Source organism: Rhizobium sp. LARHSG275, assembly GCF_052871115.1.
In genome coordinates, this window is sequence record NZ_JBIXJN010000004.1 from 1 (window position 1) to 56149 (window position 56149).

General features: G+C 61.4%; 55 protein-coding genes and 2 pseudogenes (1 of these 57 cut by a window edge). 19 read left to right on the forward strand and 38 right to left on the reverse strand.

Features of this window, described 5'->3' with window-relative positions; translation table 11 throughout:
- The 3 genes and pseudogenes from ACIPSK_RS05580 to ACIPSK_RS05590 form a co-directional block, all read right to left on the reverse strand.
- Positions 1 to 218: pseudogene (locus ACIPSK_RS05580) on the reverse strand (IS481 family transposase); the annotation flags it as partial.
- Positions 219 to 728: 510 nt separating this feature from the next.
- Positions 729 to 2195, reverse strand: coding sequence for a glucose-6-phosphate dehydrogenase (gene zwf, locus ACIPSK_RS05585; RefSeq protein ID WP_170256617.1), 1467 nt, complete (start codon positions 2193 to 2195; stop codon positions 729 to 731).
- A 603-nt stretch (positions 2196 to 2798) separates the two neighbouring features.
- Positions 2799 to 4124: an NAD(P)/FAD-dependent oxidoreductase gene (locus ACIPSK_RS05590; RefSeq protein WP_446532635.1), complete on the reverse strand. Its 1326-nt coding sequence runs from the start codon at positions 4122 to 4124 to the stop codon at positions 2799 to 2801.
- Positions 4125 to 4357: 233 nt separating this feature from the next.
- Here ACIPSK_RS05590 and ACIPSK_RS05595 point away from each other — a divergent pair, with 233 nt between their 5' ends.
- Positions 4358 to 4834 carry an Lrp/AsnC family transcriptional regulator gene (locus tag ACIPSK_RS05595; RefSeq protein WP_003562931.1) on the forward strand — a complete coding sequence of 159 codons (477 nt, stop codon included), beginning with the start codon at positions 4358 to 4360 and terminating at the stop codon, positions 4832 to 4834.
- 268 nt (positions 4835 to 5102) lie between these two features.
- Here ACIPSK_RS05595 and ACIPSK_RS05600 read toward each other — a convergent pair whose 3' ends face one another.
- The 11 genes from ACIPSK_RS05600 to ACIPSK_RS05650 form a co-directional block, all read right to left on the reverse strand.
- A complete protein-coding gene (locus ACIPSK_RS05600) occupies positions 5103 to 6758 on the reverse strand; it encodes an ABC transporter ATP-binding protein (RefSeq protein ID WP_446532636.1) in 1656 nt (551 codons plus the stop codon).
- Positions 6755 to 7621 (reverse strand): ABC transporter permease, encoded by an 867-nt coding sequence (locus tag ACIPSK_RS05605; protein WP_162116271.1) that lies wholly within the window; start codon positions 7619 to 7621, stop codon positions 6755 to 6757. Before ACIPSK_RS05605 ends, ACIPSK_RS05600 begins: the two co-directional genes overlap by 4 nt.
- On the reverse strand, positions 7618 to 8568 hold the full coding sequence (locus tag ACIPSK_RS05610; protein WP_446532637.1) for an ABC transporter permease: 951 nt from the start codon (positions 8566 to 8568) through the stop codon (positions 7618 to 7620). The genes ACIPSK_RS05605 and ACIPSK_RS05610 overlap by 4 nt, the downstream gene beginning before the upstream one ends.
- Positions 8569 to 8657: 89 nt before the next feature.
- Positions 8658 to 10268, reverse strand: coding sequence for an ABC transporter substrate-binding protein (locus tag ACIPSK_RS05615; RefSeq protein ID WP_446532638.1), 1611 nt, complete (start codon positions 10266 to 10268; stop codon positions 8658 to 8660).
- Positions 10269 to 10331: 63 nt separating this feature from the next.
- Complete coding sequence (locus tag ACIPSK_RS05620; protein WP_446532639.1) at positions 10332 to 11045, reverse strand: HAD-IA family hydrolase; 714 nt, start codon at positions 11043 to 11045, stop codon at positions 10332 to 10334.
- A 216-nt stretch (positions 11046 to 11261) separates the two neighbouring features.
- Positions 11262 to 12638 (reverse strand): aspartate aminotransferase family protein, encoded by a 1377-nt coding sequence (locus ACIPSK_RS05625; RefSeq protein WP_170256610.1) that lies wholly within the window; start codon positions 12636 to 12638, stop codon positions 11262 to 11264.
- A 13-nt stretch (positions 12639 to 12651) separates the two neighbouring features.
- Positions 12652 to 13488 carry a GNAT family N-acetyltransferase gene (locus tag ACIPSK_RS05630; protein ID WP_446532640.1) on the reverse strand — a complete coding sequence of 279 codons (837 nt, stop codon included), beginning with the start codon at positions 13486 to 13488 and terminating at the stop codon, positions 12652 to 12654.
- Between the two features lie 155 nt (positions 13489 to 13643).
- Positions 13644 to 14924: a 3-oxo-tetronate kinase gene (gene otnK / locus ACIPSK_RS05635; protein WP_446532641.1), complete on the reverse strand. Its 1281-nt coding sequence runs from the start codon at positions 14922 to 14924 to the stop codon at positions 13644 to 13646.
- Positions 14925 to 14927: 3 nt separating this feature from the next.
- Positions 14928 to 15704 (reverse strand): 2-oxo-tetronate isomerase, encoded by a 777-nt coding sequence (otnI, locus tag ACIPSK_RS05640; protein WP_170256607.1) that lies wholly within the window; start codon positions 15702 to 15704, stop codon positions 14928 to 14930.
- 14 nt (positions 15705 to 15718) lie between these two features.
- Positions 15719 to 16663, reverse strand: a complete 945-nt coding sequence (ltnD, locus tag ACIPSK_RS05645) for an L-threonate dehydrogenase (RefSeq protein WP_446532642.1) — start codon at positions 16661 to 16663, stop codon at positions 15719 to 15721.
- A gap of 170 nt (positions 16664 to 16833) precedes the next feature.
- Positions 16834 to 18150 (reverse strand): MFS transporter, encoded by a 1317-nt coding sequence (locus ACIPSK_RS05650; protein ID WP_170279608.1) that lies wholly within the window; start codon positions 18148 to 18150, stop codon positions 16834 to 16836.
- Positions 18151 to 18387: 237 nt separating this feature from the next.
- Between ACIPSK_RS05650 and ACIPSK_RS05655 the strand changes: the two genes are divergently transcribed.
- The 4 genes from ACIPSK_RS05655 (at position 18388) to ACIPSK_RS05670 (ending at position 22200) form a co-directional block, all read left to right on the forward strand.
- The gene (locus ACIPSK_RS05655; protein ID WP_170279609.1) at positions 18388 to 19386 is read left to right on the forward strand and encodes a LacI family DNA-binding transcriptional regulator; all 999 of its coding nucleotides are present in this window, start codon (positions 18388 to 18390) and stop codon (positions 19384 to 19386) included.
- Between the two features lie 16 nt (positions 19387 to 19402).
- Positions 19403 to 20071, forward strand: coding sequence for a 3-oxo-tetronate 4-phosphate decarboxylase (gene otnC, locus ACIPSK_RS05660; RefSeq protein ID WP_170279610.1), 669 nt, complete (start codon positions 19403 to 19405; stop codon positions 20069 to 20071).
- A gap of 172 nt (positions 20072 to 20243) precedes the next feature.
- Positions 20244 to 20912, forward strand: coding sequence for a haloacid dehalogenase type II (locus tag ACIPSK_RS05665; RefSeq protein WP_170279611.1), 669 nt, complete (start codon positions 20244 to 20246; stop codon positions 20910 to 20912).
- A 13-nt stretch (positions 20913 to 20925) separates the two neighbouring features.
- Positions 20926 to 22200 carry an NAD(P)/FAD-dependent oxidoreductase gene (locus ACIPSK_RS05670; protein ID WP_446532643.1) on the forward strand — a complete coding sequence of 425 codons (1275 nt, stop codon included), beginning with the start codon at positions 20926 to 20928 and terminating at the stop codon, positions 22198 to 22200.
- A 64-nt stretch (positions 22201 to 22264) separates the two neighbouring features.
- Here ACIPSK_RS05670 and ACIPSK_RS05675 read toward each other — a convergent pair whose 3' ends face one another.
- The 6 genes from ACIPSK_RS05675 to argE all read right to left on the reverse strand — a co-directional run bounded on the left by ACIPSK_RS05675 (position 22265) and on the right by argE (position 28825).
- Complete coding sequence (locus ACIPSK_RS05675) at positions 22265 to 23722, reverse strand: NAD-dependent succinate-semialdehyde dehydrogenase (RefSeq protein WP_446532644.1); 1458 nt, start codon at positions 23720 to 23722, stop codon at positions 22265 to 22267.
- Between the two features lie 15 nt (positions 23723 to 23737).
- Positions 23738 to 24781, reverse strand: coding sequence for a tartrate dehydrogenase (locus tag ACIPSK_RS05680; RefSeq protein ID WP_446532645.1), 1044 nt, complete (start codon positions 24779 to 24781; stop codon positions 23738 to 23740).
- Positions 24778 to 26253 (reverse strand): aldehyde dehydrogenase family protein, encoded by a 1476-nt coding sequence (locus ACIPSK_RS05685; RefSeq protein ID WP_446532646.1) that lies wholly within the window; start codon positions 26251 to 26253, stop codon positions 24778 to 24780. The genes ACIPSK_RS05680 and ACIPSK_RS05685 overlap by 4 nt, the downstream gene beginning before the upstream one ends.
- Positions 26254 to 26376: 123 nt before the next feature.
- Positions 26377 to 26730 (reverse strand): cupin domain-containing protein, encoded by a 354-nt coding sequence (locus tag ACIPSK_RS05690; protein ID WP_170275990.1) that lies wholly within the window; start codon positions 26728 to 26730, stop codon positions 26377 to 26379.
- 25 nt (positions 26731 to 26755) lie between these two features.
- Complete coding sequence (locus ACIPSK_RS05695; RefSeq protein ID WP_446532647.1) at positions 26756 to 27679, reverse strand: 2-hydroxyacid dehydrogenase; 924 nt, start codon at positions 27677 to 27679, stop codon at positions 26756 to 26758.
- Between the two features lie 21 nt (positions 27680 to 27700).
- Complete coding sequence (argE, locus tag ACIPSK_RS05700) at positions 27701 to 28825, reverse strand: acetylornithine deacetylase (RefSeq protein ID WP_170279620.1); 1125 nt, start codon at positions 28823 to 28825, stop codon at positions 27701 to 27703.
- 260 nt (positions 28826 to 29085) lie between these two features.
- On the opposite strand from argE, the gene ACIPSK_RS05705 reads away from it, so the two are divergent.
- Positions 29086 to 30006 (forward strand): GNAT family N-acetyltransferase, encoded by a 921-nt coding sequence (locus ACIPSK_RS05705; RefSeq protein ID WP_170279733.1) that lies wholly within the window; start codon positions 29086 to 29088, stop codon positions 30004 to 30006.
- A 43-nt stretch (positions 30007 to 30049) separates the two neighbouring features.
- On the opposite strand, the pseudogene ACIPSK_RS05710 reads toward ACIPSK_RS05705, so the two are convergent.
- Positions 30050 to 30255, reverse strand: a pseudogene (locus tag ACIPSK_RS05710) (hypothetical protein).
- A 24-nt stretch (positions 30256 to 30279) separates the two neighbouring features.
- A complete protein-coding gene (locus ACIPSK_RS05715; RefSeq protein ID WP_170279621.1) occupies positions 30280 to 30984 on the reverse strand; it encodes a 5-formyltetrahydrofolate cyclo-ligase in 705 nt (234 codons plus the stop codon).
- A 255-nt stretch (positions 30985 to 31239) separates the two neighbouring features.
- Here ACIPSK_RS05715 and ACIPSK_RS05720 point away from each other — a divergent pair, with 255 nt between their 5' ends.
- On the forward strand, positions 31240 to 31518 hold the full coding sequence (locus ACIPSK_RS05720; protein WP_162116293.1) for a hypothetical protein: 279 nt from the start codon (positions 31240 to 31242) through the stop codon (positions 31516 to 31518).
- Here ACIPSK_RS05720 and ACIPSK_RS05725 read toward each other — a convergent pair.
- The gene (locus tag ACIPSK_RS05725) at positions 31491 to 31802 is read right to left on the reverse strand and encodes a hypothetical protein (protein WP_170259605.1); all 312 of its coding nucleotides are present in this window, start codon (positions 31800 to 31802) and stop codon (positions 31491 to 31493) included. The genes ACIPSK_RS05720 and ACIPSK_RS05725 overlap by 28 nt on opposite strands.
- A gap of 266 nt (positions 31803 to 32068) precedes the next feature.
- Between ACIPSK_RS05725 and ACIPSK_RS05730 the strand changes: the two genes are divergently transcribed.
- From ACIPSK_RS05730 to ACIPSK_RS05740, 3 genes are read left to right on the forward strand one after another with little or no spacing between them, the layout of a single operon-like run.
- On the forward strand, positions 32069 to 32974 hold the full coding sequence (locus tag ACIPSK_RS05730) for a LysR family transcriptional regulator (protein WP_446532648.1): 906 nt from the start codon (positions 32069 to 32071) through the stop codon (positions 32972 to 32974).
- A 56-nt stretch (positions 32975 to 33030) separates the two neighbouring features.
- Positions 33031 to 34161 carry an HPP family protein gene (locus ACIPSK_RS05735; protein ID WP_446532649.1) on the forward strand — a complete coding sequence of 377 codons (1131 nt, stop codon included), beginning with the start codon at positions 33031 to 33033 and terminating at the stop codon, positions 34159 to 34161.
- Positions 34162 to 34196: 35 nt separating this feature from the next.
- The gene (locus ACIPSK_RS05740) at positions 34197 to 34475 is read left to right on the forward strand and encodes a DUF6522 family protein (protein ID WP_170279623.1); all 279 of its coding nucleotides are present in this window, start codon (positions 34197 to 34199) and stop codon (positions 34473 to 34475) included.
- A 56-nt stretch (positions 34476 to 34531) separates the two neighbouring features.
- Here the strand turns inward: ACIPSK_RS05740 and ACIPSK_RS05745 are convergent, their stop codons facing one another.
- The 3 genes from ACIPSK_RS05745 to ACIPSK_RS05755 form a co-directional block, all read right to left on the reverse strand.
- Positions 34532 to 34768 carry a hypothetical protein gene (locus tag ACIPSK_RS05745; RefSeq protein WP_170259609.1) on the reverse strand — a complete coding sequence of 79 codons (237 nt, stop codon included), beginning with the start codon at positions 34766 to 34768 and terminating at the stop codon, positions 34532 to 34534.
- A gap of 54 nt (positions 34769 to 34822) precedes the next feature.
- Positions 34823 to 36451 (reverse strand): chaperonin GroEL, encoded by a 1629-nt coding sequence (groL, locus tag ACIPSK_RS05750; RefSeq protein WP_170259610.1) that lies wholly within the window; start codon positions 36449 to 36451, stop codon positions 34823 to 34825.
- 144 nt (positions 36452 to 36595) lie between these two features.
- Positions 36596 to 36910, reverse strand: coding sequence for a co-chaperone GroES (locus ACIPSK_RS05755; protein WP_170259611.1), 315 nt, complete (start codon positions 36908 to 36910; stop codon positions 36596 to 36598).
- Between the two features lie 324 nt (positions 36911 to 37234).
- On the opposite strand from ACIPSK_RS05755, the gene ACIPSK_RS05760 reads away from it, so the two are divergent.
- The 4 genes from ACIPSK_RS05760 to ACIPSK_RS05775 all read left to right on the forward strand — a co-directional run bounded on the left by ACIPSK_RS05760 (position 37235) and on the right by ACIPSK_RS05775 (position 38789).
- Positions 37235 to 37525 carry a hypothetical protein gene (locus ACIPSK_RS05760; protein ID WP_017967501.1) on the forward strand — a complete coding sequence of 97 codons (291 nt, stop codon included), beginning with the start codon at positions 37235 to 37237 and terminating at the stop codon, positions 37523 to 37525.
- Positions 37526 to 37634: 109 nt separating this feature from the next.
- Entirely contained in the window at positions 37635 to 37991 is a 357-nt protein-coding gene (locus ACIPSK_RS05765) for a hypothetical protein (RefSeq protein WP_446532650.1), read from the forward strand.
- 46 nt (positions 37992 to 38037) lie between these two features.
- A complete protein-coding gene (locus ACIPSK_RS05770; RefSeq protein ID WP_446532651.1) occupies positions 38038 to 38364 on the forward strand; it encodes a DUF2934 domain-containing protein in 327 nt (108 codons plus the stop codon).
- 5 nt (positions 38365 to 38369) lie between these two features.
- The gene (locus ACIPSK_RS05775; protein WP_032985669.1) at positions 38370 to 38789 is read left to right on the forward strand and encodes an HD domain-containing protein; all 420 of its coding nucleotides are present in this window, start codon (positions 38370 to 38372) and stop codon (positions 38787 to 38789) included.
- Positions 38790 to 38917: 128 nt separating this feature from the next.
- On the opposite strand, the gene ACIPSK_RS05780 is transcribed toward ACIPSK_RS05775, so the two are convergent.
- Both ACIPSK_RS05780 and ACIPSK_RS05785 read right to left on the reverse strand, forming a co-directional pair.
- On the reverse strand, positions 38918 to 39187 hold the full coding sequence (locus tag ACIPSK_RS05780) for a cyclase (protein ID WP_446532652.1): 270 nt from the start codon (positions 39185 to 39187) through the stop codon (positions 38918 to 38920).
- Positions 39188 to 39231: 44 nt separating this feature from the next.
- Entirely contained in the window at positions 39232 to 39495 is a 264-nt protein-coding gene (locus ACIPSK_RS05785) for a hypothetical protein (RefSeq protein WP_162116300.1), read from the reverse strand.
- A 248-nt stretch (positions 39496 to 39743) separates the two neighbouring features.
- Between ACIPSK_RS05785 and ACIPSK_RS05790 the strand changes: the two genes are divergently transcribed.
- Positions 39744 to 40250 (forward strand): HIT family protein, encoded by a 507-nt coding sequence (locus ACIPSK_RS05790; RefSeq protein WP_170256596.1) that lies wholly within the window; start codon positions 39744 to 39746, stop codon positions 40248 to 40250.
- 48 nt (positions 40251 to 40298) lie between these two features.
- Here the strand turns inward: ACIPSK_RS05790 and ACIPSK_RS05795 are convergent, their stop codons facing one another.
- The 7 genes from ACIPSK_RS05795 to ACIPSK_RS05825 form a co-directional block, all read right to left on the reverse strand.
- Complete coding sequence (locus tag ACIPSK_RS05795; RefSeq protein WP_446532653.1) at positions 40299 to 42149, reverse strand: DUF2264 domain-containing protein; 1851 nt, start codon at positions 42147 to 42149, stop codon at positions 40299 to 40301.
- A 76-nt stretch (positions 42150 to 42225) separates the two neighbouring features.
- Positions 42226 to 43500, reverse strand: a complete 1275-nt coding sequence (locus tag ACIPSK_RS05800; RefSeq protein ID WP_222350890.1) for an ABC transporter substrate-binding protein — start codon at positions 43498 to 43500, stop codon at positions 42226 to 42228.
- A 40-nt stretch (positions 43501 to 43540) separates the two neighbouring features.
- Positions 43541 to 44266, reverse strand: coding sequence for a YesL family protein (locus ACIPSK_RS05805; RefSeq protein WP_222295773.1), 726 nt, complete (start codon positions 44264 to 44266; stop codon positions 43541 to 43543).
- Positions 44267 to 44286: 20 nt separating this feature from the next.
- Positions 44287 to 45396 carry an ABC transporter ATP-binding protein gene (locus ACIPSK_RS05810; RefSeq protein WP_017967491.1) on the reverse strand — a complete coding sequence of 370 codons (1110 nt, stop codon included), beginning with the start codon at positions 45394 to 45396 and terminating at the stop codon, positions 44287 to 44289.
- Between the two features lie 15 nt (positions 45397 to 45411).
- Positions 45412 to 46584, reverse strand: a complete 1173-nt coding sequence (locus tag ACIPSK_RS05815) for a glycoside hydrolase family 88 protein (RefSeq protein WP_170256592.1) — start codon at positions 46582 to 46584, stop codon at positions 45412 to 45414.
- Between the two features lie 3 nt (positions 46585 to 46587).
- Positions 46588 to 47424, reverse strand: coding sequence for a carbohydrate ABC transporter permease (locus ACIPSK_RS05820; protein WP_017967489.1), 837 nt, complete (start codon positions 47422 to 47424; stop codon positions 46588 to 46590).
- A complete protein-coding gene (locus tag ACIPSK_RS05825; RefSeq protein WP_017967488.1) occupies positions 47421 to 48407 on the reverse strand; it encodes a carbohydrate ABC transporter permease in 987 nt (328 codons plus the stop codon). The genes ACIPSK_RS05820 and ACIPSK_RS05825 overlap by 4 nt, the downstream gene beginning before the upstream one ends.
- Positions 48408 to 48538: 131 nt before the next feature.
- Here ACIPSK_RS05825 and ACIPSK_RS05830 point away from each other — a divergent pair, with 131 nt between their 5' ends.
- A complete protein-coding gene (locus ACIPSK_RS05830; RefSeq protein ID WP_446532654.1) occupies positions 48539 to 50335 on the forward strand; it encodes a heparinase II/III domain-containing protein in 1797 nt (598 codons plus the stop codon).
- A gap of 124 nt (positions 50336 to 50459) precedes the next feature.
- Positions 50460 to 51287, forward strand: a complete 828-nt coding sequence (locus tag ACIPSK_RS05835; RefSeq protein WP_446532655.1) for a carbohydrate-binding protein — start codon at positions 50460 to 50462, stop codon at positions 51285 to 51287.
- On the opposite strand, the gene ACIPSK_RS05840 is transcribed toward ACIPSK_RS05835, so the two are convergent.
- Together ACIPSK_RS05840 and ACIPSK_RS05845 are read right to left on the reverse strand one after the other, a co-directional pair.
- Positions 51282 to 52292 (reverse strand): GlxA family transcriptional regulator, encoded by a 1011-nt coding sequence (locus tag ACIPSK_RS05840; protein ID WP_162116309.1) that lies wholly within the window; start codon positions 52290 to 52292, stop codon positions 51282 to 51284. The two genes, ACIPSK_RS05835 and ACIPSK_RS05840, sit on opposite strands and share 6 nt — an antisense overlap.
- Positions 52289 to 52867, reverse strand: coding sequence for an isochorismatase family protein (locus ACIPSK_RS05845; protein ID WP_446532656.1), 579 nt, complete (start codon positions 52865 to 52867; stop codon positions 52289 to 52291). Before ACIPSK_RS05845 ends, ACIPSK_RS05840 begins: the two co-directional genes overlap by 4 nt.
- Positions 52868 to 53024: 157 nt before the next feature.
- Between ACIPSK_RS05845 and ACIPSK_RS05850 the strand changes: the two genes are divergently transcribed.
- Entirely contained in the window at positions 53025 to 53693 is a 669-nt protein-coding gene (locus tag ACIPSK_RS05850; RefSeq protein ID WP_170256587.1) for a response regulator, read from the forward strand.
- Positions 53683 to 55083 (forward strand): sensor histidine kinase, encoded by a 1401-nt coding sequence (locus ACIPSK_RS05855; RefSeq protein WP_017967482.1) that lies wholly within the window; start codon positions 53683 to 53685, stop codon positions 55081 to 55083. Before ACIPSK_RS05850 ends, ACIPSK_RS05855 begins: the two co-directional genes overlap by 11 nt.
- Before the next feature lie 212 nt (positions 55084 to 55295).
- Here the strand turns inward: ACIPSK_RS05855 and ACIPSK_RS05860 are convergent, their stop codons facing one another.
- A protein-coding gene (locus ACIPSK_RS05860; protein WP_446532657.1) for an ABC transporter permease crosses the window boundary here: on the reverse strand, positions 55296 to 56149 show its 3' portion. It continues 28 nt past the right edge of the window; only the last 854 of its 882 coding nucleotides appear in the window; its start codon lies off the right edge, out of view; the stop codon is at positions 55296 to 55298.

The following is a 56149-nucleotide window of genomic DNA, read 5'->3' on the forward strand; positions in this document are numbered from 1 at the left end:
CTGCAGACACCTGTGCAGGGACGAACGCGTCAGATGCGGGATCGTCGGTTGAAGGGCATAGAGGCAGTCATCAAGAGGCAGCAATGTATGCCTGCGAAAGGCGACGATGACGGCTTCTTCTTCAAGGAGAGGATTGTCGAATGCGGGTCCTTCGGGCCTGTCGGAAGATCGGCCAATGATGTCCGTCTCTTCCATTTGGCTATCGTCTTCTGATTGAGCGTGACCGCAATCCCAATCATTGAATCCTGACGCGATTACCACAGCCCAGCCAATTTACCCAGGCGGCCGACGGGCGGTATCAAGTTGCCATGCCAATCAGCAAGGCAATAGCGATCCTACGGGACGGGTGGGCATTCGCACGATCCGGCCTGGATCGAAGCTCTGGAGCGAGCACTTGCCAGGACGACGTTGCAGCGGGTTGCATAGCTCGTTCGCCGCTCAGCAAACAGAGGCTGTGATCGGCTGCAATACTGAACCGAACACCCGCCTGCGGACGCCCGAAATCCGCTCGCTGCAAGGTACCGACGGCGGCGACGAAATAAACGATGTATCAAAAGACCGAAATCTGCACAAATGCAGGTCCGCGCACCAATGCCACTCCGGAACTGAGCATTAGCGGTCGAAATTCGGTTTCCTGCACATCTCTGCCAACGTCATTTTATTGGGATTGTTCGCAATTGGTCGGCGCCATTCCGACCGCCGACATCGATCCAACTTTTGACCGTCAATCATCCTTTTGCCGCATCCCTCCAGGCGCGTTCGAACGGCAGGCGCCAGGCGTGCGGGGCAATGAGTTGGTGGATCGACTTCGGCCCCCAGCCGCCCTGGTCGTAGAGGCGTACGGGCGGCGGGTTATCGAGGAGAGGTTGGGAAACCTCCCAGAGACGCTCAATACCCTCGGCCGTAGTGAAGAGCGTGTGGTCACCGCGCATGGCGTCGAGGATCAGACGCTCGTAGGCCTCCAGAACTTCGCCAATCAGGCCTGTTTCGCTCATGGCGAATTGCAGCGAGAGCTTGTCGAGCCGGAAGCCCGGGCCAGGGCGCTTGCCATAGAAGGAAAGCGAGACCTTGGAGGCATCAGCGAGGTCGAAAGTGAGGTGGTCAGGGCCCTGTGCCCCCACGCCAGATCCCGGCGGGAACATCGATTTCGGGGGCTCGCGGAACGCGATCGAAATAATGCGCTGCCCCTCGGCCATGCGCTTGCCTGTACGCAGGTAGAAGGGCACTCCGGCCCAGCGCCAGTTGTCGATGGCGCATTTTAGGGCGATGAAGGTGTCAGTGTCGCTTTCGGGATCGACGCCAGGCTCATTACGGTAGCCAATGTATTGACCGCGCACCACGTCGCGCGGCTCAATCGGCAACATGGAGCGGAACACCTTGTTCTTCTCTTCCGAGATTGGCGCAGGCTCAAGAGCAGTGGGCGGCTCCATCGCCATGAAGCCGAGGATCTGGAAGAGGTGGGTCACCACCATGTCACGATAGGCGCCGGTGGTCTCGTAAAAGGCGGCGCGGGTGGAAAGGCCGAGCGTCTCCGGGACGTCGATCTGCACATGGTCGATGAAGTTCCGGTTCCAGATTGGTTCGAACAGGCCATTGGCAAATCGGAAGGCCAGGATGTTTTGTGCCGGCTCCTTCCCGAGGAAATGGTCGATGCGGAAGATCTGCTTCTCGTCGAACACTTCGTGCAGCTTCTTGTTTAGTGCAACGGCACTAGCAAGGTCTGTGCCGAAGGGCTTTTCCATAATGATTCGGGAGCGTTCAGTCAGCTCAGCCTGGGCGAGGAGTTGCACAGCCAGAAGGGCGGCACTTGGTGGCACGGATAAATAGTGCACGCGCCGCGTCTCGGCGCCCAGTGCTGCCTCGGCCCTGTCGACCGCTTCCTTGAGAGCATCGGCGCCGGCAGCGAGCGGGACGTAGTCGAGCGATGCGGCAAACGCTTCCCATTCGGACTGCGAGAACTTGCGAGTCAAGAACTTGTCCAGCGAGTCACGGGCGATAGTGCGGAAGGCATCCGCGTCAATGTCGTCGAGCGAGACGCCGATAATGCGGCAGCCTGGAATGAAGCCCGCATTCGTCAGGTGGAACAGCCCGGTCAGTAGCTTGCGTCGTGAGAGATCGCCTGTCGCGCCGACAAGCACAACGACCTGTGGATAGCCGGGGCCAACCCGAGTTGAATTCTTGCGCAAAACACTCATCCTCAAGTCTTCCGTTGTCCCTTGGGGATGGAGGTCGACCCCAGCTCCGAGCTGCCGCGAAGCGGCTATCTTCGTGCGTGATGCCATGACGTTGAAGCTCACCCCTCAAAGGTTAAATAGACGCATGGATTGCGTAGCGGAGCAAGGGGGCGGCGATACCGTCCCGAAGTGCCGCGTCTTAGCGACTTCGGTCGCACAATGTCGCCATGGTGCAGGAAAACACCGCGGAGATTCATCGGCTCCGGCATCAGGTGGAAGTGTTGAACGAAAGAATCTTCCACTTTCAGACCGCCGATATCCGCAAGACATCGCCCGCCGCCCGCCCACCGATGTCCCTGGTCTCCTGAAGGGATGCTTCGAAATCTCCCCGATGTGCCAGGGAACCTGGGGGCTCCATAAGTTGAGTCGCCATCGATAGAGGTCCTTCGATGCTGATCCGCCCCGATGCCTGTGTGGCTTGGTGAGGAGAGCAGCGCGGACGGATTGGAGGAGGCGCTCGGCCGCTGGTTCACGACAACACGGGATGACGGGGCTATGCTGCGATCCGGACAGTGATCATATCTGCGGCAGCCCGAGGTTCGAGTGGGGCTGGCCTAGCCGCACTTAAAAATCCGCCACTTTGCCCCAAGCGGATGTCCCGAAGCGGTCGGGGTGATAGGGCCTGGGATCGACGATCGGCTCATCGCCGGTGACGATATCGGCGATCAGATGACCGGCGCCAGGCCCTATGCCGAAGCCGTGGCCGCTGAAGCCGGCGGCAAGGATGAAACCGGGCAAGGTGGCGATCTCGCCGATCCCCGGCACGCCGTCGGGCGTGCTGTCGATATAGCCCGCCCAGGCCGCGCTGATGGCGGTCTTCTTCAAGGCGGGCAGAAGCTCGAGCGCCCGCGCATGGGTGAGGGCAATGGTGGCCTTGTCGACGGTCGGATCGAGGATACGCATGTGCTCCATCGGCGTCGGCCTGTCGAGCCGCCAACGGGCCAGAGATTCGTGACCCGAACGAAACCCTTCCAACCCACCGGGTGCGAGACTGCGCCAGCGCCGGGCGAACATCGGCAGGAACTGCCGCGCGAAGCGGAACTGCTGTGGCGTCGGATCGACGCGGGCGCGGCCGCTGATCGCCAGCGTGTGGCCGCCATCGCGACGTCGCGTCACCGAAACGGCGGATGTATGCAATGCATCCGGAAGGCTGCCTGCGCCCGGAGATACGGAGAGGATCGAGGAGCGTATCGAGGCTTGCGGAAATCGAATGCCGAGCTGGCGACAGAAGGAGGAGGCCCAGGCGCCACCGGCCAGGATCGCGACTTTCGTGCGGATCGTGCCATGCTCGGTGACGACGCCCGAGAGCCTGCCGCCTTCGACGTCGAGGCCGCGGGCCGCACAGGATTGATGCACCGTGCCGCCGAGTTTCAGGATCGCACGCGCGACGGCCGGCGCAGCGCTCGCCGGATCGGCGGTGCCGTCGGTCGGCGAAAACACCCCGCCTTTCCATGAAGCGCCGGTGGCACGCCCGCGTTCGGTTGCCTCGGCGCTGCTCAGCATATGTGTCGTGACGCCGACCGAGCGGGCGAAATCGCGCCAGCGGGCCCAACCGGACAGTTCCTGGTCGCTATTGCTGAGATAGAAGAGGCCGCAACGACGGAAGCCGGTGTCCTCACCGGTCTCAGCGGCGAAGCGCTCCCACAGATCGAGGCTCTTCGTCGACATCGGCAATTCACGGGCGTCGCGGTTCTGCTGACGGCACCAGCCCCAGTTGCGGCTCGATTGCTCGGCGCCGATCAGGCCCTTCTCGACGAGGGCGACCTTCAATCCACGTCGGGTGAGATAATAGGCCGCGAAAACGCCGACGATACCGCCGCCGATGACCACGGCATCAGCGGTGGAAGGCAGTTCAGGCGTGGTGTCGACGCGATTGAGCGGTGCGGGCATGGGAGAGTCTCCGTTTTAACGGCAGTGTAGCTGATACGACGCCACGGCTTTGCCGGAGATCGGTTCGTGGCAGCAGAAGATTCCGTGTTGGGAGGATGCCAGCAGCCGTTTGTGCTTCGGCCTATCTCGCAACGCGATCGACAGGCCAACGTCATGTGCTAAGGTTGGTGTTGGGAACACGCAGCATAATCTGCTGCGTCATTGGCGATCTCCAGCAAGTGAGGGCGTGTGAGGTGAAACTCGACCGGATCGACGTAAAAATCCTTTACGAACTGCAGAAGAATGGCCGCGTCACGAATGTGGAACTCGCCGAACTGGTCAATCTGTCGCCGAGCCCCTGCCTGATGCGGGTGAAGAAGCTGCAGTCGGAGGGCTATATCGAAGGCTATTCGGCCCAGATCAACGTCAGCAAACTGGGGCAGACGCTGACGGTGTTCACCGAGATCACCCTGAAAAACCACCGGCAGATCGACTTCGCCCGCTTCCTGGCCGCGATCGAGAAGGTCGACCAGGTGATCGAATGCCATCTGGTTTCCGGCGGCTACGATTATATGTTGAAATTCGTCACCGCCGGCATCGACGAATACCAGACGATCATGGAGCGGCTGACCGACCTAGACGTCGGCATCGACAAATATTTCAGTTTCGTCGTCCTGAAGTCGCCGATCATCAAGGCCCACATGCCGCTGACCACCTTGTTTCCGCATTAGCCGGCGAGAGGGCCGCGGCCGGGGCCCGCTTCTGAACCGCATCTCCCCGACCCATCGATACTGCGCAGATGCCGGTTTCTCTCTGTCGCAGGTTGTTCTCCCTATAATGGTTAGGTTCATACTGGTTGGAAGGACTTGCGACAGAATTTCGGGGCTTGCTTTCCAAAGCCATGTTCGCTGCCACTTGCAGATCTCCTGCCGTGGATCCCAGGCGTTTCAACACGACCGGAGCGGGTGCGCGCTGGGTCTGGCAAGCTTGAATCGGCGCTCAGTGGCGGCAATAAGCCCGCACCAGTTCCGGATCCTGCTGGAGGCCGTCGAGCCAAGCCGGATCGAGCGTCGGCACCGATGAGAACAGCAGTTGCGAATAGGGGTGTTGCGGCGCCTTCACCGTCGAGGAGGTGATTTCCTCCACCTTCCGGCCTCCATACATCACGACGATCTCATCGCAGATCGCCTCCACCACCGAGAGGTCGTGGCTGATGAAGATGTAGGAGAGACCGAGTTCGCGCTGCAATTCTTTCAGCAGGTCGATGACGGCGGCGGCAACCACCGTGTCGAGCGCCGAGGTAATCTCGTCGCAGAGGATCAGCTTCGGGTCGGCGGCGAGCGCCCTGGCGAAGTTGACACGCTGCTTCTGGCCGCCCGAGAGTTCGCCCGGCCGGCGATGGCGCAGGTTGCGGGGCAGGCGCACCATGTCGAGCAGTTGATCGATCCTGGCGTTCCGCGCCTTTCGATCCATACGGTGGTAAAAGACCAACGGCCTGTCGAGGATGTCCTCCACCGATTTGGCCGGGTTGAGTGCGGTATCGGCATATTGGAAGACGATCTGCATCTCGCGCAACTCATCGCGCGAACGCTCGCGCGCGTTGCGATGCAGTTCCGTGCCGTCGAAGACGATCTTGCCGACCGCGGCCGGCAGGATGCCGGCGATGGTCCGGGCGAGCGTCGACTTGCCGCAACCGGATTCGCCGATGATGCCGAGATTGCGGCCTTTTTCCACCTTCAGGCTCACGTGCTCGACCGCGCGAATGAGCGGCAGTCCGTCAGCCTGGCGCTGTCCATAACCCGAGACGAGATCTTCGATCCTCAGCAGTGGAGCGGTCGCGGGTTCGGCGGGGCCTACTGCGCCGCGCGGCTTTGGCTCAAAGGCAGCGAGCAGCTCCCTGGTATAGGGGTGCTTGGCATTGTTGAGGATCTCCTCGGTGGTGCCGGTTTCCTGGGTCTCTCCGCCTTTCAACACCACGATGCGGTCGGCGATCTGGGCGACGACGGCAAGGTCGTGCGAGACATAAACGCCAGCGATACCACCCTTCTTCATGACCGACTTGAAAGCGCGCAGCACCTCGATCTGGGTTGTGACGTCGAGCGCCGTAGTCGGCTCGTCGAAGATAACGAGGGTCGGGTCGCCGATCAGCGCCATGGCGGCAGCCAGACGCTGCAATTGGCCGCCGGAAACCTGGTGCGGATAACGGCTGCCGATCGTCTCGGGTTCCGGCAGGGACAGCGCCCGGAAGAGCTCGACTGCCCGGGCACGCGCCTCATCCGGCGACATCAGCTGGTGAATACGCGTGACTTCGATCACCTGGTCCATGATCGATGTGGCCGGGTTGAAGGCGGCAGCTGCCGATTGCGGGACATAGGCGACTTCGGTGCCGCGCACCTTGGCGCGCTGCTTCTCGCTGAGCGTGACCATGTCCTTGCCGCCGACCGAAACGCTGCCGCCGGAGATACGACAGCCCGCGCGGGTGTGGCCCATGAGGGTCAAGGCGATGGTTGTCTTACCCGAGCCGCTCTCGCCGATCAGCGCGACGATCTCGCCCTCGGCAACATCGAGGCTGACACCCTTGATGATCTCGACACGTCGGCCGGAATCGGTGGTGGCTTCGACCTTCAGGTCACGGATTTCGATGAAATTGCTCATGACATGCTCCGGTCGCGGATTTTCTGCGGCAGGTTGTCGATCAGCAGGTTGACGCTGATCGTCAGGCTGGCGATGGCAAGCGAGGGGAACATCACCGCCGGCGCACCGAATGGCAGGCCGCCGATATTCTCGCGCACGAGCGCACCCCAATCGGCATAGGGCGGCTGGACGCCAAGGCCGAGGAAGGAAAGCCCGGAGAGCAGCAGAACGATGAAGACGAAGCGGATGCCGAGATCGGCAAGCACCGGCCCGACGATGTTCGGTAGGATTTCCGAGCGAATGAGATAGAGGGTGCTTTCTCCGCGGATACGCGCGACGGTGATGAAATCCATCGCATTGATGTTGACGGCGAGCGCCCGGGCGAAGCGGTAGGCGCCCGGGATGTAGATCACCGACAGCGTCAGGATCAGCACCGGGACCGAGGAGCCGACGGCAGCGACGACCACCAGTCCGAACAATTTGCTCGGGATGGAGTTGAGCGCGTCGAGGAAGCGGCTGAGGATGGTGTCCAGCCAGCCGCCGGCCACCGCTGCGATCATGCCGAGCACAACGCCGCTGAAGCAGGCGATCGTGACCGCCGCCAGCGAGATACCGACCGTGTAGCGTGCACCCATCAGAATCCGCGAGAGCATGTCGCGGCCGAGATAATCGGAGCCGAGCCAGAGTTCCCGGCTCATCGGGCCGAAATAGTCGAGATCGATAATCTCGCCGACGGGGTAGCGGATGATCCATGGCGCGAAGATCGCGACGAGCGCCCATGAGGAGATGACGGTGAAGCCGATCGCGCCGACGATGTTGAAGCGATAGCCAAACCGGGTTCCGGACAGCCGGCCGGAGGTGGTTTCGGAACTTGTCGTGGTCATCGAAGCCTCGGATTGGAAAGGATGGCGATGATATCCGCGATGGTGATCAGCAGCAGGTAGCCCAGGCAGAAGATCATCGCGCAACTCTGGATTAGCGGCAGATCGCGGGTGGCGACGGCATCCAGCATCAGCTTGGCGATACCGGGATAATTGAAAATCGTCTCGACGATGATGACGCCTCCGAGCAGATAGGACAGCGACAGCGCAACGGCATTGACGATCGGGCCGAGCGCATTGGGCAGCGCGTGTCGAAAGACGATGCGCGGCCGGGAGGCGCCCTTGAGCAATGCTATCTCGACATAGGGTGTGTTGAGCGTCTCGATGACAGCCGCGCGCGTCATGCGGATCATCTGGGCCGAGACGACGAAGGTGAGGGTGATCACCGGCATGGCATAGACACGCAATATGTCGGTCAGGCTGTGCACTTCATTGGCGAAAGACAGCGCCGGCAGCCATTTCAGATAGACGGCGAAGATGAGGGCGGCGGAGGTCGCAACCATGAACTCCGGTACGGAGATGACGCCGATGGTGATCACTGTGACGATCCGGTCGTAAAGGGTGCCGCGCAGCATCGCCGCAGTGATCCCGAGCGTCAGCGCGATCGGTACGGAGAAAAGCGCGGTGACGCCTGCAAGTTTCAGCGTGTTGACGAAGCGGCCGGCAATGAGAGCTGCGATGGGCATTTGGTTGGCATAGGACGTGCCGAGATCACCCTGCAACAGCCCGACTAACCAGCGCAGGAAACGAAACAGCGCCGGTTCGTCGAGATGCATGGCCTTGCGCAGGCCTTCGACCGCTTCCGGCGTGGCGGCTTGGCCGAGCAGGATCGTCGCCGTATCTCCAGGCAACAGCGTTGTCGCGAAGAAGACGGCGAAGGAGACGATCACCAGGGTGATCACGGCGACGAACAATCTGCTCAGTACAAGGGATAAGACCTGGCGGTTCACGGGCGTCTTCCCTTTGCGTTCGAGTTAAGTTCCATCAAGGCAGATGGACGAACTGGGGCGCGGCTGCAGCCCCAGTCTCCTTTGCCGTATCAGGCTTCAAGCCAGACATATTCCGCGAAAGCGTATCCCATCTGGCCGCCGAGCGGGTTAGCTTCCAGGCCCTTGAGCTTGGCGGTCGTGGCATCGACGTTGGAAATATAGGCCGGAATGATTGTACCAGCTTCCTGGGCGACCATGCCCTGCATCTCGTTATAGATCGTCTTGCGCTTGTCTTGATCGAGAGAGCCGCGCGCCTCGATCAGCATCTGGTCGAACTTCTCCGACTTGTAGTGGCTTTCGTTCCACGGAGCGTCCGAGGTGTAGAGCAGGGAGAAGAGGATATCAGGGGTCGGACGCGGGTTGATATTGCCGAAGTGGATCGGCGCCTTGAGCCAGTAATTGTCCCAGTAGCCGTCGGAAGGTACCCGCTGCACGTCGAGCTTCATGCCGATTTCGGCGCCGGCCGCCTGGATGATCATGGCCATGTCGATCGAGGAACTCGCCGCATCGGAAGCGATGATCGGGATGGATTGGCCGAGAACGCCGGCCTTATCGAAGTGGAACTTCGCCTTGTCGGGATCGAAGGCCCGCGCTTTCAGCTCTGCGTCATGATAGAAGTTCGCCGGCGAAACGGGTTGGTCGTTGCCGACCTCGCCGAGACCGCGCAGCGCCGATTTGACGATCTGTTCGCGGTTGACGAGATACTTCATGCCCTCGATGAAATCCCGCTTGTTGCCGGGCTCCATATCCAGTCGCATGTTGAGGTTGGTATAGTTGCCGGACGTCGTCTTAGACAAGGTGAAGCCGTCGCCCTGGGCCTCGACGAGGCGCATAGAGCGCGGATTGATCGTGGCTGCGAGATGGATGTCGCCCGCAAGCAGCGCGTTGACGCGGGCATTGTCGTCGCTGATGGCGAAGTATTCGAAGGAATCGACGTTCGGGCCGGATTTCCAGTAGTTCTTGTTCTTGACCCCGACCGAGCGAACACCCGGCTCGAAGACTTCCTTGACGAAAGCGCCGGTGCCGTTGGCCTTGGTGAAATCGGTCGTGCCGTCGGCGACGATCATGAAGTGATGCATCGACAGGATGGTCGGCAGGTCGGCATTCGGGCTGGCGAGCGTGATCTCGACGGTTTGTTTGTCGACGGCCTTGAAGCCGGTCATCTGCGCGGCGATCTTGGCGACTTTCGAGCCGACGGACGGATCGAGATGGCGCTTCAGCGAGAAGACCACGTCATCGGCGGTCAGCGGCTTGCCGTCATGGAAGGTGATGCCGTTCTTCAGCTTGACCGTCCAGGTCTTCGCATCCTTGGACTCGATCGCGTCGGCAAGCTCCATCTGCGGCGTGCCTGATTTGTCGAGGAAGGTCAGGCGATTATAGAAGGAGCAGCACCGGACATAGTCGGTGGAGAGCGATGCCTTGGCGGGGTCGAGCGTATCGGCCGTCGAGGACGACCAGCCGGCCGCTTTGAGCGCGCCGCCGGAAACGGGCGTGGCGGCGAGCGCCTTGCCGGCGCGGCCGAGCACGAGCCCGCCGGCCGACAGCGCCACGCCGCCGGCAAGCATCATATGCAGCAACTCGCGACGGGTCGCGCCACGACGGATGGCGCTTTCGACCATGGCGTCGTCGGATCTGGTCCAATTGGTGATCTTGTCGTTCATCTCATTCCCCTTTTCTTCTGTGGCGGGCTGCTCGTTGTGGGCAGGCCCGATCTGCTTTCAAAGTCAGGCGCGCGCAGCGGCCACGGCATCGGCAAGGCCGGCCATGGAGGTGAAATGGTAATCCGGTTTGGTGAACTCGGCCGGTTCGATCGTGCCGCCGTAACCCTTCTCGGCATGTCGCCGCTCGATCCAGCAATTGGTCAGCCCGAGTTTCCTGGAAATCCCGATGTCGTGGTACTGGCTCTGGGCGATATGCAGGATGTCGTCCTTCGAATGTCCTTCCGAGGCGACGTAGTCGAATACCGTCTCGAAGAATGCGGGATCGGGTTTCTCGGTCCCCGTATCATCCGCGGTGAAGGCGGCATAAAAGGGATTGCCGAGTTCTTTCTCGAAGAAATCGAATGCCCAGCGTCGGGCGTTGGTCATCGCCACGAGGCGGTAATCTTTCGCAAGACTGGCCAGCGCCGTGGCGCTGTCTGCAAAACCCTTCCAGCTCTTTGCCGAATCCCGCAGCTGTTCGCCATATTTTTGCTCGGCGGGCAGGCGGAGCTTCGGCGCGATCGCGAGGTAGACGCGAACGAGGTCGTCGGGAAAGAGATCGGCGTCTTCGGAGTAGCGGGCTGCGCGGTAAAGGCTAAGAGCCTGCTCGCCGTCGACTTCAGTCCCCGCCTCGGCCGCGATCTCGGCTAGGCAGGTCTTGAGGCCGCCTTCGAAGTCGATGAGCGTGCCGACGACGTCGAAGGTCATATATTTGAATTCCGAAAGGCTTTTGCTCACGTGAATTCCCCAGTGTTCGGCTCCGATGGGAGCGCGGCTTCTCGAAGAATAAAATTCTGTTCCGCTGGCGGGGTCTTTGTCCCGCTCTTGTATGGAAGGTCGGCTTCTGCCGCGGCCTTTCGTTGATTTCAGTGTGTCACCTGCACTGCGCCGGATTCGCCGAATAGGCATCATGAGGCGGCACAAAATACCGAATCTGACCGTTTCGCGATATTCTCAGTCCTGCAGCGCCCGACGCACATCGGGGTCCTCCAGCGTCTCGTCCAGGGTGATGCGGGTACGCTCAACGATCGCATCTATCTCCGTTTCGGTGCAGCAGAGCGGCGGAGCATAGCCAAGCACACCATTGCCGAAGGCGCGGATGACGAGGCCGTTCTCCCAGGCGCGATCGAAGATGCGGCGGGAGGGTTCGGCGGATGCCGGCAACGGCGTCTTGTTCACCTTGTCGACCACGAGTTCGACGGCGGCGAGCATGCCGCGGCCACGGACATCGCCCACGAGCGGATGATCTCTGAGCGACTCCAGGCCCCGCATGAGCCGTGCGCCGGCCCTGACGCCGTTTTCGAGAAGGCCGTTTTCATAAAGCTTCAGGACTTCGAGGCCGACCGCGGCGCTGACTGGATGGGCCGAATAGGTATAGCCATGGCCGACGGCGGCAGCACCCGCGCCCTCGGCGATCGTTTCATAAACATGATCGGCCATGAAGACGGCGCCCATTGGGACGTAGCCGGAGGTCAGGCCCTTGGCCGTCGTCATGAGGTCGGGCACGACCTCATCCTCGCTGCAGGCAAAAAGCGGGCCGGTGCGGCCAAAGCCGGTGATCACTTCGTCCGCCACGAAAAGGATGTCATACTCGCGGCAGAATTCGCGCATGGCTTTCATCCAGCCTTTCGGTGGCACCAGAACGCCGCCCGAGCCCTGGATCGGTTCGACGTAGAAAGCGGCAACGCGTTCCGGCCCGATCGCCTCGACCTTGCTTTTCAGCGCCGCAAGCGATGCGTCGATGATCGCCTGCGGATTGTCCCCCACCGGGTTGCGATAAGAATAGTGAGACGGGATCTTATGCTGCCAGTCGAAGGGAACGCCGAAGCCGGCATGGAAGGCAGGCAGCGCGGTCAGGCCCGCGCCGACCGTCGATGAGCCATGATAGCCCTGTTCGACCGAGATGAACTGATCGCGCCGAGGCTGCCCACGGGCATGCCAGTAGTAGCGGATGAAGCGGATCGTGCTGTCCACCGCATCGGAGCCGCCGAGTGTGAAATAGACATGGTTGCGATCGCCCGGTGCGCGGTCGGCGAGTTCGCTGGCAAGCCGGATCGCGGGCTCGGAGCCGAGGCCGAAATAGGCGGTGGCATAGGGAAGCTCGCGCATCTGCCGGGCCGCCGCCTCGACGATGCTTTCGTGGCCGTAACCGGCATTGACGCACCAGAGGCCGGCGAAGCCGTCGATCAGTTGCTTGCCCGATGCGTCGGTGACGGTCGCGCCCTTGGCAGAGGCCAGCACGCGCACGCCGAGCTTTTCATGGCCACGGTAGGAGGCGACCGGATGGATGAGGTGGGCGCGATCGAGTTCGATGAGGGAATTGCTGTACATGGAAATCTCCGGATCAGCCGAGTGCCTGGCTGGCGAGGGCAAAGGTGGTGGCGGTCGGATCGGCGGCGTCGCGAATCAACGGCTTTGTCATCGTGATTCCGCCACCGACATGCGCGAGCCCCTGTTCGGCGAGCCATGGGGAAAGCTCGGTCTCATCAGTGGTATCGACCCTGAGGAAGCGCCCGGGCCGCCTGGCGATGAAATGCTCGATGAGTTTCCTCGCCTGCCCGAGGTCGGCGGCCACCACGGGCCCGATCACTTCGCCGCGGCCGAAAGGACGCAGGCAAGCGAACCCGGAAATGCGGCCGTCACGGCGAATGACGGCGAATTCGCCGATCTTGGTGAAATAAGAGAGCAGCCCTTCGCGGTCGGCGCCGAAGGCAAGGCGGTCGAGTGCCGCGATAGCAGGAAGGTCGGCGTCGGTGGCGGCTTGCGTTTCCGCCCGCGCGGCGATGTCTCCGGCAAGGCCCTGGTGCTGCAGCACGGTTCCCGTCTCGTGGAAGCCAAGCTTTTGGTAGAGCGGCAGCCCTGCCGTCGTCGCCACCAGCCTCAACGGCCGGTCTCCCGCGGCCAGCAATGCGGCGTCCATGAGTTTCCGGCCGAGACCCCTGCCGCGCATCGTCTCGTCGACGATGACCATATTGATCGTCGCACAATCTTCCTTGTAAGGCGTGACGAGGACGGTGCCGACGACCCTGCCATCCTCGACCGCAACCATCCCGTCGCTCAAGGCGAGCGCCAGCTGCCAGTCTTCCGTCCGATGCGGCCAGCCCGCCTGTCTTGAGAGCGCAACGGCGGCTTCCAGATGATCGGGGCCGAACGGGACGATTTCGATCTGACTTGCTTGCATGGGGGCGTCCTTCATGTCGTGCCCGCCAGTCTGCCGGAGCGCCGGCGGGCAGATCGTCTGAAGGCCATGGTTGAAGCGGTATCTTATGGCGCTGCTGTCATGGGCCGCCGCATCTTATGCTGGAACCGATCGATATTCATCGGATCCCGGGTCTGTCAGCGCATCATTGCCAGCGCTGCGGTAAAGAAATCCTCGCCTCCGAAGTTTCCTGATTTCAACGCCAGAAGCATATCGCCCTGCGCATTGCCGATCGTGCGCAGCACCGGCACGCCGGGCGCAATCTCCGGGCCGATCAGAAATGCCGGAATGGCGAGCCTGTCGACCGCCGCTCCTGAGGTTTCGCCGCCTGCGACCACAAGGCGGCGCACGCCTCTTTCCACCAGTTCGGCTGTGATGATCGACGTTGCGGTCTCGATCGCGTGGCCGGAGGCCTCTCGTCCATAAAGCGATTGCAGCCGGGATACGGTTTCAGGCGCAGCGCTCGCGGCGATGACGACGGGACCGGCGGAGATGCGGTCTCCAGCCCAGGAAATCGCCGCGGCGATCTCATCGGGACCGGCAAGCAGCCGCTCCGGGTCGAGCCGCAGGACGGGCATCGACCGTTCGGCGATGTCGAGCTGGTGGAGCGTCGCCTTGGAGCAACTGCCGGCAACAATCGCTGAAAGCCCGCCCACCGGGCGAATGGCGTCCGCCGTCGTTGCATCGCCGGAGGATATCCGACCGGAGCGGAGGAGCGCGCGGGCAAGGCCGAGGCCGAGGCCGGACGCACCGGTGGACACCGGCGTTTCCAACGCGACCTCGCCGAGCGTTTCAAGCTCGCGTTCGAAAATTGCATCGGCAATGACAGCAGTGACGCCTGCCGCGCGGAGCGCGTCAAGCCTCGCCTTGACGGCGCCGGGTCCGGCCGTGATGGTGGTGAGATCGATCAATCCGACGGCATTGCGCGATTGGCGGGTGAGAACCCGAACGAGATTGGCGTCATGCATCGGATTGAGGGGGTGGTCCTTGAGCGGGCTTTCATTCAACGGCTGCCCGCCGACGAAGAGATGGCCAAGATAGACGGTGCGTCCCGTTTCCGGAAAGGCTGGTGTCACCAGTACGAGGCCGCCACCCGCGGCCTCGCTCAAGGCCTCGGTGACCGGACCGATATTGCCGGCATCGGTGGAATCGAAGGTCGAGCAGATCTTGTAAAGCACATGGCCGGCGCCCCGCCGGCGCAGCCATCGCTCGGCGCTCGCCGCCGCCGCCACGGCGTCCGAGGCCGGGACGGAGCGGATCTTCAGGGAGACGACCACGGCGTCGACATCCGGTAGTGCCAGCGACGGATCGGGGATGCCGACCGTCTGCACCGTGCGCAGACCGTTCTTCGTCAGCGTGTTGGCGAGGTCGGAGGCGCCGGTGTAGTCGTCAGCGACTGATCCAAGGAAAATAGCCATCGTCTAGCTCCGTGCAAAAGGTTTGAACCAGCCAAGACCGTCCAGTGTGTGGCCGCGCGGGATGTATTCGCATCCGATGAAACCGTCATACCCAAGGCGGTCGATTTCGCGGAACAGATAGGGATAGTTCAGTTCCTCCCCATCCGGTTCGTTGCGTGACGGCACGCTGGCGATCTGGATATGGCCGATGATCGGCAGCAGACGTCGCAACGCCATAGTGACGTCGCCGTGGATGATCTGGCGGTGATAGATGTCGAACTGCAGCTTCAGGTTCGGCAGGCCGCATTCGGCAATCAGCCGCTCGGCGGCGGCGAAGTCGTTGAGGAAATATCCAGGCATGTTTCGGCCGTTGATCGGCTCGAGCAGAAGATCGATGCCCTTTTCCGCAAGCCGCCCGGCGGTGTAGGTGACGGAGCGCCGGTAACAGGAGGAGGCGTCTTCGTCATGACGATCGGCGATGCCTGCCATCAGGTGCAACCGTCTGACGCCCGTCGCTGCCGCATAATCCAGGGCCCGCTCGACATCGGCTTTCAGTGCATCGAACCGTCCGGGAAGAGCGGCGATGCCACGCTCGCCTGCTGCCCAGTCGCCCGGCGGCAGGTTGAACAGGGCCTGCTGCAGATTGTTGCGGGCAAGCCGTTCGGCGATCGCCTCCGGCGCGGCTTCATAGGGAAAGAGGTATTCGACGGCGGCAAAGCCGGCATCGGCTGCGGCGTCGAAGCGGTCGAGGAATGCCCATTCGTTGAACATCATCGTTAGGTTGGCGGCGAAAACCGGCATGTCTAGCGTTCCTTTTACAGGCTCTGCGGCTCTTTGGTGGAGCTGGGCAATTCAGCGCCGGAAAGCCTGGCGTAGAGCCGCGCGAGCGAGGAATCGTCGTCACGGCCCATGCCGGCCCCGGAGGCGGCCAGATACATTTGCAGGGCCGCTGCCGCGAGCGGTACCGGGTAGCGCTCGGAGCGCGCCATGTCTTGGACGATACCGAGATCCTTGACGAAAATCTCGATGCTGCTGAGCGGAGTATAGTCTCCGGCCAGCACATGCGGCACGCGGTTTTCGAACATCCAGGAATTGCCGGCCGAAGCCGTGATCACCTCATAGACCTTGTCGAGGTCTAGGCCCTGCTTGGCGGCAAAGGTTATGGCCTCACAGGCGGCTGCGATGTGCACGCCGGCGAGAAGCTGGTTGATCATCTTGAAGGCAGCACCTTTTCCGGCCTCGTCGCCGAGCTCATAGACCTTGGCGGCCATGGCGTCGAGACCCGGGCGCGCCGTATCGAAGGCCTGTCCGGGGCCGGATGCCATGATCGTCAGTTCGCCACGCGCCGCCTTGGCCGCGCCGCCCGAAATCGGCGCGTCGAGGTAATGCAGCCCGAGAGCTTCCACCCGCTGTGCCAGATCGCGCGCGACGGCCGGATCCATGGTGGCCGATGAAATGAAGACGGCACCGGGCTTCATCGCATGCGCGACGCCTTGAGGCCCGAACAGCACGGCCTCGGTCTGCGCGCCATTGACGACCACGGAGACGACAATGTCGGCGTTCTTTGCCGCAGCGGCGGGGGTTGACGCGCCACGTCCACCCTCGTCGACGAAGCGGTCCACTGCCGCCGGCGTGACATCATATCCAACGACGTTGAGACCTGCGCGCTTCATCGACAGGGCCATTCCAAGCCCCATGGAACCAAGACCGATGACGGCCGCGACAAAGGCCGAGCCCGAGTTTTCAGCAAGCGGTGACATGAGGAGCTTCTCCAGTCTTGTGAGGAAGGTCTGCGCCCCTCCGAGTATCATCCCGGAGGGGCATTAGAGCGCCGCGCGTCTACAAGACGCGCTAAGGACGCTCTAACATTTTGAATTTGCGCATAATCCTTTCCGAAAATCGATTCCGATTTTCGGGGTTATGCGCGAGCTCAGCGATTGACGCTTTTCGCCGGAACCGTCAACACGGCCAACGAACCAATGACCAAGGCAGCCGCCAGGAGATACATGCCGGCGCTGTTGGTGCCGGTGAAGTCTTTGAGATAGCCTACCAGAAACGGCCCGAGAAACCCGGCGAGATTGCCGACCGAATTGATCCAGGCGATGCCGGCCGCAGCGCCGGTGCCGGCGAGAAAAGCCGTCGGAAGCGACCAGAACAGCGGCGCGCAACTGATGGCGCCGGCAGCCGCCAGCGACAGGCAGACAATCGAGACCGCCGGGCTCGTTGCCATCGTCGCCGCGACAAAGCCACCGGCGGCGATGAGTGCTGGGACGATGAGGTGCCACCGGCGTTCGCGCAGCCTGTCGGCGGAACGTCCAAGCGCCAGCATCACGACGAATGTGCAGATATAAGGGATCGCCGAAATCAGGCCGATATTGAGGTTTCCGTTGACGCCCGAGGCCTTGACGATGGTGGGCATCCAGAAATTCAGGCCATACTGCCCGAGCACGAAGCAGAAATAGATCAGGCACATCAGCCAGACGCGACGGTCGCTCAGCGTTGCGCCGATGCTGTGCGGGCTTGCCGTCTTGGCCTGGTTCTCCGCCTCGATATTGGCCGCCAGCACGCCTTTTTCCTCATCGTTCAGCCATTTCGCGCCGCGGATCGTATCATCAAGGTAGAAGAACGTCGCAACGCCGAAAAGAATGGCTGGAATGGCTTCGATCAGGAACATCCACTGCCAGCCGGAAAGTCCGTGCGTGCCGTGGAAACTGTCCATCAGGAGACCCGAAAGCGGATTGCCGAAAATGGCGGATATCGGGATCGCCGACATGAAGGTGGTGATGATCCTGGCGCGGCGGTGGGCCGGATACCAGGCGGTCAGATAAAGAATGATGCCGGGGAAAAATCCGGCTTCGGCAACGCCCAGCAGGAAACGCAGGATATAGAAGACGGTTTCCGACGAGGTGAACATGAAGGCGGCGGAGATGATACCCCAGGTGAGCATGATGCGGGCGATCCACACCCGCGCGCCAACCTTGTTCATGATGATGTTGCTCGGCACTTCAAACAGAAAATAGCCGATGAAGAAGATGCCGGCGCCGATGCCATAAGCGGCTTCCGAGAGGCCGAGTTCGCTCGACATCTGCAGCTTGGCGAAGCCGACATTGACGCGGTCGAGATAGGCGACCACGTAGCACAGCATTAAAAACGGTACGATGCGCCAGAATACCTTGCCGTAGGTACGGTCTTCGAGCGTCTGGGCGGGATGCGCGCCAACAACTGGCGCCTGCGTCTGCAGCGTCATGATTTTCTCCTCCGATTGTTGCCGCGGTCTCCTGTCGATCCTCCCGCGGCACGCCGAGCCACTTTTGGCAGCGCTGCCATTTTCATTAATCCATTTTGGCAGCGCTGCCAACAGCAAATTGGTAGCGCTGCCAAAAAAACCTTGCTTCTTGGCTGGAGCGGTGAAAAATGGTGACAACGCGGTGATCATCGGGCCGGCAGGCCGGGATCACCTCAACAGTCGGGTTCAAACGTAACGATGGAATTCAAACATCAGGCGACGGTGACGCTTGCCGAGGTCGCGGAAGCGGCTGGTGTCGGCGAGAGCACGGTGTCGCGTGTCCTGCGCAACCACGGTTCGTTTTCCGGCAAGACGCGCGAGCGGGTGATGGCCGCCGTCGAGCGGCTGGGCTATGTGCCGAACCGGATCGCGGGAACGCTGGCCTCCACCGGTTCGCGCCTTGTCGCCTTCGTTATTCCCTCTTTGTCGAACATCGTCTTTCCCGATGTGCTGCGCGGTGCCAGTGCTGTTCTGGAGGAAAACCGGTATCAGGCGGTCTTCTCCGTGACCGATTATGATCCGGGCAAGGAGGAAGCGCTCGCCGCCGCGATGCTCGCCTGGCGGCCGGCGGCGGTCATGCTGGCGGGATGCGAGCATACCGAGGGCACGGTGAAGATGCTGCGCGCCAGCGGATGCAGGGTCGTCGAACTGCTCGATCTCGACGGCGATGCTCTCGACATCGCCGTCGGCTTCTCGAACCGCGCGGCCGGGCGGGAGAGCGCTGCCTTCCTGCTGAAGCGGGGTTATCGCCGGATCGGCTATGTCGGTCACGACCTGAACCGCGATACCCGCGCCGGCAAACGGTTTTCCAGCTTTTGCGAAAGTCTCGATGTGCATGGCGCCCCGCTCGTCGCCCGCGAAATTCTCGCCGGCGCTTCGTCCGTGGAAAACGGCAGGTTGGGGCTGGAGCGATTGCTCGCCCGGACGAGCGATCTCGATGCGGTTTATTTCTCCAACGACGACATGGCGCTCGGCGGCTATTTTCACTGTCTGGCCGAGGGGATCGCGATCCCCTCGAAGCTCGCCATTTTCGGCTATAACGGCCTCGATATCGGCCGGGCAACCCCACAGCCGTTGTCGACCATCCGAACGCCGCGCGTGGCGACCGGGGAGATAGCTGCGCAGTTGGTCGTCACTAATGCGCCGCCGCAGTCCGTCAATCTCGGCTTTGAACTGATCGAAGGGGCAACCGCCTAATATTGGAGGAACTGTCATGTCCGACGCGCGCCTGCGTGAGGAAATCTGCCGATTCGGCCGCTCGCTGTTCGAGCGCGGTCTGACGCCCGGTTCGTCGGGCAACATATCGTTGCGACTGGAGGATGGCGGCTGGCTGGTTACGCCGACCAATGCCTCGCTCGGCTTTCTCGACCCGGCGCGGATCTCCAGGCTCGATGCCGAAGGCCGGCTCCTGTCCGGCGACAAGCCGACCAAGGAGATCCCGCTGCACACCGCCCTCTACGATACGCGCGGCAGCGCCCGCGCCATCGTCCATCTTCACTCCACCCACGCGGTGGCACTGACCATGCTGCCGGAGATCGATCCGCGCGCGGCCCTGCCGCCGATGACGCCATATTATCTGATGCGCGCCGGCGAAACCGCGCTGGTGCCCTATTATCGTCCCGGCGATCCGGCGGTGGCTGATGCCATTCGTGGGCTGGCGGGCAAGTATTCGTCGGTGCTTCTGGCCAATCACGGACCGGTTGTTGCCGGTGACAGCCTGGAGGCGGCGGTCTTTGCGACCGAGGAACTGGAGGAAACGGCGAAGCTCTATCTGCTGTTGCGCAACCTCAATCCCCGTTTCCTCAGCCCGGCGCAGGTGACCGATCTCGTCAACACCTTCGGCCTCGACCTTCCGTCGCATCACGATCACGACGGCGATTGAAGGCGTCACTTCGCTGGCCGTTAACTGCGGGCAGGCGCGCAACCTTCTGCCAAACCCCGCTTTCGATACGATAGATTCTGCTTTCGATGCCGCCAATTCAGGCGAGCTGTGGGTGAAGCGGTGCCTATGATTGTGACACGTCCCCCAGTTCCGATCGCTCAAGGATACGCAGATGACGACGTCCCGTCCGAAATATATCACCTTCGACTGCTACGGTACGCTGACCAACTTTCAGATGGCGGAGGCGGCATGCGATCTCTACGGCGAAGAGCTCGACGAGCCACGCATGGCGGAGTTCATCAAGAATTTCGCTGCCTATCGCCTCGACGAGATCATGGGCGACTGGAAACCCTATGCCGAGGTGGTGCACAATTCGCTCGAGCGGACATGCAAGCGCAACGGCGTGACATTTCGCGACGAAGCCGCCCGGATGATCTATGAGCGGGTTCCGACCTGGGGGCCGCATTCGGATGTCCCGGCCGGTCTCGCCAAGGTTGCCAAGGAAATCCCCTTGGTTATCCTCTCCAACGCCATGAATTCGCAGATCATGTCGAACGTCGAAAAACTCGGCGCCCCCTTCCATGCGGTCTATACCGCGGAGCAGGCGCAGTCCTATAAGCCACGCTTCAGGGGCTTTGAATATATGCTCGATATGCTGGGCTGCGGGCCGGAAGACGTGCTGCATTGCTCGTCCTCCTTCCGCTATGACCTGATGTCGGCCCACGATCTCGGCATCAAGAACAAGGTCTGGGTCAATCGCGGCCACGAGCCGGCCAACCCTTATTACGGTTATGTCGAAATCCCTGACATCTCGGGCCTGCCTGGTGTCGTCGGGCTCTGACGGAGAGACGCAGATGCAGTTCGAATCCTACTGGCACGACACGGCACCAGTCTTTGCCGGCGGCGCCCAAGGCCCCGTCGAAGGACATTATGACGTCGCCGTCATCGGCGCCGGCTTCACCGGGCTTGCCGCGGCGCGCCAGCTTGCGAAAACGGGCGTCAAGGTCGTCGTGCTGGAGGCCGAACGGGTCGGCTGGGGCGCATCGGGACGCAATGGCGGCCACCTCAACAACGGCCTCGCCCATAGCTTCCTGTCCGCCAAATCAGCACTCGGCGTGGAGCGAGCCGTCGCCCTCTACAAAGCGTTCGACGATTCCATCGATACGGTCGAGGCGATCATTGCCGAAGAGGGGATCGACTGCAATTTCCGCCGCGCCGGCAAGCTGAAGCTTGCTTCCAAGCCGCAGCATTTCGACGCGATTGCCCGCAATTTCGAGGCCGTTCATAGAGAGGTCGATCCGGACACGGCGCTTCTGACGGCGGGTGACCTGAAAAGCGAGGTCGGGTCGCCCTTCCATGGCGCCATGCTCTCGAAGAAAAGCGCGATGATGCATATGGGCCGCTATGTCGCGGGGCTCGCCACGGCAGCCGCGCGTCACGGCGCTATCATCTTCGAAAAGGCAGCCGTGATCGCGCACCGGCAGGGCAACGGTCGCCACAACCTTGAGACCGCACGTGGCACCGTCACCGCAGATCACGTGCTGGTCGCGACAGGCGCCTATACGCCGTCGCTCTTCAGCTATTTCCGCCGCCGGATTATTTCCGTCGGCAGCTTTCTGATCGCCACGCGTCCGCTGACCGACGCCGAAATCGCGGCTACGATGCCGGGCAACCGGACCTGCGTGACGTCGATGAACATCGGTAATTATTTCCGGCTGTCGCCGGACAAGCGGCTGATCTTCGGCGGTCGTGCCCGGTTTTCCGCCACGTCCGATCAACGATCAGACGCAAGGAGCGGCGACATTCTCCGCGCCAGCCTGGCTGAAATCTTCCCACAGCTTGCCGGCGTCGAGATCGACTATTGCTGGGGCGGGCTGGTCGATATGACCAAGGACCGCTATCCGCGCGCCGGCTATGTCGATGGTGTCTGGTATGCCATGGGCTATTCCGGCCACGGCGCCCAGCTCTCCACCCATCTCGGCATGATCATGGCCGACGCCATCCTCGGCAAGGCCGACCGTAACCCGATCAAGGGTCTCGACTGGCCCGCCGTCCCCGGCCATTTCGGAAAGCCTTGGTTTCTGCCGCTCGTCGGGCTTTATTACAAGACGCTCGACCGCTTCCAGTAAGGCAGAAATCGATTGGTAAAAGGGCGCCTGGATGATGTCCCGGCGCCCTTTGCCGTCCTGGCGGTTAGGCGAGCCCACCGATGTGGAAGCTCTTCATTTCCAGATATTCGTCGATGCCGCATTGGGCGCCTTCACGTCCGAGGCCGGATTGCTTGACGCCGCCGAAGGGAGCCACCTCAGTCGAGATCGCCCCCGTGTTCAGGCCGAGCATCCCGAATTCGAGCGCTTCGGCGACACGCCAGGAGCGTTTCAGGCTCTCGGTGTAGAAATAGGCCGCAAGGCCGAAGGGCGTGGCGTTGGCGATGCGGATCGCCTCTTCCTCATTGTCGAAACGGAAAAGCGGGGCAACGGGTCCGAAGGTCTCTTCGCTGGCAAGCTGCATTTCGGTCGTCGCATCGCCGAGCACCATCGGCACCGCATATTGATCGCCTTCAGGCACGGAACCTGCGGTGGCGAGGATCCGCGCTCCCTTTTCCACCGCATCGTCGACGTGACGCTTGATCTTCTCGATCGCCGCCTTGTTGATCATCGGCCCGATATCCGTGCCGGCATCCGTACCGGCCCCGACCTTCATGGCCGATACACGCGCGGAAAGCTTGGCGGCAAAGGCCTCGTAGACACTGGACTGGACGAGAAGCCGGTTGGCGCAGACGCAGGTCTGCCCGCCATTGCGGAATTTCGAGGCGATTGCGCCTTCCACGGCAAGATCGAGATCGGCGTCGTCGAAGACGATAAACGGCGCGTTGCCGCCGAGTTCGAGGCTGAGCCGCTTGATGCTGTCGGCCGCGCCGCGCATCAGCAGCGAGCCGACGCGGGTCGAGCCGGTGAAAGAAATCTTGCGGACGGTTTGGTTCGCCATCAGTTCGTCGCCGATGCCGGCCGGCATGCCGGTGACGATATTGATCACCCCCTTCGGGATGCCGGCGCGCTCGGCCAAAACGCCGAGCGCCAATGCCGAAAAGGGGGTGAGGTCCGATGGCTTGATGACGACCGTGCAGCCTGCGGCGAGCGCCGGCCCGACCTTGCGGGTGATCATCGCATTCGGAAAATTCCACGGCGTAATGATCGCCGACACGCCGACAGGCTCCTTCAGAACGACTATCCGACGATCCGCCGTCGGCGAGGGAATGGTCGTCCCGCCGATGCGGCGCGCCTCCTCGGAGAACCATTTGATGAACGAGGCGCCGTAGCGGATTTCGCCGCGCGCTTCCGTCAGCGGCTTGCCCTGCTCACGGGTGAGGATCAGCGCCAGATCCTCGATATTGTCGAGCATCAGATCGTGCCAGGTTTCCAGCAACGCGCCGCGCTCGGCATTGGTCTTGGCGCGCCATGGACCGAAGGCCATTTCCGCCGCCGCGATTGCCGCTCTGGTATCGGCTCCGTCCATGTCGGGCACAGTGCCCAGCATATGCTGGGTCGCCGGATCGATCACCTCGATCGTGCGCCCGGTTGTGGCCCCACGCCATTCTCCGTCGATCAGCCCTTGCTCACGAAGCAGGCTGCTATCCCTTAGTCCGTTCATTCTGTTCTCCATTGATCAGCCAAGTGCCGAAAGCACCGATGCCGTAATCGCGTCGGTCTTGTCCTTGCCGGGAATTGCGCCGATGCCGTTTGCCGTCGTCGCCTCGATTGATGCCATCACCCTTGCGGCGGCAGCCGTTTCTCCCAAATGCTCCAGCATCATCGCGCCCGACCAGATGGCGGCGATCGGATTGGCAATGCCGAGATGAGCGATATCGGGCGCCGAGCCGTGGACCGGTTCGAACATCGATGGCGCCGAGCGATCGGGATTGATATTGGCAGAGGCTGCAAAGCCAAGCCCGCCCTGGATGGCGGCGCCGAGGTCGGTCAGGATGTCGCCGAACAGGTTGGAAGCGACCACGACGTCGAGACTATCAGGCGCCATGACCATGCGGGCGGCCATGGCGTCGATATGGTAGCTGGTCACCTCGATATCGGGATATTCCGCAGAAAGCCTCTGGGTGATCTCGTCCCAGAAGACCATCGAGTATTTCTGCGCGTTGGACTTCGTCACCGAGGCAAGCTTGCCGCTGCGTGCACGCGCCTGCTCAAAGCCGAAGCGCAGAATGCGCTCGACTCCCTTGCGGGTGAAAATCGAGGTCTCCACAGCCACTTCATTATCGGTCCCCTGGTGGACGCGGCCACCGGCGCCGGAATATTCGCCTTCGGTATTTTCACGAATGCAGAGGATGTCGAAGCCGCCAGCCCTTAACGGCCCCTGCACACCCGGCAGCAGCCGGTGCGGGCGAATATTGGCATATTGCACGAAAGCCTTGCGGATCGGCAGCAAAAGCCCATGCAGCGACACTGAATCCGGCACTTTGCGAGGCCAGCCGACGGCGCCGAGCAGGATGGCATCGAAGGATCTGAGCGTTTCGATGCCATCCGCGGGCATCATGCTGCCGTTCTCCAGATAGTAGTCGCAGGACCAGGGATAGCTGGTCGCATGAAGAGAAAATCCGTTCAAGCCGGCTGCCTTTTCGAGTACGGCCCAGGCTGCAGCCGTCACGTCGGGGCCGATGCCGTCTCCGGGCAGAAGGGCGATCTTGTAGGTCTTCATCGCAGGTCCTCCAGGCTGATGAGCACACTCTTGCTCTTGCGGTTGGCGAGATAGGCGTCGCGACCGAGATCCTTGCCGATGCCGGACTGCTTGTAGCCGCCGGTCGGCAGGATATGGTCGCGCGAGCGGCCGTAACGGTTGACCCAGACGGTGCCGGCCGGCAGGCGGCGCGTCACGCGGATGGCACGCGAGAGATCGCGGGTAAAGAGGCCGGCGGCGAGCCCGTAGGCCGGATGGTCGGCGAGCCCCAGCGCCTCCTCCTCGTCCTCGAAGGTCTGAATGGTCAGCACCGGTCCAAAGATTTCTTCCAGAACCGCCGGCGATGTTGCGGTCACCCCCGAAATCAGGGTCGGTGCGTAGAAATAACCTTCGCGGTCGAGGCGTCGGCCACCGGTGAGGCATTCGGCGCCGTCGTCGATGGCGGCGCGGATGATACCGTCCATGCGGGCGATCTGGCGTTCGGAGATGACCGGCGAATAATCGGTCGCCTCATCCCAGGTGGGGCCGGGGCGGATCGCCGCCAGCCTCTCGACGAGTGCGGCCGCGACCGCGTCCGCCACCTTCGCCTCGACGATCAGGCGGGATCCGCAGACGCAGGCCTGCCCGGCGTTGGAGAGAATGCTGCCGGCGATTGCGCCCGCCGCAAGCTCGAGATCGGCATCGGCGAAGACCAGTTGCGGGCTTTTACCGCCGAGTTCGAGCGTCATCGGCTTGACGCCGGTGCGGGCGATATTGGTCATGATTGCCGCGCCGGCCGCAGTCGAGCCGGTGAAGCTGACCTTGGAGATGCCGGGATGTCCGGTGATCGCATTTCCGGTGGTTGGGCCGTCGCCGAGCACGATGTTGACGAGACCGGCCGGCAGGCCGGCCCGCACCGAAAGTTCGGCGAGATAGAGCGTCGAAAACGGCGTCATTTCCGATGGTTTCAGCACCACCGCATTGCCCGCCGCCAGCGCCGGGCCGAGCTTCCAGCCGGCCATCGACAAGGGAAAATTCCAGGGCGTGATGGCGCCGACGACGCCATAGGGTTCGGTCATGATCATGCCGAAATTGGCATCGTCTGTCGGCACAAGGTCGCCGCCTTCCTTGTCGGCGAACTCGCCAAAGAAGCGTATTTGCTCGGCGGTGACGGCGATGTCGCCGGCGACGAGATGACCGATGGGCCGTGTCGAGGAGAGCGCCTCGAGCCTGGCGAGGGTTTCCGCCTCGGCTTCGATCAGGTCCGCCCAGCGCTGCAGCGCCACGGTGCGCTCACGCGGCCGCACACCACCCCAATTGCTCGTCTTCAACGCTTCTTTGGCGGTTTCGACGGCCTGGTCGACAAGGGCTTCGTCGGCCAGCGGGCAGCCGGCATAGGCCGTGCCGTCGGATGGGCGATGCATGTCGATGACGGCCTCGGCCGGAACCAGCCGGCCGCCGATGAAATGTCCGACGGGCAGGGAAATCGTGTTCGGATCGAAGCTGAGTGTCATCGCATGTCCTCGGGATGGGCTGAGACAAGCCTAACTGGAGAACGCGAGCAGCATGCGTCGACCGGCGATGCCGCGGCGGCGAAAAATTGCGTTTTCGCCGCCGCCGCAGTCAAATCTACGGCGTCACGTCACGGTCACATAGATCTTGCGTACAGTCTCGATCGTTTTCCAGACGCCAACGAAGCCTGGCTTCATGACGAAGCTGTCGCCGGCCTTGTAGACCACCGGTTCGCCGCCTTCCGGCGTGATTTCGACCAGGCCGGAAAGGATATGGCAGAACTCGAAGGTCTCGCCCTTGATCGAGCGCGTCTCGCCGGGTGTGGCTTCCCAGACGCCGCTATGAACCGTCTCGCCGCGGGCGACGTCCTGCGCCCAGGTCTTGAAGGCCGGATCGCCCGAGATCAGCCGTTCCGGGAGCGGGCCGGACTCGCGCGGCGCGAAGGTCGGGTTGGTGTCGATCGTCTTGAGGAGGGACATGATTTTGCTTTCCTGGGTTGAGAACTCAGTAGCCGCGGCTGCGATCGATCAGCCCGATCGGATCGAGGCCCGCCTGGTGCCGTTTGATGTTGCCGATCACGGCAGCCGCGGCGGTTTCAGGCTGGGTGGCACTCGCAATGTGCGGCGTCAGCAGGATCTTCGGATGGTTCCAGAAGGCGTGATCCTCAGGCAGCGGTTCCGGTTCGGTGACGTCGACGACGGCGCCGGAGAGATGTCCGGCGTCGAGCGCGCCGACAAGCGCCTGATGGTCGAGCTGAGCGCCGCGGCCGACATGGACGAGTGCTGCGCCAGCCGGCAAACCGGCGAAGAGCTCGGCATTCAGGAAGCCGCGCGTCTCATCCGTCAGCGGCAGCAGGCAGACGAGAATGTCGGTGGTTGCAAGCAGAATATCGAGACCGTCGCGACCGCTCAGGCATCGGATGCCGTCGATCTCGCGCGGGCTGCGGCTCCAGCCCGAAAGCGGAAAGCCGAAGGGCTGCAGACGTTCGAGCACTGTGCTTCCAAGCATGCCGAGGCCGAGCACGCCGATGCGGCGGTCCGAGGCTTGACTAGGAGCGATCGTCTGCCAGGTCCGGCGGCGCTGCTGGTCGAGATAGGCCGGCAGGTCGCGATGGAGCGCAAGGACCGCCAGCGTCACATATTCCTGCATCATCCTGATGATGCCGTCCTCGACCATGCGCACGACCTTGACCGATGCAGGCACCGTATCGATACGGAACTGGTCGATGCCGGCGCCGATCGAAAACAGGATTTCGAGATTGCGATAGCGCGCGAGGTCCTGCGGTACGGTCCAGGTAATCAGGTAGCGCACGGCGTCCGGTTCGACCGACTGGGGATCCATCGAGAAGGCAATGTCCGGCAGTTCCCGCGCGAAGGCATCGGCAAATATGGCGCCGCGCTTCGCATCGGAATTGAAGAGAAAGGTCATCGAATAGGCTCCTCGATCATGTCAGGCGGCGCAATGGCGGCTGAGTGCCTCGACCATCGCCTGGCAAGCCGAAAGTTCACTGGCGAGGATGAATTCGTCCGGCTTGTGGGCGCGGCCGATGTCGCCCGGTCCGCAGATGATCGCATCGATGCCGGCGCGCTGAAAAAGCCCGGCCTCCGTGCCGTAGCTGACGGCGGCGAGCGGCTCGGCGCCGGTCAGTTCGCCAAGCAGTGCTGCAAGCGGCGCATCGGCGGCCAGCGAAAGCGCCGGATAGGCGCTGAGCTCGCGCCATTCCACCTGAAAGCCGCGCTGCGACAACCCCTCGGCCGCCGTGCGGAGCGGCGCTAGCAACGCGGCGGGATCGACGCCGGAAATGGCCCGCGCTTCGAACTCTGCCTCGCAACTGTCTGGAATGATGTTGACCGCCTGGCCGCCCTTCAGCGTGCCGACCTGAAGCGAGGAGTAGGGCGGTTCGAAGACAGGATCGAACGGGCCGCAGGCGAGCCGTTCGGCTTCGGCGCGGGCGCGAGCCAGAACATCGGTAATGGCATGGATTGCGTTCAGTCCCTGGTCCGGACGCGAGGAGTGGCCGGAGCGGCCCCTGACTGTCAGCCGGGCGGCGGCCTTGCCCTTGTGGGCGCGGATTGCCCGCATGCCGCTCGGCTCACCGATGATCGCGCCAAGCGGAGTGGCGCAGAGCTCGGGCAGGCGGGCGATCATGTGGGGTACGCCGCGGCAGCCCGCCTCCTCGTCATAGGAAAGGGCAAGGTGGACGGGCTGGCGAAGCGGTGTTTCCGCCAGCGCCGGAACGGCCGCAAGAACGGCGGCCAGGAAACCCTTCATGTCGGTAGCGCCGCGACCGTAAAAGCGGTCTGCTTCGGCCCGCAAGCGGAAAGGGTCGCTGGTCCAGCCGCTTTCGGCGGCGGGGACCACGTCCATATGGCCTGAGAGGATATAGCCCGGCGTTTCCTTCGGGCCGATCGTGGCAAAGAGATTCGACCGATCGCCCTCAGGGCCGGGGAGCTCCGTGACGACAGCGCCGTGGCTTTGCAGATAGTGCCGGATCCACGCCACGATCTCGCCGTTCGGCGTGCCGACGACGGAGGGGAAACCAACGAGCCTTTCGAGAATTTCAATTGCCTGCATGGGATTCCTCACAGTGCGGGGATCTTCGAGGTGCCTGCAACTGGGCTGACGGGAGACGGCATTTCCGGGCTCTTAAGGTGAACGGCGACAGCGGCCGATTGGCCTAGTCAATGACTTTAGAGGACGCTCCAGGCTTTATTTGCCGAAAGTGTAGCGGATTTGGTCGATTGTTGTGTTTGCGCCGGCCTCACCAGTGAATTGTATCGAACGATCTGTTCTAGTCTTGGCAGAGGTTTCCAGATGCCGGCTTGGCCAGAAAAATGCGGCAGGGGGTGGGAGTGAGTGAACTGACATCCGAATCCAGGTTCGTCGATAGTTTCGAGACACATATCGCCGGGATCGACAGCGTTGCCCTCGACAAGTTGCATGCGCTGTCGATGACCGTCGCCTGGCCGCATCGTGGCGAAGACTGGCAGTTCTTGCGGGAATTCGGCCAGGGTATCGTGGCGATCGATGAAATCGGCCGCATCCTGGGCTCTGCGATGTGGTTTCCCTACGATGCCCAATTTGCCACGATCGGTATGGTCATCACCTCGCCGCGTCTTCAAACCAATGGCGCCGGGCAATGGCTCATGGGCCACGCGCTGGAGCAGGTCGCCGGGCGGAACCTCGGGCTGAATGCGACGCGCGCAGCGCGACGTCTCTATCATTCCCTGAACTTTGTTCGCGAGGCGCTCGTCTTTCAATGCCAGGGAGAAGCGATATCGCCGCCGGGTGTGGAGCTGCCGCCCGGTGCCGCAATACGGGCAGTTGAGGCCAGCGATCTGGAAGCGATCGCCGAACTGGATTGCGTGGCCTTCGGCACCGATCGTAAGCTGCTCTTGGCCAGGCTGATGGCAAACTCCAAAGGCATCGTATTGACCCGCGCCGGCTGGATCGAGGCTTTCTCGCTTTGCCGGCGGTTCGGGCGTGGCCATGTCATCGGTCCCATTGTTGCGTGCAGTGACGCGGACGCGATCGCCGTCGTCCGCCCGCATGCGGCCGAGCATGCAGGGGCGTTCCTGCGCCTCGACACACGCGAGCAGGGCGGAAGTTTTTCCGATTTCCTCTCCCGCTGCGGACTTCCTGTCCACGATATCGTGACGACCATGTCGCTCGGCGGCCCCTGGCTCCCGGTTCCGGGACATCAAGCGGGGCACGAGCCGAGGACCTATGCGCTCGTCAGCCAGGCACTCGGTTGACGCAGGCCGGATAGGCGCCGACGCAACCGGCCTTCGCCATGCATCAAGCGCAGGGACAGAGGTGGAGGCAGGTCAAAACCTGCTGACGTTCGAATTCGGGCCGGAGCGAGTGGTATTCTCAGAACGCTACCGAGCTCTCCCAGCGGTACACGGTCTCGAGCGAGAACACTGAGGCATCGATCGGCAAGACAGGATGCCACCCATACCACTGCGACCAGATCTTTCTTACAGATCCCCGTCCATGATCATCGCTCGTCTGCTCATATCCATCAGCTAACCCTCGAACATCCGCGAGGCAAGGGAGCCAACGCCTTGGCGAAATCGGATTTCGACGTCGGTTACGATCGCATCCATGGGGATGTCGTGGTCCTGAGGACGGATGGTGTCGATCTCCTGGAAGTCGAAACCGACGCCGATCGCGAAAGGCCGGGGATGGAGAGAGGCCAGCGTTCGATCGAAATAGCCGCCTCCGAATCCGAGCCGATAACATTGCGCGTCGAATCCGACGACCGGCGCGACGACGATATCGGGCAAGCGCTCTTCGCCGCGAAGCGGAACCGGGATGTTCAGGATGCCGCGTGTCAGTTCCTCGCCGACGCTCCACGAGCGGAAGCTGAGGGGTGTCCTTTTTTCCGTCACCACTGGCAACAGGCAGGTGGCGCCGCAAGCTGCCGCCGACTGCATCCAGCCGCGAAGGTCCGGCTCACCCAGAAACGGCCAGTACAGGCTGACGTTGCGGCCGGCGATCTTCGGCAAAAGCCGATCCAGATGATGGCGGATCAGAGATGTTCGCTGCTCCCGCTCATTCGCGCCGAGCAGCGTCCGGCGCTCTATCAGACGACGGCGTTCAGCCTTCCGCCACTTCCGGACAGCTTCCGGGTGCGACTCAAGCCCCATGTAAACCGGATCGACCTCGTGCATGAAGCAGGCCGGTGAGGCGTAGCCATCGGCAATGATTTTCCTGACATCGTCACTCATGGAGCGTTTCTTTTCTGTTCGTCGTCCTCATTTCATATTCAAATAGAGAATAACAGCGCGATACCATTCTTCAATAGAGATCGGTGTTCGCGTGACCTGAAATCTCTTTTGTCAGTGGGACGGGCTTCAGGCGCCGAAATCCAAGAGGGTTGCTTTCCCCGCGCCCAAACCTTCGGCTTCCACTCAAGGCATCTTGAAAGTATATCGTAATACGATATATTATCAACATGCACCGATTGTTGAGGAGCGAACTTCATGGAAAACCGACTGCATCCCGCGTTGCGCCGCCTTGCGCCCTTTCCTCGTGATGAGGCGTTCGAAAAGCTGCGGCAAAGAGTCCGCGCCTTGCTTGAGAATGGGGAAGCAAGTCGTTGGGAGCTTCTGCGCGCGGAATGGCTGTACGATGTGGCGTTGCTGACGAATGACTTTCGTCTCTGGATGCAGCATCTCGATAAGGGCTTCGGCACCGCCAACAAGACGGCATTATCCCCTGGAAGTGGGATGGCTCAGCTAATCGAACGCAGCCCGAGATAGGCCGCCAAACTGACGGCGGAGAGGGCGATTGTCAGCCTGGGTCTCGCATCGTCGAACATGACCGCCAGCGAAAGGCCGAGCATCAGGATGGCAGATTTTGCCCAGAGATTCTGATCGGAGACGGTGAAAGCGATTGCCGCCAGAAAGACGGCGCTCGCGACGATGGTCACTGCGGCGGATTTCTCGGCGAGATCGCCATCTGAGAAATACGGCAGCAGAAAACGGCGCATGCTCAAGCCAGAAGCGACGCTCAGAAGAAGACAGGTCAAGACAAGGTGCAACATGTGGTCGTCGCCGATCGATCTGCAGATCGTCCGGAAGACGCAAACCGCATGCCAGCCTCAAACCCGCAAATGCTCATCCGACGGAGGCAATGTCGCCGCCTGCATGGCTATTTCCTCGGCGTCGCGATCCTTTTTTCGGCAATCGCTTGCCTGTCCGGTCCGCGGATGGCGTTTTTCGTTCAACGCCGAAACCGGCTTGAGTTGGCATGATGATTTTTATATAGAGAATTATCTATCGTCTTAATTTCGGAAACGAGATCTTTTCATTGGACCTTTCGTCGATCGAGATATTCCTCGCCGTTGCCAGCGACCGCAGCGTGACCAAGGCTGCCAAGGCTGTAGGGCGGGTGCCGTCGAATGTGACGACGCGCATCCAGCAATTGGAGGAGGACCTCGGCGTTTCCCTCTTCAGCCGTGACGGCAAGAAGATGACGCTGACACGGGAGGGCGAGACGTTTCTTGCCTATGCGAACCGGCTTATGGCGCTTGCGCTCGAAGCGCGCCAGGCCGTGCGGCCTCTCGCCCCATCGGGAATATTGCGGGTCGGCACCATGGAGAGCACGGCGGCAAGCAGACTGCCGTCGGCGCTGACGCAATTCAATCAGATGTGGCCTGATGTGTCACTTCATCTGACGATGGGGGCCTCCCGCGATCTTGCCCGCGACGTTCTCTCCGATGTGCTGGATTGCGCGCTGATTGCCCGCCCACCCAAGACGATGCGCGAGGAGGATTCAGGTTTCGATGCTGAACTCAAGGCGCTGGAGATGGAGCCGATCTTCGTCGAAGAGCTGCTGATTGTGTTGCCATCCGGGCATCCCTCCATCAAATCCGCCGCAGACCTGCGTGTCGGATCACTCGCCGCTCTAGAGCCCGGCTGCACCTATCGCAGGATCGCCGAAAACTGGGCGCGCAAATCGAGCGCGCTGCCGACGAGCGAGCTCGGTTCCTACCACGCGATCCTGGCGAGCGTTGCGACCGGGAATACGGCGGGTGTCATGCCGCGATCCGTCCTTGACCTCATGCACTGGCCGACGCCTGTCCAGACCCATCAATTGGGGCTCGTTGAGACGCTGCTCGTCTATCGCAGGAATGATCGCCCCAGCGCGTTCAACGCATTCCACGAAGTCCTCAGCGCGACCAAAGGCAGAGGTCCCCGGTTGACAACAAACTAGTCCGCACGCCTTTCTCCTTCGCCGCCAGATAATCCTCGCTTAAAATTGGTCTTGTCATGCAGTATCCCGTTTCCCCAAAGCTGGGACCGAGCCGCTTCCGCCGCTTCCGTTTGTTCTCACCTATTCTGGCCGGTGCGACCTTACGAGAGCGATTGATTGCATGTCTCGGCGCTTTGCTGGCCATCGGTTTCACCGGCGTCATCAGCGGCTATCTGTTCGGACAGGGACCGCATCTTCCCTTGATCGTCGCGCCGATGGGGGCGTCCGCGGTGCTTCTTTTCGCGGTGCCGGCAAGCCCGCTGGCGCAGCCATGGTCGATCATCGGCGGCAATACGATTTCGGCTCTGATGGGAATCATTGCCGCCTATTTCATTCGTGATCCGATCGTCGCGACCGGCGTCGGCGTTTCGCTTGCCATCGGCGCGATGTCCTTCACGCGGTGCCTTCATCCGCCAGGAGGTGCCGCCGCACTGACCGCCGTGCTCGGCGGCCCTGTCGTTGCCGGCTGGGGGTTCCTCTTTCCCTTCGTGCCCGTCGCTTTGAACTCCTGCATTCTCGTCGGTCTTGGCCTGCTGTTCCACAGGCTGTCGAAGCGGAATTATCCGCACGTCGTTCCAAAGCCGGCGGAGAACACCCATCAGACGATCGACCTGCCGTCTGCGGTGCGTGTGGGTTTCCGCGAGGAAGATGTCGATGCGGCCCTCGAAGCGCTTGACGAGACTTTCGATATCGACCGGGCAGACCTCGGCCGGCTGCTGCAGCAGGTCGAGCTGCAAGCGGCCATCCGCTCAAACGGCAAGATCAGCTGTGCCGATATCATGTCGCGCGACGTGATCGCCATTGGGGAGGCTTCGGAACCGGATGCCGCTCGGCACCTTCTGCTCAAGCATAATATCCGTACACTGCCGGTGAAGGATCCAGAAGGCCGTCTCGTCGGCGCTGTCGGTTTACGGGAGTTGTCGATGAGCACTGAGACCATCGCCCATGCGATCTCGAGGCCGGCGGTGGCTAGACCGTTGGATCCTGCTCTGTCGCTATTGCCCGTTCTGACGGACGGGCGCACGCATGCCGTTATCATTGTCGATGGCGATTACCGCATTCTTGGCCTGATATCGCAGACGGATCTCCTGAGCGCAGTGGCGCGGCTGCTGCCAAAGGAGGACAATGCTATTGCGGCGGTGGCCTGAGGCGTGGACGTGGAGCTTAGCTGGAGAAGAAGTCGGTGCTGATCGAGCGCGATTCAAATGGCGATTTTATCCTGGAATCATCGGAACTGGCGGAGCGGTTCGGATTGTCGCTGGCCGATCTTCGCCGCCACATGCGCCATGGTTCCGTCGTCAGCTCCGTGGAAATCGGCACAGCTGAACACGAGGGGACGAAACGGGTGTCGCTTCGGCTCGGCAACAGGCTTTGGCAAGCTGTTTTGAACGATGAAAATGAAGTGCAGCAGGAGCAGATGACCGTTCTTCGGGGTAAATCCTCCGGACGGCATCCACGCTGACATCATCGTTAAGTGTGATCCCGCGCGGTGCTTATGACCCGCAGGCACCGCATTTCCTACCGATCGCTCGTTTCGAAGAGGCCGCGGGCCGCCTCGACCATCGACTGCAGGTGATTGGGGTCGCGCACACCCTGCCGGTAGAGTTCGATGACGATGCTCGCCATTCGTTCGGCTTCGTCGCTGTCCTTTGCCACCTGGTAATCGGATCTGATCTTGTCGAAGACCTGCTGGCAGATGTCGAGATCGCGGGAGTCCAGCGGTACCTGCGATCGGCTTTTGATCGTTTGAACCATCTCTATTCCCTTAGACATGGCCCGCCCGGGGGTGCGGGCGGGCCGGCAGCCTTTTTAGAAATCCATGCCGGCACCGGGAGGCATTGGCGGAGCGGCGTCCTTCTTGGGTTTTTCGGCGATCATGGCCTCCGTCGTGACGAGCAGACCGGCGATGGAGGACGCATCCTGAAGCGCGGTGCGCACCACTTTCGCCGGATCGATGACGCCCTGGGCATAGAGGTCGCCATATTCGCCCGTCTGAGCGTTCCAGCCATAGGAGAACTCGCTTTTCTCCCGCAGCTTGCCGACCACGATCGAGCCTTCTGCACCGGCGTTTTCGGCGATCTGGCGAGCCGGCGCCTCGACCGCGCGGCGGACGATCTCCACACCAACGCGCTGGTCCTGGTTGGCCGTATTGAGATTATCGAGCGCCTTGACGGCGCGCAGCAGCGCTACGCCGCCGCCGGGCAAGATGCCCTCTTCGACGGCGGCACGGGTTGCATGAAGCGCGTCGTCGACGCGATCCTTCTTCTCCTTCACCTCGACTTCGGTCGAGCCGCCGACGCGGATGACGGCAACGCCGCCGGCGAGCTTGGCAAGACGTTCCTGCAGCTTCTCGCGGTCGTAGTCGGAGGTGGTTTCCTCGATCTGGGCGCGGATCTGGGCAATACGGCCTTCGATGTCGGTCTTGGCGCCTGACCCATCGACGATTGTGGTGTTTTCCTTCTCGATCGAAACCTTCTTGGCACGGCCGAGCATGTCGAGCGTCACGGATTCGAGCTTGATGCCGAGATCTTCGGAGATGACGGTGCCGGCGGTCAGGATGGCGATGTCTTCGAGCATGGCCTTGCGGCGGTCGCCGAAGCCAGGCGCCTTGACGGCAGCGATCTTGAGGCCGCCGCGCAGCTTGTTGACGACGAGGGTAGCAAGCGCTTCGCCTTCGACGTCTTCAGCGATGATGAGGAGCGGCTTGCTGGATTGGACGACGGCTTCGAGAACCGGCAGCATCGACTGCAGGTTGGAGAGCTTTTTCTCGTGGATGAGAATATAGGGGTCTTCGAACTCGACCCGCATCTTGTCGGCATTTGTCACGAAATAGGGGCTGAGATAGCCGCGGTCGAACTGCATGCCTTCGACGACTTCGAGTTCGGTTTCGGCGGTCTTGGCTTCTTCGACCGTGATGACGCCATCATTGCCGACCCTTTCCATGGCATCGGCCAAAAAGCGGCCGATTTCGGCATCGCCATTGGCGGAGATTGTGCCGACCTGGGCGATTTCGGAATTGTTGGAGATCTTGCGGGCGTTGGCCTTCAGTTCCGCGACGATGGCCGCGACCGCTAGATCGATGCCGCGCTTCAGGTCCATCGGGTTCATGCCCGACGTAACGGCCTTGGCGCCTTCCTTGACGATTGCCTGGGCCAGCACCGTTGCGGTCGTGGTGCCGTCGCCGGCGATGTCGCTGGTCTTCGAAGCAACTTCGCGGACCATCTGGGCGCCCATGTTTTCGAACTTGTCTTCGAGTTCGATTTCCTTGGCGACCGAAACGCCGTCCTTTGTGATGCGCGGCGCGCCGAACGACCTGTCGATCACGACGTTGCGGCCCTTCGGGCCGAGGGTCGCCTTCACGGCGTTGGCCAGGATGTCGACGCCACGCAGCATCTTCTCGCGGGCTTCGGTGCTGAATTTGATTTCTTTAGCAGCCATGTCCTCACTCCTTCATAGCCAGCCAGAGCAATTCCAGGAAAAGTGCGTTTTCGCTCGGAATTGCGTAAAATAAAAGCTTGGAACGGTTCTGCGTTTCCATGAAAAGCTGAAGCGCTCCAGCATCGACCGATGTTAGCAGGGACCTCAGGCGGCCTGCTTCTTTTCGCCTTGGGCCTCGATGATGCCCATCACGTCGCTTTCCTTCATGATCAGCAGGTCTTCGCCATTGATTTTGATCTCGGTGCCGGACCATTTGCCGAACAGGATGCGATCGCCGACCTTAACGTCGAGCGACTGGATCTGGCCGGCTTCGTTGCGCGCGCCGGGGCCGACGGCGATGACCTCGCCTTCCTGCGGCTTCTCCTTGGCGGTGTCTGGAATGATGATGCCGCCCTTTGTCTTTTCTTGTGAATCGACCCGGCGGACGAGAATGCGGTCATGAAGCGGTCGGAACGACATATCTTCCTCCATCGACAAACAATGATGACGTTGTTCCCGCGGCCGGACCGGATAACCGATCCGGGCGGGTGCAGGTTCGCGCGCGCGCCTTGCGCGAATGATCTGGTTCGAGGGTTCAGCAATTTCAAGAGGCGACGAAAGAAAAATTAGCACTCTCCGTCGGAGACTGCTAACGCCCGACAGGGAACAGACAATCCGCTCCTGCGTTCGAATAAAAAGGCGAATGGCATTGAGGCTTGAATCCGGATTTCGCCATTCCTAGTTCTGTGGTGGCCGAGGCTTGATGAGCTCGGCCACCGTCCCACGTCTTTAGGAGTGAGTGACATGGAAGAGAACACCAAACCAATCAAAGACCTCAGTATCGAGGAACGCGAGGAAATCTTCGTCGATATCGCTCGTACGCTGGAGGACACGGCGCGTGAGGCCCTTGTCGAAGGCAATACGCATTTTGCGGCACTTTCCAACAACATGGCCGAAGCGATCCGTGTCAACGCCGACGAACTCGCCCGTGACGATCCGGAAAATGCCGAGCTGGTATTGCAGCAGGCAACGGCGATGATCTCGCAATTCGAAGCCGTGCACCCTTATCGGATGGTGAGCATGGCCGTGCATTGATCGCGCCCCGGGCGATGCGGCTTGCCACCCGCCCAAATCATTCTCTACGCGCGCGCGGAACTCTCCTCGTTTGCAGAGGTTATTGGATCACAACATCGAAAGGTGATCCATGACGACTTCTAGATCCAACGTGCCGCCAGAGAGCGGCACGGACGACGCGCGGTCCGCCGATACCGAACGGGCCGAGATCGATCGCCAAAGGGCATTGGCAAACGCCCTGTGCAACGCGAGGTCGGCATCAGATCGCGATAGCGGCACCGAAACCCCAAGCCTGAAGCTTGCAAAGGAATATCTTAGCCTCGGCGGCCACCGCCGATCCATGATCGACGACAATATCACCGATGTTCGCCACTGGGACAAGGATTCGCCGGAGGCCGAACGGTTCTGGAAGGAACGGGTGGAAACGCTTCCAAAGGATCAACGCAAACAGGTGGAGGATTTCCTTCCAACCATCAACACGCCTTGAAGGGTCGCTCTTCGGACGGCTCATCCCAATGCGCTTGGAGAAGGTCATGGCTATAGACAAGCACGAGCAGATTCGCCAGCGCGCCTACGAAATCTGGGAGGCCGAGGGCCGCCCGGAGGGCGCCGACAAGCGCCATTGGCTGCAAGCCTGCGACGAACTGGCCGGTGAGGATGAGCACGAGACGCTGCAGGACCTGCTCGATGAAGACGACAGGGATGATGCGGCCCTGCTTCAGGGCGCCGGTGAAAGCGGCGATTTCGATCGGCCAAGAACGAGGCCTGGCCAGGCCGCCAAGGCTCCGGTGCCTGACATCGAGATGACGACGGGCGAAAAGCCTTCCACGCGGAAGATCAGGAAGACCGAAGGGCCGTAATCGTCATGCAGCATCTCGACCATGCCATCCAGATTGCACTTACGGCCCATGAAGGTCAGTCAGACAAGACCGGCCAGCCGTTCTTCGAGCACTGCCAGCGGGTAGCCCTTCTTGTTTCCGGCGACGAGCCACGAACGGTTGCCTACCTTCATGACGTCGTCGAGAAGGGCAGCGGCTGGACGCTCGACAGGCTGAGAGAGGAAGGCTTTCCGCCGGCGATCATCTCCGCGGTAAATGCTCTGACACGGCGGCCGGACGAGCCGGACGACGACTTCGTCAGGCGTGCGGCATCAAACCCGCTGTCCTTGCCCGTCAAACGCGCCGATCTGGAAGACAATCTCCGGCAGGCCGAACAGGCCGGCAAGAAAACGGAAAAATACCAGCGCGGACTGGATCTCCTGCGCGACATAACGAGCGGATCATAATTTTACGCCGTTCGCCGGCACTGTCACCAAGGTCGGCAATCGGGCAAGCGTCCACTACCCGCCTTCATGTCATGCATCGAGAGCCGGCGGCCTCCGTGGCACAGCGGCGGAGGCCATTTTGGCCCATTTCATGCTTTGTTGGCAAACCACATCGTCGGCGCGCCGAGCACACCTGCCGTACGCATCGCCGTCTTCAGCTCGTCCAACTTGCTGAATGCCTGCGCCGCTTCAAACGTGGCGAACTCGTGGGTGACGGTAATATCGTTCGGATTGTCGATGGCGCGATAAACGGCCTGCGCCGTCACCCCGTTGGCCTTCTGGACCTGATGAAACGCATCATATGCCTTGCGCCAAGTGGCATAGTCGGAAACCTCATGCCGCACGAATAATGTCGTCATATCATCCTCCCGCGTTGCGTTTTCAAGTTCGGTTCAGACGCGTGTTACGATTGCACGAGGAACACCAGGCTCTCGGGCAAGACACCATCATGCGCCATCGCGTCAGCCGCCGCCTTGGTCTGCATGAAGGCCATCAACTTATCCATATCAGCAACGTCCATGACCAGGCCGACGTGGTTGGACGTCTGAGGATCCGTAAACGTGCGAATGTTCGTGACGCCGATCGGTTCGAATATCTGTTTGCGCATCGGTGAAGCGAGCCAGTGTTTCGTGTCCTTGACATTGTGATGGACCATTATGGTTGGCATTGCATCCTCCTCTGGCCTTGAAAAATGAAAGGCCAGTACATCCCTACGCTTTGCCCAGCTGTAGTTCAACAATATTACGATGAGCGGATATTTTGCTATTTTATCGAAGATATAAATATAATTACTTGGAGTAATCCGAAAATATTACGGTTGGCAGCCGGTTTTGGCGCGTGTTATTTTCGCGACAATGGCTTTTGCAATAGTTCCGGCGTCCGGGACCGCCGCGCGTGAGACGACAGAGGCTCAGAATGACCGAACGCCAACCATTTGATCTCAAGGCTTATGGGCACGACATCGGAACAAGGCCATGCTTTATCTGCGGCTTGGTCAGGAACGACCCTGACTTCTTTCACCATCGCGTTTTTGAAGACGACGAGACGATCATTTTCCTGAGCAAATATCCCACTCTACCGGGTTATTGCCTCGTCTGTCCGAGGGAGCACCGTGAGGATCTGGCGCGGGACATGTCGACGGATGAATATCTTCGATTACAGGAGAAGGTGCATGTCTTGGCGCGCGCCCTCAAGAGCGTGTTCGACGCCGAGCGAATTTATGTGCTTTCGCTCGGCAGCCAACAGGCCAATAGCCACCTGCATTTTCATGTCGTTCCCTTGCCTTCAGGTGTACCTCTTGAAGAGCAGCAATACCATGCACTGATGGCGGAATACGGGGTTTTGCAAATACCTGACGATCAAATGGCACAGTTGGCGCAGCGCATCTCTGAAGCATACCGTTCCGAGCTGACCGCACGATAATCAATCTCCGGGCTCCCGGTCGAAACCCCGGAAGCCAATGCCCCCAAGCTACGTCCCGAGGGCGAATGCCGGCACCGGGGTGCCTTTTTCGCGAAAGAGCCGTTCCACCTCGTCGAGCCGGGGGCAGGCGGGCGGGTTATCGAGCGCTTTTGCCCAATTCCCGCGAATGGGCAGAGCCATCGCCGCGGTCACGAGCACGGTGGCTCCGGGGCCGCTTTCGCCGCGCAGCTGCGGCAGCAGGGTCTTGGCGTGGATAAGGTTGGTGTTTGGGATCGGGCTTAGCGCATGGCCGGCCCTCGGACTGGGCGATAGATCGACGATGGCGCTGACGTCGGTCCGTCCGTACCAGACGGCCCGGCCATCGCTTGCATCGGAGCGATCGGCATTGAAATCGGCGCGTTCGATCGCAAAGCCGCCCTCGATAGTCAGCAGGGTGCGCGGCGTGGCGATGCGGTGGATGCGAATGTGCCACGGGTTTTCGGGAAGCAGCCAGGTTTCGATGGTGACATCGCTCCAGGGGCGCCAGCGCGAATAGAGCAGGTCACCTGTTATCAACGCCTCTTCGAGGGTTTCCCGCATGCGGAAATGGACGCCGTCATCGGAGAGGCCGAGCATGCCGTCAAAGCTTGCGGCGGAGAAATTCCGGTCGTTGGCTTCGATGTTGAAGGCGTAGCGTGTGGAATAGACGAATTTCGAATATTTCTCGTTTGCGCCAAGCATCTTGTCGTGCTGCTGCCCTGAGGAGAGTACGACCACGTTTCCCGGCGTGTGCATGGCGACCATTCCCGCCGGCGTCAACGCAACCGGTTCCGGAAATTCCGGCTGCGGTGCCTCTTCGGCGGTCCAGAACGGATGACCCTGCGGAAGAGCGAGCGGCAGGAAGAATTTCAGCGCCCAATAAGGTGAACCGGGAGAGTTGTAGCTCTCGCTCATGAAGAGGTTCGGATAGCCGTAGCCGACCGAAAGAACGCCGTCGCGATCGGCAATCGGCATGGCGGACCACCAGCGGATATGGCGCATGTAATAGCCCTTGATCTCAGCCCAGGGCAGCGCCTCGACGCCGGCAAAGGCAAGCGCGCCCCAAAAGCCGCCCGCCGCAAAGCGGTAGGTCTGGCTGCGGCCGAAGGCAAGGGCTGCGCCATCGGGGCCGAACCAGTGGCGGATATCCCTGGCGAAGATCTCGGCGCGACCCCGGAAGCGATCCTGGCGCGCCTCGTCGCCCTTGGCCAGCACGGCATAGATCAGGCCGTAGAAATGCATGGCGAAGGGAATGTAATGATCGACCCGCCGAACCGGCCCGTCGCGATACCAACCGTCCCCGAGGTCGAAGGCCTCCAATTCGTCGAGATAGGCGAGGGTTTTCCGGTGATCGAACGCCACGCTCACGCGTTCCAGCCCGAGATCGATGAGCACACGGAAAAATTTCCAGTTGTTATCGATGAATTCCAGCTCGCGCGCCCCGAGAAGATAGGCAGAGACCGTCTTCTTCTCGCTGTCGTCAAGCGGTTCCCAGATGTGCTCGGGGACAAGCGCCAGGGCGAAGCCGACGGCGGCGAGTTCGACCAGCCGTTGGTTGCGGTCGGCAAGATCGCCCCAATATTCGGGATGAGCAGGATTGGTCCCGTTCGCCAGCCCGCGCCGATAGAGATCCCAATGTGAAAATGCGCCGCCGCCGGCAACGAGCGGAACGATCCCCCAGAGCGGCCGTGCAAATCCCTCCAGATCCGCCGCCGCCCGATCGAAGATCGCGCCGGCTGCGCCGAGGCGCACACGGGCGCCGCCTTCGGAAAAATACGGCAGCAGCGGCTCGAAGAGATCGGTGACGGCCTTGGCCAGGTCGTCGCGTGTCCTCAGGGGATTGCCGAAAAGCGGATTGGCCCTTGCGGGATCATAGATCATCGTCAGCTCGAAATTCCTCAAACCAAATCGGCCGCGGGCCAGATGCCGGTCCGCGGCCAGGGCAATCTTGCGAGGCTTACTTGATGGCCTTCACGCCTTCAGTCATTTCCTTCAATCCGTCGTCGATGGAGGTATTGTCGGTCATCATCGCGTCATGCACGCGATTGAGCACGACCTCGATCTTGGCGGCGTTCGGATTGACTGCCATTTCCAGATAGGCTTTCGACGGTATCAGCGCCTCCTTGCTGGCTGCGTCCTCAGGAAAGCCGGGTGTTGCCGCGATCTTTGCGCTGACATCGGCGGTCTTGAGCGCTGGGAAGGTGCCCGTCGATGCGATGACGGCAGCGCCCTCAGGACCGGTGACGAACTTGATAAAGTCGAGGGCTGCATCCTTGTGCCCGGAATTGGTGTTGACCGCCAGACCCGAAATCTGTGCAGCCGTCGTGCCGGCTGCAACGCCGTCCGGATGCGGGAACTTCACGATGCCCCAGTTCTTGCTCTTCGATTCACCCGATTTCACCTTGGCGATCTGGGTGCCGACGAACCAGGTGCCCATCGGCAGCATGCCGATCGTGCCGTTGAAGAAGAGCGCCGAATAATGCGTGTTCGACGTCTTGAGGAAGGCGTAGGAGGGAATGGCGCCGTCCTTCTGCAGGGTCAGCGCCCGCTCGTACCAGGGCTTCAGGAAGGCGTAGTCGCCATCGACGAGCGTGTGTTTTCCGTCAAGGATGCCGGGCAGCTGGACGGTCGAACGCCAGGTGTGCAGCAGCGCGCCATAGGTCTTGTTGGTGCCCATGCCGCCCGTAAGCTTCTCGGCGGTCGCGTCGAACTGCGCCCAGGTCATGTCATTGGTGGGGTAGGGGACGCCGGCTTTGTCGAAGATGTCCTTGTTGTAATAGACGATCCAGAAGTCGGAGCGGAACGGCAGCGAATAGATCTTGCCGTCGATGGTCAGCTCTTCGATCAGGCCGCCATAAGGCGCCGGATCGATCTTCTGATCCTTCATGAAGCCGCTGAGATCGGCGATGTTGCCGGCGCGCACCAGGTTGGTGTAGCCCGGCACATCCTTGACGGTGACGATGTCGATGTCCTTGGAGCCGCCGGTCAGTTGCGTCGAGATCATCTGCTGGTAGTCCTGCGAGCCGAGGTCCATCGGTTCGAACTTCACGTTAGGGTGTTTGGCCTGATAGGCCTCGATCAGCGGCTTGTAATAAGCGGTCTTGTCCCAGTCCCACAAAGCCCATTTGAGCGTCACGGCGTCCTGAGCAAGCGCTGCGCCGGCCGTCATCGCGGCCAAGGTGAAACCTGCCACGGCAAGTTTCACCGTCCCCCCGAATTTTTCCAAATACATTCCCGTTCTCCTTCCCTGGATCATCTCTGGATCAGTTATTTTATGAAGCGTCTCTTCTATGCGGTTCGCGGTGCGGCTGTGTTGCGTTTGGCAGGTGTAGAACCGTCACCGCCGCCCGATGGACGCCGAATGCGACGGCGAACATTCCGAGTGAAAAATTGAAGATTGCCGGCATGAACACCGAAACCGGATAGAAGAGGATGTGCGCCAGCCAAAGGCTGGCGGTAAAGGCGAGCGCTGCAAGCGCCGGGAAAGGACGGACAATGGAGGCGAGGGCGGCGAGGCGCAGCAGCATGAGAGCCGGCAGATCGCGCATCACCATCAAAACGAAGAGATGGCAGGCGAGGACCGCGACGAAGGCGGTGGCGACGAGCGCGATCGTCAGCGGTGCGCTTAGCAACAGATTGTCGCGTGCGCCTGCGGCATAGGTGACGATCGCATAAAGGCCGATTGCGAGGGCGCCACCCAACGCCAGGCCCCAGGCGGTGGCGCGCCAGAAGTAGCGCAGAAAGGCTTCCGTGAAGTCCCGCAGTAGATAGGAGTTGCGGTCTTCCACGAGGGCCACCGAGACCCGGGCCATGGCGGCGAGGGCTGCCGGCAGCGTTACGACGAAGAGGCCGGTCAGGATGAACAACATGTTCAGCTTGACCATCTCCCACCATTCGCGGACGAGGATCTCGGCGAACAGCGCAAGGCCGGTCCTCTTCGGAGCATCCTTCGGAATGCCCGGTCCCTCTCTCGTCCACATGTCCCGCAACCACTGCATAGCCGTCTCCCGCAGGCGCCTCAGTATAGAATCGAGCGTTCCGTTTCCGTGTCGAACAGTTGCGCATTGGTCATATCGGCAACCAGCGTCGCCTCCTCGCCGATATCGGGCCGGTAGCGCGGCGAGACACGGGCAATGAGATTGCGACCGCCTGCCACCATGTTCAGGTGCACTTCCGAGCCCATCGGTTCGGCAAGTTCGACGATCGCCTTGAGGGGCGCCAGGTTCTCGGGCGCGATGTCGGCCGGCGGCAGCTCGTGGAAATTCTCCGGACGGATGCCGAGCATCAGCTCGCGGCCCTCGTAGGGCGCGATCCTGCCCTTGTCGAAATGGGCGGGAAGCGGCAGTTCCCGGCCATCGAAGACAGCGACGTAGCCGTCGCCCCGTCGCAGAATGGTCGAGGGCAGCATGTTCATCTGCGGCGCGCCGATGAAGCCGGCGACGAACATATTGACGGGGCGGTCATAGAGGTTCTGCGGCGTATCCACCTGCTGGATGTGCCCGTCCTTCATGACGACGATCCGGTCCGCCATGGTCATGGCCTCGACCTGGTCATGGGTGACGTAGATGAAGGTGGCGTTGAGGCGCTTGTGCAGCTTGGTGATTTCCGAACGCATCGTGCCGCGCAGCTTGGCGTCGAGGTTGGAAAGCGGCTCGTCGAGAAGGAAGACCGCCGGATTGCGCACCATGGCGCGGCCGAGCGCGACGCGCTGGCGCTGGCCGCCTGAAAGCGCCTTCGGCTTACGATTCAGGAGATGAGAGATGTCGAGGATCCTGGCGGCGTCCTGCACCTGGGCATCGATAAAGTCGCGCGACACCTTCCTGAGCTGCAGGCCGAACGCCATGTTCTTGTAGACGGTCATATGCGGGTAGAGCGCGTAATTCTGGAAGACCATGGCGATATCCCGATCTTTGGAAGGGACGTCGTTCATGACGTCGCCGCCGATCTTGAGCTCTCCTCCGGATATTTCTTCGAGGCCGGCGATCATCCGCAGCGTGGTCGATTTGCCGCAGCCGGAGGGGCCGACCAGAATGATGAATTCCTTGTCTGCGATCTCGAGGTCGATGTCGTGGACGACGGTGAGCGCACCGTAGCTCTTGTTCAACTCTTTAAGCGAAATGCTGGCCATCGGGTTCTCCTGAATTCACCAATAGGAAGACCAGCTGCGCGAAAGGCGCGTCAAAGCTTCCATGTAATAATAATCTCCCCAGGAGACGCATTCATCGACACCCTCGCCGCGGCAGGTGTTGAACGGCGATTTCTTCGAATAGGTGGCGTGTAGCACCAGGCCGTTGGAGGCTGTGGGATCCTTGACCGCATAGTGATCCGCAAGGCTCTTCATCATGCGCCGCGCCAGCGTGCGATAGCGTGCTGCCGGTTCCGGCTCGGCGAGATCGGCCATCTCCAGAAGGCCGCAGGCGGCGATCGAGGCCGACGAACTGTCGCGCGGCTCGCCGTCGCCGTCCGAAAAGACGAGGTCCCAATAGGGTACCATGTCGCCCGGCAGCCGGTTGAGATAGAAGGCGAGCAGCCGGTCGAAGGTTTGGCGATATTCCTCGACCCGCTCATAGCGATAGGAGAGGGCCATTCCAGCGATTGCCCAGGCCTGTCCGCGCGCCCAGGCGCTGTCGTCTTTGTAACCCTGTTTGGTGGCGCCGCGCACCGGCGCTCCGGTGTCCGGGTCCATATAGAACGTGTGATAGGTGGAATCATCCGGCCGAACCGAGTTGGCAAGCGTGGTGCGGGCGTGAATGAGCGCGATCTCGCGGTATTTCGGATCGCCAGTCTCGCGGCTTGCCCAGTAGAGCAGCGGCAGGTTCAAGAGGCAGTCGATGATATAGCGGTATTCTTCCGGCTTGCCTTTACGACCCCAGGCCTGGATGAACTGACCGATCGGCTGGAAGCGCTCGATCAGCTGGTCGGCGGCAAGGATCGCGGCTCTGCGGCCATCCTCGTCGCCGACGAGTTTCCAGGCGGCGATGCAGGAGGGCGAATAGAGAAAGCCCATATCGTGATGATCGGTCTCGATGCGATTGACGATCCGATGCAGGAACGATTGGACCTGAATTTGTGCCGCATCCCGGAAAGCCGCGTCGCCGCTGTGTTCGAATGCGAGCCACAGCTCGCCGGGCCAGAAGCCGGCGGTCCACTGATCGTTCGCCACGGGGGGATAGAAATTCTTGATGCTCGAATGGTTCTGCGCGGCGTGGGTGAATTCTGGAAGGTTGCGCCTGACCTGCTCGACGGCGATATCGAGCGCGGCCTTCACTTCCTCATCGGTAATCGGCTGCGGGGCGACGGATGAAACGGCGTTCACGGCTTAACCCTTCAATCCAGTCGAGGCGATGCCCTCGACAAAGAAGCGCTGGAGAACAAGGAAGACGACGAGGACCGGAATGAGGGCGACGACGGAGGCTGCCATGATGAGCCCGTATTCGGCCGAATATTGCGAGATGAACATGCGCAGGCCGATCTGGACGGTCTTCAGCTCGGTCTTTGTGAGATAGATCATCGGCCCGAGAAAATCGTTCCAGGTGGTGACGAAGGTGAAGATCGTCAGCGTCGAGAGCGCGGGTTTCGACAGCGGCAGCATGATGCGCGCCCAGATCTGGTACTCGTTCATGCCGTCGATGCGAGCCGCCTCGCAGAGCTCGGTCGGGATCGACATGTAGAACTGCCGCATCAGGAAGACGCCGAAGGCGGTGAATGCCTGCAGGCAGATCAGCGCCAGATGGGTGTTGTTGAGCCCGAATTCACGCATCAGCAGGAATTGCGGCACCATATAGACCTGCCAGGGCATGGCGATGGTGGCGATGTAGCCGAGGAACAGGGTGTTCTTGTAGGGGAAATTCAGCTTGGCGAAGGCGTAGGCGGCAAAGCTGGAGGTCAAAAGCTGCAGCAGCGTGACGATGATCGTCAGCTTCGACGTGTTATAGATGAACAAGGCGAGCGGGATCTTCGTCCAGATATCGACGTAGTTATGCCATTGCGGCTCGGACGGTATCCATTCGATCGGGAAGGCGAACACGTCGCGGCTGAGCTTCAAGGATGCCGAAAGCATCCAGGCAAAGGGCATCAACATGATGAGCGTGACGGCGATGACGATGGCGTAGATCGCGACCGATCTGACGGTCACCTTGCGTCCGGCGATCCTCATGCCTCGTCCTCCCTCTGGCGCCGGAACTGGAAGACGGTGACGGCAAGCACGAGGAAGAACAACACCAGCGAAACCATGCTGGAATAGCCGAGATCCCAGGAAATGAAGGCCTCGTTGTAGATATGGTAGACGAGGACGAGTGTCGAGGTGCCAGGCCCTCCCTGGGTGATCATGTAGATCTGGTCGAACACCTTGAAGGACTGGATCGTCAGCATCACGGTGACGAAGAAGGTCGTCGGCCCGAGCTGCGGCACGGTGACATGGATGAACTTCTGCCAGGAATTGGCGCCATCGAGATCGGCGGCCTCATAGAGTTCGGAATTGATGCCCTGCAGGCCGGCCAGATAGATGACCATGTAATAGCCCATGTTCTTCCAGATGCCGAAGAGGATCACCGTCACCATCGCCCAGTGGCGATCGGCCGCCCATCCCGGCATGTTCTTGGGATCGAGGCCGAGCGTATAGAGGATCATGTTCACCGGTCCCATCTCGGGATTGAAGATCATGTTCCAGACGACGGCGACGGCCACCAGCGAGGCGACATAGGGGAAGAACATCGCCGTGCGGAAGAAGTCGCGCCCTGCGATCTTCTGGTTGAGGAGAACGGCAAGGCCGAGCGCGCAGATGAGCGTCGCCGGCACGGAGGCGACCGTATAGATCACCGTGTTCCAGAACGCCGCGATGAAGGCCTTGTCCTCGAAGAGCCGCCAGAAATTATCCAGCCCGGCGAATGTGATCGCATTCGAGCCGTCCCAATGCATGAAGGCGAGCACGAAGGCGAACAGGATCGGGCCGAGCGTGAAGACGGCAAAGCCGATGAAATTCGGGGCAATGAAGGAATAGGCGACGAGCGCGCTGCGTATCCTGCGCTGGCGCTTGGACAAGACCGCAGCCTTCCGGCGAGAAGTTGCCGGAGCGCCATCCGTCGCGATGACTGAATTCGATATGGACACCGATGCCTCCTCTTCCTCCTGCAACCACATAGCACATATCCGGTATTGGTCAAACAAGTTCTAAATAGATCATACGAATTGCATGGAAAGCGCAAAAGACATATGATAGGTGAGCATGCAGACCAAACGCCCATCGATGCTTTTCCGGTACGGGGAGAGACATGTTCAGCGAGATTTCAGAGAATCTGCCCGATGTGCTGGGAGATTTCACGCCCGGGGCCGTGGGCTCTGATCGCCCCAGATGGAACTCCGTGCCGCAGGCGGTACGGGAACTTGTCGTTGGCGAGGCCGAAGAGACGCTTGCGCGCGCCTGGCCGCTGATTACGGCGTCGGACTACCGGGAGTACACCGAAACCGGCCACCGCGCGCGCTTCGAGGAGCTTTATTTCAGACGGCGCCGGATGCTCGACAATCTGGTGCTCGGCGAACTCGTCGAAGCCGGCGCGCGCTTCCTGCCGAAGATCGTCGACGGCATTTTCCTGATCGCGGAGGAGAGCGGTTGGCAGCTTCCGGCGCATAACGCCTATGAACGAAGCGGCGCACGCTTGCCGGTTCCCGACAATTCGCAGCCTGTCGTCGATCTCTTCGCCGCCGAAACGGCCGCCCTGCTTGCCACCATCGTCGCATTGCTTCGCAACGAGCTCGACGCCATCAGCCCCGAGATTACGGCACGCGTCGAGCGCGAGATCGAGATCCGCATCCTCTCGCCCTATCTCGGCCGGCATTTCTGGTGGATGGGCCGCGGTGAGGAGCGGATGAACAACTGGACGGCATGGATAACCCAGAACATCCTGTTGACGGTCTTCTCCCTGAAAACGGGCCAGCCCACGCGCCGCGCCGTCGCCAAAAAGGCGCTCGGCAGCCTCGACGCCTTCCTGAAGGACTATGCCGAGGACGGCGCCTGCGAGGAGGGCGTGCTTTATTACCGCCACGCCGCGCTCTGCCTGCATGGTGCGTTGATCATCCTGGACGCCGTGGCGCCCGGCCTGTTCGCCGGGGTCTGGCAGCAGCCGAAGATCCGCAACATGGCCGAATATATCGCTCATATGCATGTGGCCGGCCGCTACTATTTCAACTTCGCGGATTCTTCCGCTGTGGTCGAACCCTGCAGCGCGCGGGAATACCTGTTCGGACAGGCGGTCGGCTCTGAGATGCTGGCTGAGTTCGCCGCAGCCGACAGGGCTGGGGCCGACAATCCGCACCTGCCCGGGGAATGGAACCTCTGGTATCGCGTGCAGGAACTGCTGGTCGGCCCGACGCTTCCCGCTGCCGCTAAACCTCATCCCGCATCGCAGCGCGATATCTTCTATCCCGGCATCGGCTTGTTCATCGCCCGCGACGAGCAGTTTTCGCTTGCCGTCAAGGGCGGCAACAATGGCGAGGGCCACAATCATAACGATGTCGGGAGCGTGACGCTTTACAAGAATGGACGTCCGTTGCTGATCGACGTCGGCGTCGAGACCTATACCGCAAAGACCTTTTCGGCGCGGCGCTACGAGATATGGACGATGCAGTCGGCGTTCCACAACCTGCCGACATTTGCAGGTGTCATGCAGTCGGCCGGCGAAGCTTTTGGCGCGCGCGATGTCGAGGTCGGGTTTGACGAGGGGAGCGCGCGCATATCGCTCGATATTTCAGGCGCCTATCCGTCCGAAGCGCAGCTGCACAGCTATCGGCGCGTCGTTTCGCTGCTGCGCGGACGCCATGTCGAGATCGTCGACACCTATGACGGCGGCAAGCCGGCGGTCCTGTCGCTGATGACATGCCTGCCGCCGACCGTCGGCCCGGACAGGATCGACCTAGCCGACCTCGGCAGCATGTTCGTTGAGGGCGCCGGCGAGATCGAAATCGACGAGATCGTGGTGGAGGACGCCCGGCTGAGATCGGCTTGGCCCGAGAAAATCTACCGGCTGCGTGTGCGGTTTGCCGAGAGGCTCCTGAGATTGCGGATCGTCTAGAACGGGATGGCTTTAGGCCGGGTCGGCCCAAAGTCTGAATCCTGTTCTAAACTAAAGAGTTAGAGCATGATGTCGTCCGAAAATCGCTCACAGTTTTCGGCATCATGCTCTGGGGAGGGCGAGCATGGAATTGACGCTGAAGATCGTGGATGCCGATGGGGCGGTGCTGGCGAGTTCTACAGGCCGGGACGAGGCGTTCCTGGTCTATCGCCAGAACTATCATGAAGGTGATCGCGTCATCGTGGAGGTTTCCGAGCCTGGGCACGTCTACCTCTCCCTGGATGGCGCGATCCAACCCGGTCTGGTCTATATGAAGGAATGCGCCTATTCGCTGGCCGTACCCTTCGGCGACAAGCGCAAGCCCTATTCGCCGAATGCCTTCAGGGGCGATATCCACCGGCTTTTAGCGCGAAGCACGCGGCCGGACGAGATCGCTCACCGGCGCAATCTCGCCCTCAACCCTTGGGACGATCACGCCAACCGGGCTCTGTTTCCGCATGCGCTCGCCAATGTCGAGACCCGCGGCGAAGCGGTCTTTGCCGCGCGTAACGCAATCGACGGTGAAAAGGCCAACGATGATCACGGCTTCTGGCCCTATACGAGCTGGGGTATTAATCGCGATCCGCAAGCAGCACTGACGGTGGAATTCGGCAGGCCGGTCAGGATCGACGAGATCGTTTTTTATCTTCGGGCTGACTTCCCGCATGATTCCTGGTGGGAAAAGGCCAGCGTCACCTTCTCGAACGGCAAGACTTGCTGTTTTCCGCTGGTGAAATCGGGCGCCGCCCAGGCCTTTCCGATAGAGCCCTGTGTCGTCGAGTGGGTGGAACTGCACGGCCTGATCAAGGCCGAGGACGCCTCGCCCTATCCGGCGCTGACCCAGATCGAAATCTGGGGAACCGAGGTGCAAGGTGCCGACCTCAAGCCATCCGCTCTTTCTATCGCGCTATGAGCCTGTAGGTAGTCTCGACCGTGCCGCGCTCGGCGGGCCGTCATTCAGCCGGTTCCAGGCGCGGCGTAGCTGCCGTGCCGAGCCGAAGCCGGCGCGCATGGCGACGGCCTCCATGTCCAGCCGCGAACCGGCGAGCATCTCGCGGGCAAGAGCCACGCGCATGCGGTTGACGAAATCCGTAACGCTCATGCCCGTCTGCTCGTTGAACAGCCGTGAAAGGTTGCGCGGGCTGGCGCCGCTGAGGCGGGCAAGCGACGCCACCGACCAATCCTCAGACGGGCTGGCGGCCACTGCATCCTGTGCACGGTGAATGACCGGGTGGATATGGTTGCGACCTTCGAGCCAGGGCGAAAGCTGCGGATCCGAGCCGCCGCGCCTGAGATAGACGACAAGATATCGCGCCACCGCAAGCGCGCAGGCATGTCCCGCCGCTTCGGCAACGATATGCAACATGAGGTCTATGCCGGCGGTGATGCCGGCACTGGTGAGGCGATCTCCATCTTCGACATAGAGCCGATTGTCCCGGACGCGCGCGGTGGGCGCGAGCCTCGCCAGATCCTCTATGCAGCCATGATGGGTGGTGCAATCGCGGCCGTCGAGCATGCCAGCCTCGGCAGCGAGCAATGCGCCCGAGCAGATCGAGACCAGACGAATTCCCGGGCGAATGGCGTGCTTCAGCCATGCGACGATGGCAGCCTGGTCGGCGCGCTCCTGTTCGTTCCCTGGGGCGCTGTTTTCCATCGGGGCATCGGCGCTGCCGGCAATGATGACAAGCGCGGCATCGGGCAAGCGTTCCGGCAATGCGGCGACGCCCGTAACGGCAAGGCCGATCGAGCTGCCGACCGTCGCCGATGGACCGATATAGGTGACGGTAAAGCGCACCGTGCGCTGTTCGAGGTTCGCCTTGCGCAGCACTTCGATCGGGCCGGCGACGTCGAGCAGCAGCACGCGCGGCGGCACGACGACAAAGACCGGGATATCGAAGGGCTGCGTGGCGTCCGTCATGCGGCGAGTGACTTTCCACGCCCTGCCAGGGCCTGGTCGACGGTCGCGATCCGAGCGAAACGGCCTGACAGGACCAGTTCCGTCCGGTCCCGAATTTCCCTCGCGCTCCAGGTGCGTCCTGCGGCGTCGGTCATCGGGAAGGTCAGGGTCGCCTCGCCGACATAGTCGACTTGATAGCCGAGATCGGAGGCGTGGCGGGTGGTCGTCTCGCAGCACTGTTCGGTGCGAATGCCGGAGACGAGGATACGACGGACGCCATTTTCGGTCAGCCACACGTCGAGACCGGAACCGACCAGGGCGCTATGGCGCCCCTTCCTGAACGTTGCCCTGGGGGCGATCCTGAGCGGGGCGAGTGTGCTGACAAACCCGGATTCTTCCGAAAACGGCCCGGTTTTATCAACATGGAAGATCTGGATAATGGGTATTCCATCGGCTTCCGCGCCGTCGATCAGAGCCTGCTGACGATCAATATAAGCGGAGGCGAGGTTTTCATCCCAATAATCGCGGTGTCGGAAGGACTCTTGAGCGTCGATAACGAGAAGGACAGTTTCATGGCCGGACATTTTTTGCTCCATCCAGGTTGATCATGAAGTCATATTCGGCGATTTGAAGACAGAGGAAAATGCGCGCGCCGGACAAATAACGGACAATTCGCGCCATCGATGGCAGACATCGGCGGTGGAAGCCGTGTCACGCTTCCACCAGACGGTCCGCACATGCTAAGGAAGTCGGATGCGACTGCTTGTGGTGGAGGACAACAAGGATCTGGCGGCCTGGCTGGGTAAAGCCCTGCGACAGGCGCAATATGCGATCGACATTGCCCACGACGGCGAGGACGCGGAGCATATGCTCAAGGTGGCGGAGTATTCGGCGATGATCCTCGACCTGGCACTGCCGAAGCTTGACGGATTGACGCTCTTGAAGCGACTGCGACAGTCCGGAAACAAGCTGCCGGTCATCATCTTGACCGCGAATGCGAGCCTGGACGGCCGTGTTGCAGGGCTTGACAGCGGTGCCGACGACTATCTCGCCAAGCCCTTCGAAATCGCCGAACTCGAAGCGAGGATACGTGCGGTGGTCCGCCGTGGCCAGGACCGGGCATCGTCGGAAATCACCGTCGGCAACCTGCGCTTCTCCGGTGGGACGCGGCAGTTTTTCGTCGCAGGCGAGCCGCTGCAACTGACGCCGCGCGAATATGCCGTGCTTGAGCAACTCGTCATGAAGCTTGGCAACACAGTCTCGAAAGCCGCCCTTTCTGAAAGCGTGTTCGGCTTTGACGACGAGGCGGATCCGAGCGCCATCGAAATCTACGTCCACAGGCTGCGAAAGAAGCTCGAGAGCAGTTCGGTTCAGATTGCGACGTTGCGCGGGCTCGGCTATCTCCTCAGACATGTCCAGTAGCCTCATCACCAAGGTAGGCGCGACGATCGCGCGACTCAGCCAGAGCCTGAGGGTGCAGTTGCTCTGCTGGGTGCTGCTGACCCTGTTCGGCGCGATCGGCTTCAATCTCTACGACAGCTTCTGGATGGCCGACGCGACGGCAAAGCTGGTGACGGATCGAACACTTCTGGCCTCGGCTCGCGTCATTGCCGAGGCCGTCCGCGTCGATGAGGACGGCAATGTTCAGGTGGATGTGCCGCCTTCCGCGCTGGAGATGTTTGATACAGGCTTCGGCGACCGGGTATTTTACCAGGTGATCACCGCGTGGGGCAGTCTGGTGAGCGGTCTTCCCGACCTGCCGTTGCCGGCCGTCCAGCGGGCAGCGGAGGATCGCGCGTTCCATGGTGCCGATGTGCGTGTCATGATGCTCGACCATCCTGTCGTCGGCCTTCCCGATGACAGCGCGATCTCCGTCACCGTCGCCGTGACGCATAACAGCCAGTATGCGATGCGAAGGCAATTGTGGCTCTCAGACTTTTCGAAGCAGTTCGTGCTCGTCTTCGTCGCCAGCCTGGTGACCATCCTTGGGCTCCAACGGGGCTTGGCGCCTGCGCTGAGACTGCGGGACGCCGTGCGCCAGCGCGGCCGCAATCGTCTTGATCCGCTGCCGCCCGAGATGGTGCAGAGCGAGCTGCAGCCGCTCGTCCATGCCCTGAACGACCATATGGAGCGTGTCCAGAACCAGATGGCTGCGCAGCGACGGTTCGTATCCAATGCCGCGCATCAGCTCCGAACACCGCTGGCGTTGATTTCGACCCAGGCGAGCGTGGCGGCCCGCGAAGCCGATGCGGCTCGCCGCGACGAGGCGCTTGTCGCTCTTCGCACCAGCACGAAGCAGATTTCGCGTCTTGCCAGCCAGCTCCTGACCTTGTCGCGGGCCGAGCCCGGAAGCCGGCGCCCGCGCAGCGATGCGGCCGACCTTAGCAAGGCTGCCCGCGAGATCCTCGAAGCGCATGCCGAAGAGGCGCTCAGGCGCAACATCGACGTCGGCCTGGAAGCGGTCCGCCCGGTCATTGTCGAAGGCGACGCGACGATGTTGCGCGAAATGTTGGTCAACCTCATAGACAACGCGATCCGCTATACCCGCCCGAATGGACGGGTGACCGTTGCCGTCGGGCAGGCGGATGGCAACGCCGTCGTAACCGTCGAGGACGATGGTCCGGGTATCCCCGATGCGGAGCGCGAACAGGTTTTCGAACGATTCTACCGGGTCATGGGAACCGAAGCCGAGGGGAGCGGTCTGGGGCTCTCGATCGTTCGGGAGGTCGTCGAAGGTGCGGGAGGTTCGGTCTCGCTCGACGATGCGGAAGGCGGTGGTCTCGTCGTTACCGTACGGCTTCCGCTGACGTGAACCTGAGCTCGAAGAAATCCTCGTTTCAAGATTGATCCGCATCAAATGAAAGAAGGCCGGGCATGATGCCCGACCTTCCGTCGATCTGCCTTACAGCGCCGTGCGTCTTTTGAGACGCGCAATGCACGCTGTAACGCTTTGAATTGCTGGACAATTCTATCCATAAATCGATTCAGATTTAAGGATTATGCAGGTGGAGGAGGTCGATTTGATCACTGGGTATCAAGGTGCTGTTGCGGACGCCATTTTGCGAGACGCTTCTCCACCTGCGTCATGATGAACTCGGCAATCAGGGTGACGATCATGACGAGAACGATGGCGGCGTACATTCCGGCCGCGTCGAACGTGCCCTTGGCGATAGAGATCAATTGGCCGATGCCGAAACGGGCGCCGACGAACTCGCCGACGATGGCCCCGATGATGGCAAAGCCGAAGGAGACATGGAGGCTGGCGAAGATCCAGCTCATGGCGGAGGGGATGACGACGGTGCGTGTCACCTGCCAGTTGGACGCACCGAGGATGCGTGCATTGGCGATCATGTTGCGATCGGCCTCGCGCACGCCCTGAAAGGCATTCGCGAACACGACGAAGAACACCATGATAAAAGCGAGCGCGACCTTCGAGGCAAGGCCGAGGCCCATGATCATGATGAAGATAGGCGCAAGGACGACGCGCGGAATGGAATTGATCGCCTTGATGTAGACAGAGAAGACGTCGGCGAGAAACAGGTTCCGGCCGAGGCTGATGCCGACGATCACGCCGGTAAAGGACCCCGCGAAAAAGCCGATCAGCGCCTCTTCCATCGTGACCCAGAGATTGTACCAGAGCGAGCCTTCACTGGTCCCGTTGACAGCCCAATCGTAGAGGCGATAAACGATCTCGCTCGGGCTGGAATAGAAGAATGCGTCGATCCACATCAGGTTGGACGTAATTTCCCAAAGTGCCAGCACGGCAACCAGAATGCCGACCTGCAGGCACAGCACATGCTGTTTGCGTCTCTTGATCGCGCGGGTCGCAACGGCTTCGATTTCCGCATCGGAGGTTCCCGGGCGGAAAAGCGGGGCCA

Coding starts and splice junctions, on each gene's coding strand:
- zwf (WP_170256617.1), bottom strand. CDS start 2,195: ATGAGTGTTTTGCGCAAGAATTCAACTCGGGTTGGCCCCGGCTATCCA.
- ACIPSK_RS05590 (WP_446532635.1), bottom strand. CDS start 4,124: ATGCCCGCACCGCTCAATCGCGTCGACACCACGCCTGAACTGCCTTCC.
- ACIPSK_RS05600 (WP_446532636.1), bottom strand. CDS start 6,758: ATGAGCAATTTCATCGAAATCCGTGACCTGAAGGTCGAAGCCACCACC.
- ACIPSK_RS05605 (WP_162116271.1), bottom strand. CDS start 7,621: ATGACCACGACAAGTTCCGAAACCACCTCCGGCCGGCTGTCCGGAACC.
- ACIPSK_RS05615 (WP_446532638.1), bottom strand. CDS start 10,268: ATGAACGACAAGATCACCAATTGGACCAGATCCGACGACGCCATGGTC.
- ACIPSK_RS05625 (WP_170256610.1), bottom strand. CDS start 12,638: ATGTACAGCAATTCCCTCATCGAACTCGATCGCGCCCACCTCATCCAT.
- ACIPSK_RS05630 (WP_446532640.1), bottom strand. CDS start 13,488: ATGCAAGCAAGTCAGATCGAAATCGTCCCGTTCGGCCCCGATCATCTG.
- otnK (WP_446532641.1), bottom strand. CDS start 14,924: ATGGCTATTTTCCTTGGATCAGTCGCTGACGACTACACCGGCGCCTCC.
- otnI (WP_170256607.1), bottom strand. CDS start 15,704: ATGCCGGTTTTCGCCGCCAACCTAACGATGATGTTCAACGAATGGGCA.
- ltnD (WP_446532642.1), bottom strand. CDS start 16,663: ATGTCACCGCTTGCTGAAAACTCGGGCTCGGCCTTTGTCGCGGCCGTC.
- ACIPSK_RS05650 (WP_170279608.1), bottom strand. CDS start 18,150: ATGACGCTGCAGACGCAGGCGCCAGTTGTTGGCGCGCATCCCGCCCAG.
- ACIPSK_RS05655 (WP_170279609.1), top strand. CDS start 18,388: ATGGAATTCAAACATCAGGCGACGGTGACGCTTGCCGAGGTCGCGGAA.
- otnC (WP_170279610.1), top strand. CDS start 19,403: ATGTCCGACGCGCGCCTGCGTGAGGAAATCTGCCGATTCGGCCGCTCG.
- ACIPSK_RS05665 (WP_170279611.1), top strand. CDS start 20,244: ATGACGACGTCCCGTCCGAAATATATCACCTTCGACTGCTACGGTACG.
- ACIPSK_RS05670 (WP_446532643.1), top strand. CDS start 20,926: ATGCAGTTCGAATCCTACTGGCACGACACGGCACCAGTCTTTGCCGGC.
- ACIPSK_RS05675 (WP_446532644.1), bottom strand. CDS start 23,722: ATGAACGGACTAAGGGATAGCAGCCTGCTTCGTGAGCAAGGGCTGATC.
- ACIPSK_RS05680 (WP_446532645.1), bottom strand. CDS start 24,781: ATGAAGACCTACAAGATCGCCCTTCTGCCCGGAGACGGCATCGGCCCC.
- ACIPSK_RS05685 (WP_446532646.1), bottom strand. CDS start 26,253: ATGACACTCAGCTTCGATCCGAACACGATTTCCCTGCCCGTCGGACAT.
- ACIPSK_RS05690 (WP_170275990.1), bottom strand. CDS start 26,730: ATGTCCCTCCTCAAGACGATCGACACCAACCCGACCTTCGCGCCGCGC.
- ACIPSK_RS05695 (WP_446532647.1), bottom strand. CDS start 27,679: ATGACCTTTCTCTTCAATTCCGATGCGAAGCGCGGCGCCATATTTGCC.
- argE (WP_170279620.1), bottom strand. CDS start 28,825: ATGCAGGCAATTGAAATTCTCGAAAGGCTCGTTGGTTTCCCCTCCGTC.
- ACIPSK_RS05705 (WP_170279733.1), top strand. CDS start 29,086: ATGCGGCAGGGGGTGGGAGTGAGTGAACTGACATCCGAATCCAGGTTC.
- ACIPSK_RS05715 (WP_170279621.1), bottom strand. CDS start 30,984: ATGAGTGACGATGTCAGGAAAATCATTGCCGATGGCTACGCCTCACCG.
- ACIPSK_RS05720 (WP_162116293.1), top strand. CDS start 31,240: ATGGAAAACCGACTGCATCCCGCGTTGCGCCGCCTTGCGCCCTTTCCT.
- ACIPSK_RS05725 (WP_170259605.1), bottom strand. CDS start 31,802: ATGTTGCACCTTGTCTTGACCTGTCTTCTTCTGAGCGTCGCTTCTGGC.
- ACIPSK_RS05735 (WP_446532649.1), top strand. CDS start 33,031: ATGCAGTATCCCGTTTCCCCAAAGCTGGGACCGAGCCGCTTCCGCCGC.
- ACIPSK_RS05745 (WP_170259609.1), bottom strand. CDS start 34,768: ATGGTTCAAACGATCAAAAGCCGATCGCAGGTACCGCTGGACTCCCGC.
- groL (WP_170259610.1), bottom strand. CDS start 36,451: ATGGCTGCTAAAGAAATCAAATTCAGCACCGAAGCCCGCGAGAAGATG.
- ACIPSK_RS05755 (WP_170259611.1), bottom strand. CDS start 36,910: ATGTCGTTCCGACCGCTTCATGACCGCATTCTCGTCCGCCGGGTCGAT.
- ACIPSK_RS05760 (WP_017967501.1), top strand. CDS start 37,235: ATGGAAGAGAACACCAAACCAATCAAAGACCTCAGTATCGAGGAACGC.
- ACIPSK_RS05765 (WP_446532650.1), top strand. CDS start 37,635: ATGACGACTTCTAGATCCAACGTGCCGCCAGAGAGCGGCACGGACGAC.
- ACIPSK_RS05770 (WP_446532651.1), top strand. CDS start 38,038: ATGGCTATAGACAAGCACGAGCAGATTCGCCAGCGCGCCTACGAAATC.
- ACIPSK_RS05775 (WP_032985669.1), top strand. CDS start 38,370: ATGCAGCATCTCGACCATGCCATCCAGATTGCACTTACGGCCCATGAA.
- ACIPSK_RS05780 (WP_446532652.1), bottom strand. CDS start 39,187: ATGACGACATTATTCGTGCGGCATGAGGTTTCCGACTATGCCACTTGG.
- ACIPSK_RS05785 (WP_162116300.1), bottom strand. CDS start 39,495: ATGCCAACCATAATGGTCCATCACAATGTCAAGGACACGAAACACTGG.
- ACIPSK_RS05790 (WP_170256596.1), top strand. CDS start 39,744: ATGACCGAACGCCAACCATTTGATCTCAAGGCTTATGGGCACGACATC.
- ACIPSK_RS05795 (WP_446532653.1), bottom strand. CDS start 42,149: ATGATCTATGATCCCGCAAGGGCCAATCCGCTTTTCGGCAATCCCCTG.
- ACIPSK_RS05800 (WP_222350890.1), bottom strand. CDS start 43,500: ATGTATTTGGAAAAATTCGGGGGGACGGTGAAACTTGCCGTGGCAGGT.
- ACIPSK_RS05805 (WP_222295773.1), bottom strand. CDS start 44,266: ATGCAGTGGTTGCGGGACATGTGGACGAGAGAGGGACCGGGCATTCCG.
- ACIPSK_RS05810 (WP_017967491.1), bottom strand. CDS start 45,396: ATGGCCAGCATTTCGCTTAAAGAGTTGAACAAGAGCTACGGTGCGCTC.
- ACIPSK_RS05820 (WP_017967489.1), bottom strand. CDS start 47,424: ATGAGGATCGCCGGACGCAAGGTGACCGTCAGATCGGTCGCGATCTAC.
- ACIPSK_RS05825 (WP_017967488.1), bottom strand. CDS start 48,407: ATGTGGTTGCAGGAGGAAGAGGAGGCATCGGTGTCCATATCGAATTCA.
- ACIPSK_RS05830 (WP_446532654.1), top strand. CDS start 48,539: ATGTTCAGCGAGATTTCAGAGAATCTGCCCGATGTGCTGGGAGATTTC.
- ACIPSK_RS05835 (WP_446532655.1), top strand. CDS start 50,460: ATGGAATTGACGCTGAAGATCGTGGATGCCGATGGGGCGGTGCTGGCG.
- ACIPSK_RS05840 (WP_162116309.1), bottom strand. CDS start 52,292: ATGACGGACGCCACGCAGCCCTTCGATATCCCGGTCTTTGTCGTCGTG.
- ACIPSK_RS05845 (WP_446532656.1), bottom strand. CDS start 52,867: ATGGAGCAAAAAATGTCCGGCCATGAAACTGTCCTTCTCGTTATCGAC.
- ACIPSK_RS05850 (WP_170256587.1), top strand. CDS start 53,025: ATGCGACTGCTTGTGGTGGAGGACAACAAGGATCTGGCGGCCTGGCTG.
- ACIPSK_RS05855 (WP_017967482.1), top strand. CDS start 53,683: ATGTCCAGTAGCCTCATCACCAAGGTAGGCGCGACGATCGCGCGACTC.